Raw genomic sequence first — 53,568 nt, 5'->3', positions numbered from 1 at the left:
ACTGCGCCGCGAACATGTTTTCGCGATACCATTCCCAGTGGCCCGAGGTTTCCCACAGCGACTTGTCGAGCATCTGCGGCGCGTTCACCTCGTCGTAGTCGCCCGCGAGGCGGCGGCGCATGTAAGCGATGATCGCCTGGAACACGGTCCAGCCCTTGGCGTGCCAGAACACGACACCCGGGCCTTCTTCCTGGAAATGGAACAGGTCCATTTCGCGGCCGAGGCGGCGGTGGTCGCGCTTCTCGGCTTCCTCAAGCTGCTTGAGATAAGCGTCGAGTTCTTCCTGCTTGGCGAATGCGGTACCGTAAATGCGGGTCAGCATCGGATTGTTGCTGTCGCCGCGCCAGTACGCGCCGGCCACCTTCATCAGCTTGAAGGCGTTGCCGACCTTGCCGGTCGAGGTCATGTGCGGGCCGCGGCAGAGATCGAACCAGTCGCCCTGATAGTAGATCTTGATCGGCTCGTTGCCGGGAATGGCATCGACCAGTTCGACCTTGAAGGCCTCGCCCTTGTCGCGGAACACCTGCTTGGTCTTCTCGCGGTCCCACACGTCCTTGGTGAACGGCTGATCCTTCGCGATGATCTCGCGCATTTTCTTTTCGATGGCGGCGAAATCTTCCGGCGTGAACGGCTCGTTGCGGAAGAAGTCGTAATAGAAACCGTTGTCGATCACCGGGCCGATGGTGACCTGCGTGCCGGGCCAAAGCGCCTGCACGGCCTCCGCCAGCACGTGCGCGGCGTCGTGCCGGATCAGTTCCAGCGCGCGCGGATCGTCGCGGTTGATAAACTCGATCTTGGCGTCGCGCGTGATCGGATCGGACAGATCGACCACTTCGCCATCCAGCGCCATGGCGACGGTGCGCTTGGCGAGCGAGGGCGAGATGCCCTTGGCGATGTCGAGGCCGGTGGTGTTTTTCGGAAATTCGCGCTGCGCGCCATCAGGAAAGGTGACGGTCACCTTGGTCGATTCGACGGGCTTCAGATTCGCGAGGCTGTACTTCAATGCAGGCGCGGCAGGGTCTTTGTCTGTCATGTCGTTCTCCTGTGGCTCACTCCTGCGAACGGGCGCAGGTAAGCGGTGGACCCGTTGTATAGCAGCGGATTCAGGCGGTGCAATGTTTCAGTTTCCAGTGAAACCGCTGATTTTAGGCCATACCGGCTAGGCCGGTGCTGTGGCCTTCGACATCGCCATCATGATCCCGGCGGCGGCGATGTTCGCCGCGACGCTGGCCAGTATCGGCAGCATGTAGCTGCCGCTGACGTCGAACGCGAAACCGGCGGCGCTGGGGCCGATCAGGGTGCCGAATGCAACGCTCGTATAAAGAATACCGATAATGCCGCTGACATTGCGGCCGCCGAAGTAATCCATCACGACGGCGGGCAGAACCGCGACCCAGCCGCCGTAGAACACGCCGTAGGCGAATGCGAAGACGGCGAGCGACCAGACGCCGGCCGCGACGGCCCAGATCGCCAGCGCCAGCCCCATGCCCACGAACATTACCAGCAGCGATGTCTGGCGGCCTATCCGGTCGGCGAGGCCGCCGAGAAAGAAACGCCCCACGGTGCTGCCGACGCCGATCACGCCCAGCAGCAGCACGGCGGACGCTTTCGTCACGCCATGGTCGATCGCATAGGGAACGAGATGCACGAACGGCACGAACACGCCGAACGAGCAAATCAGACACGCGATGTAAAGACTGATGAATTGTCGTGACCGGACCGCTTCGCCGACCGAGGCGCCCGCCGGTGTCATCGACTGAACGCCCGGCTGCACGGCGTCGCCATCGGGACCGAGGCCGCGGTCGCGCGGATCGTTTTCGATCAGCAGCGCCATGCCGGCGCCGAGGATGGCGGTGAGGCCGCCGAGAACGAGATAGGCGGTGCGCCATCCAAGCGTGTCGATGAAGAAGGCGGCGAGCGGCGGCATGATCAGCGTGCCGATACCGATTCCGCTGACGGCCAATCCCGATGCGAAACCGCGGCGTCTGACGAACCAGCGCTGCACCGCGCCGATGGCCGGCACATAGGACGCGCCGACACCGAGGCCGACGCCAAGCCCGTAAGCGATATAGACTTCGGTGAGATTGCGCGCGAGGCTTGCAGCGGCAAGGCCGAGCCCGATCAGGATCATGCCCGCGATGGCAAGGCGGCGGGACCCCCAGCGGTCGGCGAGGGGGCCGCTGACGATCCCCAATCCGAAATAGAGAAAGCCCGCCAGCGAGAACACCAGCGACACCGAACCGCGCGACGCGCCGAAGTCGCGCTGCAGGGATTCGACGAATGCGCTGAACGTATAGGCGCTGCCGAAACCCAGCATCATTACGGTGAACGCGGCCGCGACCACGAACCAGCCGTAGAACACGCCGGGACTGGAGATCGTTCGATCGTTGGTCATGGTTTCTCCCTGGGGCTGCCAGTGCGCAGCTCTTTTTGTTCAGACCAGTATAAATATCAAGATGGTGTCGGTTGATGTCAACCATTAAAAATGGTTTAGTCGTGTCGAAGGAGTTTCTGTGTTGAAGGCGTCGCGAAAGTTCAAGGTACCGGACGAATTGGCCAATCTCTACGATTTCGCCAACACGCTCGACCTGCGCCGGTTCACGCATCACGGCGTGCAGCATCCACAGAGCGACGAACTCAGCACCGAGGCGGGGCTCGCAGCGTGGCTGGCGGAGCGGAAGCTGGGTTCCGGCGGAAAGATCAGGCCCGCGATGTTCGCTGCCGCGCTTCAGCTTCGCTCCAGCGTGCGCGACTATCTGCAATGCGATCTAGGCGAGCGGTTGAAGAACAAGACCCTGGGTCGGTCACTCAACCGGATGACGCAACATTTTCCGCTCGCCGTCGAGGTGCGTGACGGCGGGATGACATTGCGCCCTGTGCGGGACGATGCGCTGGCCGGCTTATCGGTGGTGATCGCGGAGCTGTACAACGCCGGTGCGAACGGGACGCTGGCGCGCCTGAAGATGTGCGCCTCGGACGAATGCCGCCGGATTTTCTACGATCGATCGAAGCCGGCGACGCGCCGCTGGTGCGTTTCAACCCTGTGCGGCAACCGCATGAAGACGCGGACCTATCGCGAGAGACATCAGGGCGTTGTGTGATCTCCCGCACGCATGGCTTTCATGCAATTGCATTTAACCGTTCGTGTGCTAACACCGCGGCGTGAAACGCTTTGCCCCCACAGCCTTGATGCTCGGCAATTTTATCACCGGCGTGAGTATCCTCGCGCCGGCGGGAATGCTGCCGGAACTGTCGCGCGAATTCGGCGTCTCGATTCATGAAGCAGGACTGCTCATTACATTTGGCGCAATTGTGCTGTGCATCTGCTCGCCGGTGTCGGCGTGGCTGACCAGCCGTTTTGATCGGCGGGTTCTGCTGTCGGTGACTGTGGCGATCATGGCCGCCGCGCAGTTTGCCTCCATGCTTGCGCCCAACTACGCGACACTGATGGCAATCCGGCTGGTGATGCTGGCGGTCGCCGCGCTGTTCACGCCGCAGGCGGCGGGCACGGCGGCGATGATGGTGCCGCCGGAGCGGCGCGGCAGCACGATGTCCTATGTGTTTCTCGGCTGGTCGCTGGCGCTGGCGGTGGGACTGCCGCTGGTAGCCTATGTCGCGAGCCATATCGGATGGCGCGTCGCCTATAGCGGTATCGGCGTTATCGCGCTTTTGAATCTGGCGCTTCTCATCTGGCGGATTCCCGGCGGCCTTGTCGGTACGCCGGTCGATCTCAAGACGTGGGGCGATCTCGCGCGCAATCCACTGATCGTGCTGCTGCTCGTCATCACCGTGCTGCAGACGTCCGGCCAGTTCGTGGTGTTCACGTATCTGGGGCCGTTGTTCGAGAAACTCGGCGGAAGCTCCCAACTGGCGATCATCGCGTTCGGCATTTACGGCGTGATGGGCTTCATCGGAAACGTGATCGCGAGCCGTGTGGTCGATACGTGGGGCGCCTACCGGACGTCACTGACGGCGATTGCGATGCTGCTGGTTGGAATTGCGATGTGGGCGCTGGGCGCGGGCCTGGTTCCGGTGATGCTGGCGTCGATGGTCCCCTGGGGCATGGCGTTCTCATCGGCCAACTCGATGCAACAGGTCCGGCTTGCCGGCGCGGCGCCGTTGTTCGCGAGCGCCACGGTCTCGCTGAACACGTCGGGGCTTTATGTCGGCCAGGCCATCGGGTCGGGTATCGGCGGCTTTCTTTTCTCGCACGAAATGTATTACGCGGTCGGCTATGTCGGCGTCGGTTTCCTCGTGCTGGCGCTGATCACGGTGTTTCTCTCGCGGCGATGACTTGAATCGCGTTCCGGCCTAAGCTGCTCTCGCATTACGGGGGCGGGGAATTTCATGCGTTGTCTGTTCGGACTGCTGGCCGTCATCATGTTGTCCGGCTGTGCATCGCTGCCGCCGGCATGCATGCGGCCCGCGCAGGCGATGGCAACGGCTGAAATGTATTTCGGCCGCAACATCGGCAACCGCGTCGGTGTCAGCGATGCCGCCTTCGCCGACTTCACCGCGCGCGAATCTCGGCGCGATCGCGGAGGCCTACAAGCGGACGTTCCGGCAGGAGTCGGTGCTGACGACGGTTCGCGCGAGTTGCGCGACGTTCTAATTGCCCTCGTTGACGCCGCGCCATCGTGCGTAGCGCCACGGCAGATACCAGCGTGCATCGGCGGAGAGAGCGCTCGGCACGTTGTCGATTCCGGATGTTCCCCAGGGCTGGCAGCGCAACAGCCGCGCCAGCGTCATCCAGCCGCCCGCCCACAGGCCGAACCGTCCGATGGCTTCGTCGCCGTAGACCGAGCAGGTCGGCAGATGGCGGCAGTTGAAGCCGATCAGCGGCGAGAGCGTGTGGCGATAGATCCAGATCATTCCGCGGCCGGCGTTGCGCGGCAGATTCTGAAGTCCGCCGGCGCAATCGGGGCATCGGATGGAATGTTTCATGAGGTTGCCTTGCCGGATTTTCGAGCGCTTGCCGGATTTGCTGGCGTCCGGATGATGAGTTCCCGCGCAGGGAACCGCAACATGTTGTCTTTCGCGCCACACTACACAGATTATCGCACGATTTTGACTGCGCCGCAGCAAAAGTCGAATGGACGCAAATCCCGTCCGCCATTACGCTTTGATTACGCCTGCGTGACAGAATCGTCTTAAAGCGGGCCGGTCTGTTGTGGGCCCGGGGGCGGGGAAGGAACTACGTTGTTCGTCGTGAAGTCGCTTGCATTGAGCGGCTGGGCGCGACTTTGCGCTGCCGCCATTTTTCTTGCGTTGCCTGGCTCCGCCATGCTCGGCAGCAAGGTGCGCGCCGCGACGACTCTCGAAGAACGCAAACTTCCGATGAATTTCAAATGGCACGGGGCGACACCCGCGTGCGATCAGGACTGCTCGGGCTGGATCTCGGCGGTGGGCGTCATCACCTCTGATACATCGTCGCAGTTCGAGGAATTCTCGAAGGGCCGCAATCTCAAGGGCAGCACGGTGGTGCTCGATTCCAGCGGCGGATCGGTGCTGGACGCCATCGCGCTCGGGCGGCGCTGGCGCAATCTCGGATTGCGCACCACCGTCGGCATCGTGATCGAACGCGAGAATAAGGGCCTCGTCGGGCGCGACATCATTCCCGAGGCCTACTGTGAATCGATGTGCGTGTTCCTGCTGCTGTCGGGCAATACGCGCTATGTGCCGGATGGCGCGCGCGTGCGCGTGCATCAGATCTGGATGGGCGACCGCGCCGACGATGCGAAGGCCGCGACTTACTCCGCCGACGATTTGATGATCGTCGAGCGCGATATCGGCCGACTTGCGAAATACACCTTCGATATGGGCGGCACCGGCGATCTGTTGTCGCTCGCGCTCAGCGTCCCGCCGTGGGAGCCGTTGCATCAATTATCCGCGGACGAACTGCGCCTGACCAATCTTGTGACTCTGGATACGGTGGCCGATGCCAAGCGGCGGTCTGACGATGTCGTGGGCAGCGTGACGCCGAAGGCGCAGGATCGCGTTGCAAGTACACCCGCTGTTGCCGTCAGCACGCCTGCGATTTCGGTTTCCGCCGCGGCCGAAAAGGGTCCGCGGCTTGCCCCGGGAACGCGAACCGCTGAGGCTCACGCGCCGACCGGCGGCGCGGCACCAGCTACTGCTGAGCGGAAGTAATCGTCAGGCTTGCGCCGGGGCGAGGGTGCCTCCGGCTTTTGCCTCGATCTGGCCGATGGCATCCACCACCGCATCGAATGTCAGCATGGTCGAGGCATGGCGCGCCTTGTACTCGCGTACCGGCTCAAGCACCGCAACGTCCGCCCACTTGCCATCGGGCGGCGCGCCGTTTTCCTTGAGCATCTTGCGGACGGTCTCGCGCAGCTCGCGCAACTCCGTCGCGTTCGCGCCGATCACATGGCGGGCCATGATCGAGGAAGAGGCTTGTCCCAGCGCGCAGGCCTTTACGTCGTGGGCGAAATCGCTGACCACGCCGTCCTGCATTTTGAGGTCGACCTTGACGGTCGAACCGCACAGCTTGGAATGGGCGGTCGCCGAGGCGTCCGGGTCAGCAAGCCGTCCCAGATGTGGGATATTGCCCGCCAATTCGATGATTTTCTTGTTGTAGATGTCGTTCAGCATGGCGGTCGAATTCGCTGTTGCATGAGACCCTTTCCGCTGCCGCCCTTGGCGGCCGCGGCTCTGAGCCTATATAATGACCTGGATGCAGGAATAAACCGCCTGCATTCCAGCGATGCGGGGAAATATAGACGGATTTCCTTGGGATTTGCTGCGAACATGCGGGATAGGCGTCCGGCGGCTCTATTGGCTGCTGCGGCTAACCGGTGACACTCCGGCCCTCCATCGAGGTTGTCATGGACAAGGGCCGGTCGAACGGAGACGAAATGGACGCGATCATCAAGCCGATCCGCAGCGGCAAGCCGGCGGACAAATCCGAAATTCCTGCTTCCGACTACATGGCATCAGCCATCGATCCCGGTCTGGTTCGCCCGTCCCGGAGCGAGGCCGAGGCTGCGGTCAAAACGCTGCTGGCTTATATCGGCGAGAACACCACCCGCGAAGGCCTGCTCGATACGCCGCGTCGCATGGTCGAAGCCTATGACGAACTGTTTCAGGGTTATACCCAGTGCCCCGCCGAAATCCTCGACCGCACCTTCGGTGAGACGGCGGGCTATGACGATTTCGTGCTGATGCGCGACATCAACTTCCATTCGCATTGCGAGCATCACGTGATGCCGTTCTACGGCAAGGCGCACATCGCCTACGCTCCGGTGGATCGCGTGGTTGGCCTGTCGAAGCTGGCGCGTCTGGTCGATGCCTTCGCTCATCGCCTGCAGACCCAGGAGCATCTCACCGCGCAGGTCGCCGGTGCGATCAACGCCATCCTCAAGCCGCGCGGCGTCGCGGTGGTGATGGAAGCCGAGCATACCTGCATGTCGGTACGCGGCATCGCCAAGGAAGGCGCCAAGACCCTGACGACGCGCTTCACCGGCGTGTTTCAGGACAATCCTGACGAGCAGGCCCGTTTCCTCAACATGGTGCGCGGCGTATAAGCCTTTGAACGAAGGCGTCCGCGCCTTCTCAGACAAGGTGACACCGTGACTTCATCGCACACCCACTCGCATGACGTCGAAGAAGGGCTGACGTTTCAGCCCAAATTCGACGCGTCCGGCCTCGTGACGTGTGTTGCCACCGACGCCGCCTCCGGCGACGTGCTGATGGTCGCGCACATGAACGACGAGGCTTTGCGCAAGACCATCGCCAGCGGCGAGGCGTGGTACTATAGCCGCTCGCGCAAGGCGCTGTGGCGCAAGGGCGAAAGCTCCGGCCATGTTCAGCGCGTGATCGAGATGCGGATGGACTGCGATCAGGACGCAGTATGGATTCGCGTCGAGCAGACCGGGGCGGCCTGCCACACCGGGCGTCGCTCATGCTTCTACCGCGCCGTCACCGGTGAAGGTGGCGAGGCGAGGCTGACATTCATCGACGCCGACAAGGTGTTCGATCCCGCCAAGGTCTATCGCTAGAGGGCGGCGGGAGGGACGGCCCTCGTGGGTCAGTCCTTCGGAAGCCGGCGCTTGGCCCGCTGATCCTCGATGCTCCAGAACAGAGCGGTCGATGCGATCAGCAAGCAAGCAATCAGCCCCAGGAAGGCCCATGTCGCGCTGACTGCACTGAGTGCGTTGATCATGCTCACAACCCCTGCAAAGCTTGGACCGTAAAGCTTAGATCGTAAATCATGCCAGGACTGCATGGCTGCTGATGCCAGGCACGAGCCGGCGAGCATCCAGGGCATTAACGCCCTGTTAACCATAAATGCGGCACGCTGCGCAGCATTCCGTGCCTGAACCGCAGAAGTGGACCCTACAACAAGGACAGGCGCGTTCAAGGATTTAAGCGCGTTCAGGGGAGCGGACGCCAAACATGGCGGTCGATTCGACAACCATCGGTGCTGGGCTGGATTCTGCACGCGCGAAAATCGCGGGCACGATCAAGAATGCGGCCAGCGCGACCGGCGCCAGCTTCGAGTATCTGATTTCGGCTGCGAAAATCGAATCCAACCTCAATCCCAAGGCGCAGGCTTCGACATCGTCGGCGCGGGGGCTTTTTCAGTTCATCGAGCAGACCTGGCTCGGGACGGTGAAGGAAGCGGGGAGCGCATTCGGTTTCGGCAAGTATGCCGACGCGATCTCGAAATCCGGGTCGGGCCGTTATTCGGTCAGCGATTCCGCCACGCGCGATGAAATTCTGAAGCTGCGCGACGATCCTGCCGCCAACGCCGCAATGGCGGGCGTGCTGACGCAATCCAACAGCTTCAAGCTGACCGGTATGATCGGCCGCCGCCCGACCGACGGCGAACTTTACATGGCGCATTTCATGGGCGTCAGCGGCGCGTCCAAGCTGATCTCGAAGGCCGAGGACAGCCCGGGTGTGTCTGGCCCCGCGATGTTTCCGAGTGCGGCGGCCGCCAACCGCTCGATCTTCTACAATCGCGACGGCAGTGCGCGCAGCGTCTCGCAGGTCTATTCGGTGCTGACGTCGCGCTATGACGCTGCGGCGAATTCCCAGACGGCGCGCACCGCGATGGCGGCTGCCGGTGTTACGCCCGGTTCGCGCATGGCGGCGGCACCTGCGCCGATCGACAACGCGGCCTATCTCTCGAGCTTCCCGCAGGTTCGCACGCCCGACGCTGCGCCCATGCAGGTCGCGTCACAAACGCCCGCCCAACCAGTTTTCCGTTCGCTGTATCAGACTGGAGATCGCCCCGAGCCGGTATCAAACGCCGTTCGCGAACTGTGGGGCAACAACACCTCGCTGACCAAGCCAATGCCGGCGGGCGGCGCGGCCCGGACGGAGGCCTCGCAGGGCCTCGGACTGTTCAGCGATTCGACCGGCGTGTTCAGTGGGTAACTTTTCGTGCCGCGGGACATCTTTCGCACAAGGGCAGGGGTAAAATCGCGGTAGGCGACTCGCCGCCGGCTGCAATAACGTCAGCGACCTCATCGCGGGTCCATACCCTTGATCTATGCCTTCATCCTCATCGTCGGCTTCGCCGCCGGCATCATCAGCGGCATCGTGGGCACCGGCTCCTCGATCATGCTGCTGCCGGTGCTTGCCTACGCCTTCGGGCCGAAGCAGGCGGTGCCGATCATGGCGATTGCGGCGATCATGGCGAACCTTTCGCGCATCATCGCGTGGTGGCGGGAAGTCGACTGGCGGGCTGTTGCCGCTTACGCAATTCCGGGCGTACCCGCTGCAGCGCTTGGCGCGCGGACGCTGCTCGCGCTGCCGCCGGGCGTGGTGGATGTCACCATCGGTGTGTTCCTGATTGCGATGATCCCGCTGCGGCGCTGGATGGTGGCGCATAACTTCTCGTTGCCGCTGTGGTCGCTCGCGATCATCGGTGCGGTCGCGGGCTATCTCACCGGCATCGTGGCTTCGACCGGACCCATTACGGTGCCGATCTTCATGTCCTACGGCCTCATCAAGGGCGGGCTACTCGGCACCGAAGCCGCCGGATCGCTGGCGATCTACATCAGCAAGGCGATCACGTTCCAGCGCTTCGACGCGCTGCCGCTCGACATCATCCTGAAAGGATTGATCGCCGGCTCGTCGCTGTTCGCCGGCGCCTTCATCGCCAAGCGCTTCGTGGTGAAACTCGATCCCGACGCGTTCCGTCTGCTGATGGACGGGCTGATGCTGGTCGCGGGCCTGTCGATGTTCTGGAGTGCAATTCAAAGCTGAGACTTTGATTCAGCTTTGAATCGCAGCTCGTTGATCCGACTCACGTTGGCAGTGAACCCTCTGCATAAAGTTCCGCGAATTCCTTGCTCGGCGGAATCGGCTTGATCACGTCGATCAGCACGCCGTTGGGGTCCGACGTGATGAAGTGGCGCTGCCCGAAGGCTTCGTCGCGCAGCGGGATCAGGATCGGGAGGCCCGCCGCCTTTGCCTTGGAGTACATCTCATCGGGATCCTCGACTTCGAAGTTCAACAGCAATCCCGACACCCGGCCACGGCCGACCTTCGGGATCGTTTCGTGGCTGCCATTCAGGACGGCGAGATTGACCGAGGCGTCGGCGCTCGACTGGAGATGGATGTACCAGTCCGCTCGGAACTTCTCCTCGAAGCCGAAATGCGCCGTGTAGAAGTCGGCGGTGGCATACACGTCGTGGGTCATGATGACGGGGTAATAGCTGGTGATTTTCATGGTGGTCATCCCTTGCCAGTTAACATACAGTCTGTATGTTTAATCGCAAATAACATACAGGCTGTATGTATGCAAGAGTCCGATTCAAAGAATTTGCCGCGCTCAAACCGCGACCGGACAGAGAAGACCCGGGCAGCCCTCATGCAGGCGGCCCGGTCCCTGTTTGTCGATAAAGGGTACGGAGACACCTCTACGCCGGAAATCGTCGCGACAGCAGGCATTACGCGCGGCGCGCTCTACCATCACTTCGAGGACAAGCGCGCGCTGTTCAGGGCCATCGTCATGGACGAGGCGCTCGCGGTGGCCAGCGCCATCGAGCGGGAAGCGCCGGCTGGTTTGAGTCCCATCGATGCGCTGCTGAGCGGAAGCGCAGCCTATCTCGATGCCATGCGCGCGCCGGGACGAACGCGATTGCTGTTGATCGAAGGACCCTCGGTTCTCGGCCTAGCAGAGATGAAAAAACTCGACGAGGACAATGCAGCACGCACGCTGCGCAGCGGCCTCGAAGCGGCAATTGATACGCGTGGCTTGCCGTTTGCGGCGCTCGGAGATCTGTTGTCAGCGGCCTTCGATCGCGCGGCGCTCGCCATCGATGCCGGCGAAGATGCGCAGGAGTACGCGGCAGCCATCGCGGTGTTGATCCGCCGCGTTGTCGGCGGATAACTCCGGGCGCCGTTGGGTTAACAAAACATCAACGAACACAGCCGTTTATGGTGAACGTTTTCTTAAGTGTCATGGTTTACGGTTCGTAACAGTGGCGTCGCGTCGCGGTGCCTTGGCATGTTGCGTAAGCCGGAACACCCATGATCGTTCGGCAGTTTATTAGTTGGGTTCGCACTGCTCCCGCAGGGGAGCGCGCAGAGGCGACGCGGTGTCTGGCCCGCGCCTGGCTCGTTTCCGATTTATCGGAAGACGATCGCGCCGCCGCCGAAGGCGCGCTGCTGATGCTTCTCGACGATGCGTCGCCGCTGGTTCGGCAGGCGATGGCTGAAATTTTCGCCCATTCGATGGACGCGCCATCTGCCATCGTCGCGGCGCTCGCCGTCGACCAGGCCTCGGTCGCGGTTTCCATTCTCGAACATTCACCGCTGCTGCTCGACTCCGATCTCGTGGACATCGTTGCGACCGGAAATTCCGAGACGCAATGCGCCATCGCGCGCCGCTTCGATCTGCCGCCGTCGGTTTGCGCGGCAATCGCGGAAGTCGGCTGTGCGTCATCGGCACTGGAATTGATTGAAAATCGCGCAGCCCAGTTGGCCCCGTTCTCGTTGGCGCGCATCGCCGATCGTCACGGCCATCTCGCCGCGATCCGCGAGTCACTGCTGACGATGGATGAATTGCCCGCTGCTGTGCGGCTTGGGCTGGCGCAGAAGCTTTCTGACACGCTGATGCAACTGGTGGCCGCGCGCGACTGGCTTCACCCCGATCGCGCCCGGCGCATCGCAGGCGAGGCGATGGAGCGCTCCACGGTCAACATCGCCGCCCAGACGCGCGGCGCGGATATGACCGCGCTGGTCAGTCATCTGCGCTCGATCGGCCAGCTCAATGCCGGGCTGATCCTGCGCGCATTGCTGTCGGGCAATATCGAACTGTTCGAGGAGTCGCTGGTCGAGTTGTCCGGTTTGCCGGCCAGCCGCGTGGCCGCAATCGTCCATGATCGCGGCGGCGGCAGCCTGAACGCGCTGCTCGCGAAAGCCGGCTTGCCGGAATCGACCTATCGCGCTTTCCGCGCCGCGCTCGAAGCGTCCAACGAAATCGGTTTCATCGGTACGGTCGCCGGCGCGACGCGGCTGCGCCGGCGGATGGTCGAGCGTGTGCTGACGCAGTGCGAGACATCGGAAACGGTGTCGGAGCCGCTGTTGATCCTGCTGCGCCGCTTTGCGACAGAGTCGGCGCGCGAGGAAGCGCGTCTGTTCTGCGACGATCTCGCGGCGGAGGATTTTGTCGGCACCCTGAGTGCGCACGCTGCCGCCGAACAGATCCGCGACTATACGTACGAGCCGGACGCGGTGTATCCGGAGCAGCAGGAATACGAGGCCGCTGAAGTTTACGCGGCGGTTGATCACTACGATGAGGTTGAACACTACGCATCGGCTGAGGACTATACCCGGGTCGAGGACTATGACTATGTCCGGGTCAAGGAGTACGCTCCGGTCGAGGAATATGCTCGGGCCGAAGACGACAACGCCGCTGATCGCTACGCAGATGTCGCTGACGACCATAGATATCGCGATTACACGTACGACGACCGGCGCATCGCGGCGTAATCCTTTCTGACGTTATTTCTGTCAATTACTATCGTCGTCCCGGCGCAGGCCAGGACCCATAACCACCGGTTTCTCTGTAATTAAAGAGAGTGGTTTCCGTCGTACGCTGATGATCCAGGGATGATGGGTCCCGGCCTTCGCCGGGACGACGCCGTAAATTATCTCAGCCTTCCGGCACGATGCTCGGCGCAAGCACTGCTTCGAGGTGCTCGGGGCGGTCGCGGTTGACGTGGATGAGATACTCGTCCGCGACGCCGCGCAGCTTCTTGCTCAGTTCATCCGCCATGCCGACGGCGGAGATCCGCGACTGCTCGCGATAGATTGCCTGAATCGCGTTGACATGATGTTTGATCAGTTCGCCCGGCACCTGAGCGAGATCCGGCGCATGTTCGATGATCCGGCACAGGCTTTCCGCCGCCGCAGCAGCGGTGGGAAAGCCGAACGTCGCGGCGCCGCCCTTGATGTCGTGTGCTGCGCGAAAAAGCTCTTCGCGATTCTCGCCGTTCAGTCCGTCGCTCGCGATTGCGGCATAGGCCGCGCTCAGCCGATCACACTCCACCTGCATCCAGTCCTTGAATTCGCCGGACAGGCTAGCGAGTGCCTTTTCGGCGCGCGCGACAGGATCGTCGATGTCCTTCTCTTCGGAATACCGCACCATCTTGCGCAGCGGATTGGGCTGCGAGATGACCTGATGGTCCGCGAAGGTATCGACCTTGATTTCTGTTGGCGGCTTGCGGGCCATGAGTTTTCCTAGTTTCCGGAGCGGGCTTTTTCGAGCAGCGAGGGCTGCTGCATGATTTCGGCGTTGCCGCCACTGCGGCGCTCAAGGCCGATGTAGGCGGCGTTGGTGTTGCGGCGCCGGTCCGGTCCGAAGTAGTTTTTCGTCTTGATGAAGGGCCGGGGATTGGCCACGACATTGAGGATGCGCTGATAAAGCCCCTTGGCGGAGATCGGCTTCGCCAGGAATTCCGTGACCCCGGCATCGCGCGCCACCATGACGCGGCGCTTTTCCGAGTGGCCGGTCAGCATGATGATCGGGGCGTAAGGATTACCCGCGCCGTCCGGCTGGCGGATCATCTGCGCGAGTTCGAGCCCGTCGAAAATCGGCATCGACCAGTCGGTGATGACGATGTCGGGGACGTAGTGGGAATACATTTCGAGCGCGGTCGCGCCGTCTTCCGCCTCATAGACTTCGCGCGCACCAAACGAATGCAGCAGCGTGCGCAGAATGCGCCGCATGTGCGCGTTGTCGTCGCACACGAGAAACCGCAGCTTGTTGAAGTCGATAATGAACATGCGCAGCCCGAGGTGGCGCACCGGGAAAACAGGGTACACCTCGCATTAACTATATGCGGCCGCCGTTAACGAATGGTTATCCACGCCGGGCCGGGAAAGCCGGGCGCAGGGGATTAGAACCCGAACTGCTCGCTGAGAATGCGCTCTTCCAGGCTGTGGCCGGGATCGAACAGCATGCGGATCGAGATGGTCTTGTCCGCGATGATTTCGACTCGCTGCACGTCGCGGGCCTCATCGTGATCGGCGACAGCGGCGACCGGGCGCTTGTCGGATTCGAGAACCTCGAACACGACAAAGGCGGTGTTGGGCAACAGCGCGCCGCGCCAACGGCGAGGGCGGAACGGACTGATCGGCGTCAGCGCGAGCAGCGCGGCGTTGATCGGCAGGATCGGCCCCTGCGCCGAAAGATTATAGGCGGTCGATCCGGCAGGCGTCGCCACCATGATGCCGTCGGAGATCAGTTCGGCCATCCGTTCGTGTTCGTCGACCAGAATCCGCAACCGCGCGGCCTGATGGGTCTGCCGGAACAGCGAGACCTCGTTGATGGCGTGATGGATATGCACCTTGCCGTGGATGTCGGTGGCGCGCATCAAGAGCGGATTGATGACGGTGAGCTTTGCCGCTTCCAGCCGGTCGATCAGCGAGTGCGGGCTGAACTCGTTCATCAGGAAGCCGACGGTGCCCCGATGCATCCCGTAGATCGGGATGCCGGAGCGCATGTGCCGGTGCAGCGTCTGCAGCATCAGGCCGTCGCCGCCGAGCGCCACCACCACGTCGGCCTTGTCGGACGGCTGGTTGCCATAGGTGGCGACGAGCTGGGCGAGGGCCTGTTGGGCCTCCTCGCTCGGTCCTGCCACGAAGGCAATCCGCTCGTATTTCTTCGACGTCGTCATGTCAGCCCCCGAGGCGCGGGCACGAGGTCGTGAACGCGCGGGTTTCGTCTATACGAGGTTTTCAGGGGTTGTCGAGGCGCGATCAGGCCGCGCAAAACAGCCCCGCGCGGCCGATGACCGACCCGCGGGGCTTGATCCACCGGTTAACCAAGGCGGCTAACCGTGTATCCGGTCAATAGGACGTCCGGCCGCCGGTCAGCGCGGAAGCCAGCGATTGATATTCGGCACTATCGCGGCCCGCCAGGGCTTCGATCTTCGCGAGATGATGCTTCGCCTGTTCGCGGTTGCCCTGTTCGACCTGCCACAGGCCGTAATACTGCCAGGTGCGGACGTGGTCCGGATCGGACTTCAGCGCGCGCTCATACCAGACACTGGCCAACTCGTAGTTGCCCAGCTTGCGATACGAATAGCCGATCAGGTTGGCGACATCGGCGCGGTCGTCCTGACCGAGCGCCTTGAGCTGCGGAATGGCGGCTGCGTAGTCGTTCTGCTCGTAGATCGTCGCATAAGCCGTGCGATAGCCCTGGAGGAAAGCGGGATCCTCGATCGACGATTTCTTCTCGCCCTTTTTCTTGGACTCCGCTTTGGAACCCTTCGATTTGCTGCTGTCGGAGGCGGGAGGAGGCGAGGGCGTATCCGAACCGGCGGCTTGCGCCAGATTGATGGTGGGCGCCGCGACGAACGCAGAAAGAATGAACGCCAGAGATATCTGCCTGATGGTCAAGTTGCTCATGCCAAGCCTCCGTTGATCAGCAAAACGATCCTATTCTGTTTGTACGTCTTAAACACCCGCCGGGTTCAAACATTCCTGCGATTTCCCGTCATAATTCCGGCGGTTTTCAACCGGCCGGGGGCGTCGGCGCATAACCAAACTGTCATCCAGATGAACGAAAGCCGCTGGCGCGCTTCAGATTGAGTTCAGCGCGCCGGGCCTAGCGTTACTGGGACGATCGGCACCCGGCCATTCGACCGGCCACCTCTCGATCGCGTGAAACAGGAGATATCCGATGCTCAAGACGATTTCCGCAGCCCTGGTTGCCGCCTCGATGCTCGCCGCGCCTGCCATGGCTGCCACCGTGATGAAGACCGAAACGGCGCCCGTCGCCAAGTCCGAAACCATGAAGCCGTCGGTTGCGAACGCCAATGCGAAAGTGAAGGCGAAGAAGGTCAAGCATCACAAGGCGCACAAGAAGACCAGTGCTGTTGTGAGCAAGAAGCACATCTCGTCCACAGCGCCTGTGAAGCATATCGCCGTGCAGAAGAAGGGCTGATCCCCTCTGACGTTTCGATATTTCCGTGGGTTGCTATTGCATAGCCCCCGCATCGAAGCGGCTCATGGAAAGAAGAACGGCCCGCGATCATTGTGAGATGAGCGCGGGCCGGGCTTCTTAGAGATCAGCAAATCAGGTCAGAACGTCACGCCGGCTTTGAGCATGTAGACACGGCCGGGCAGAGGGTAGGCGCTGTAGTTACCGCTCGTGAACTGGCTGGCGATGGCGTAGTCGTAATAGAGCGTATCGAACACGTTGATGACTGAAGCTGACCAGAAGAACCGGTCGTACTGGCCGCTCACTTTCAGGTCGAGCGTAGCATTGGCGGGAATCAGCGACTGGTTGTTGCGCTGATCGTTGTCCATCCGCCTCGCACCCCAGAACCGCACGTTGGCATCGATTACGGCGTACTTCTGCCAGACATCCCACGTCGCGCCGAGATTGCCGCTGACCTTCGATACGAGCGGAACGTCGTTGCCGGTGAAAGGGCCTTCCTCGAACACGGCCCGCGTATAGGCGATGCCGCCTCTCAAGCGGAAGGTGTCGGTTACGGCCAGCGAGAAGCTGGTCTCGCTGCCATAGCGATGGGTTGGGTCGAGATTAAGATTGTATCCAAGGAAGGGGTTGAAATGGATCTCGTTCTTCAGGTGCATGTCGTAGATGCTGGACTGAAGTTCGAAACGCCCCGCACGGACGCGAATGCCGCCTTCAACGTCGTATGATGTCTGCGTCTTCAGGGCAAAGTTGCTTGGGATCGGGTTGAAGAACGGATCGAGATGCGGTCCTGCACCCACGCGCTCATCCACATTCGGCGTGCGGAAGGCGCGGGCCGCCCGGCCGAACACTGCGAAGCTGTCGGTAAAGCGATGTTCGAGGCCGACATGCAGCGCGTGCTGGGTTTCGCTGGAGTTCAGCGGAGCATCCTGGGCACTGGAATAAAACGGCTGGGTCGGCGCGGTCGGATCGTAGCGATCCTTTGCGCTGACGCTGGTGTTCTGGACGCGTGCGCCATAGGAGAAATCGGTGGTCGGCAGAACGCCGATGGTCTGCTGCCAGTAGCCGGCCACGGTTCGCTGCGAGAGGTCGTAGGCATGGATCGGAGCAAGGCCCTTGGCCTTGCTGCGGTCTGAATCATACGTCGCATCGTAGTAGTCGATACCGGTCAGAATGTTCGAGCGCAGGCCGAAGATGTCATTTTTGATGCTCAGGCGTGGCGTGATCGACCATGTCGTCAACGTGCTGTCGACATAGTTGTCGGCGAACGTTCCGAAAAACGATCCCTGCTGCAACTTGTGGCGCACGCCGCCATCGACGATCAGTTCTGCGCCGTTCCAGAGCGTTTTGGTGAAGCCTGCGGTTGCGTTGGCGCCTTGCTTGTCGCCGAAGTCGAACGGCGTCGCAGCGCCGCGACGATCCGTGAGGAGCAGATTCGTGGTGGCGGTGACGAGCCTTCCGCCGGGAAGGCCAATGTGTTGATCGTCGCCGGACAAATTCAGGAACGCGCTGAAATCCGGAGTTGTATAGCGGACCTCGCCGACGGCGTTGCGCTGATCGGTCTTGTTGTTGACGCGATAGCCGTCGGACTTGAAGACGTTGGCGAACGCTGCCGACGACCACGGGCCGTGATTGGTGGAAAGTGAAACGTTGCCCTGGCTCGAATTGAACGAGCCGACGCCGCCCTCGACGCGCATCTGGATCGGCTTGCCGACGCCAGCGCCTGTTTTGGTGATGACGTTGATGACGCCGCCAACGGCGTTGTCGCCGTACAACACTGCGCCGCTATTGCCCTTGGTGACTTCGATGCGTTCGATCGACTGAAGCGGAATGGTCGACAGATCGACGCCTGCAAGATCGAGATCGTTGATGCGGCGGCCGTTGATAAGAACGAGTGTGTTTGCTGTCGCGAATGCGCCGAAGCCGCGCACGTCGACGGTGGTGCCCACGCCGTTGACTCCGCCGAACAGGCTCTGCAACTGGACGCCCGGAATGGTCGCCAGCACGTCCTGAATGGTCTGCCCTGGCGAGCGTGCGATGTCCTCTGCGGTGATGACCGCGGTCGAAGCGCCGACGATGCCGCCATAAAGACGGCTGGCATCGACGTTGATCGGCGGCAATGCGCCGCCAGCGTTCTGCGCAAGGGCAGGGTTTACGAGCGCCGTGCCTGCGAGGCATGCCGCTGCGAATGACGCTCTGAGCGCCGCTGCCGGAAAGAGAGATCTAGGAAAAAGAATCACGTTTGAGCCCCGCCGATGCATGTGATCGCAGAGGCGCGGTGAAGACTCGCGCAGGCATGACGATGCGCGGCAAGCGAACGCTGCCGGACTTTACGTCGTGACTGAGGAAACAGGCCATCGGCCGAACCTCCGCAACTGTTACGTCACGTCACCGCTGCGGAAATGCCGCCCCTTCGCACGCCCCGTGCGACGGAAGGATGACCGGTACAGGCAGGTCTCCTGGCTCGCGGATCGTCGCCGTTGCCCGCCTTCCCAAGCCCGGCTGTAACGCCTTCGCTCAGTGGCCTATTGGACAACGACTCACCGTTGACAGTTGCGGGGGCAGCTTCGGACTAGCCGTGCAAGCTTCACGTTGAAGAGTCTGCACGGCGGCACCGAATTCCCTATTCGCCAGCTTGCGCTGGCACCTGTGCCGTGGTTGCAATCAATCGGCGGAGGGTTGCCTTGTCAATGACACATTGAGCAAGAAACCCAATGCCATGGCTCAGGTTGCGGACTTCATCGGGATGCGTTGCAAATTGGTGACATATGGGCCGCGCGCGGCGGCGGTGCTGCTGGCGCTCGCTGTGGCCGGCTGTGCCGGGATCGGCGGCGCCGACAGCCTGTCCTACACCGCCGATCGCGGAGTTGAAAACCAGCCGTATCCGGCGAACTACCGTCCCGAACTGCTCGCTCTGCTGCGGACCTATCTGAACGATCCAACCGGCGTGCGCGAGGCCGGGATTTCAGAACCAGCACAAAAGGAGGTTGGGGGCCGGCGCCGCTATGTCGTGTGCGTGCGTTTCAATGCGCGCGGTGCGGGAGGGCGCTATGTCGGCGTGAAGGAACGCGCGGGCATGTACATCGACGGACGGCTCGATCGCATCATCGAGGAGACCGAGGATCTTTGTAAGGGTGTGGCCTTCGCCGCGTTTCCCGAGATGGAAAAGCTGACGCGCTAATCCCGCGCTTCAGCAACTCGTCATTGCGAGGAGCATTTGCGACGAAGCAATCCAGTCTTGCTTGTTGATTCTGGATTGCTTCGCTTCGCTCGCAATGACGGTGCTGATCTATATCTCACGAAAAATGCTGGACGATCGCTTCGAAACCCCGTCGCCAGGCGCGGTAATTCTCGACGTCGAGCGGGACGGGTTCAGCCGCCACGCGAACGATCACCAGTTCGCTGACGGGATCGATATAGATCCACTGGCCATGGATGCCGATGCAGCACAGCGTCCGCCGCTTGCGGTCGATCTGATAAAATTTGCTGCGATAGGCCGCATCGGGAAACATCTCGGCGAATTCGCCGCGCGCCCATGCCTCCGGATCGCCGTTGTCGTTGATGTCGTCGATCCACCAGCCCGGGATCACCTGTTTACCGTTGGCGACGCCGCGTTGCCGGATCATTTCGCCGAAGCGGGCGAGATCGCGCGGCGCGGCACAGATGCCGCCGGCTGCGCGCATCGCGCCTTCCGCATCAAGCGTGATGTAAGCGTCGCTTTCCGCGCCGAGCGGCGTCCAGAGATATTCGCCGAGCAGATCGGAGAGGGCGCGGCCCGCGGCGCGCTCATAGACCCAGCCGAGCATGTCGGTATTGGTCGAGACGTAATGGAACGCGTGGCCGTGGGCCTTGCCGTCGGGCTTCTGGGTGGCGAGATACTCACGCAACTGCATTGTGCTTTGGCCGGGCTTGATGACATCCCATCCCACCGCGCGGCGATAGCGCGCCACATCGCCGTCCGGATCGACATAGTCCTCTGTGAAGGCAATGCCGACCGACATGTCGAGCAGATGCCGCACCGAGCAGCCGCCATATACCGACGACGAGACCTCGGGGACGTAATCGGTGACGGGACGGTTGGGATTCAGAAAGCCCTTGTCCGCGAGAATTCCGCCGAGCGCGCCGGTGATCGACTTGCTCACCGAAAACACGATATGCGGCGTGCGCGCGTCCATGCCGCTCGAATACCATTCGGCAACGATCCGCCCGTGCCGGAGTACGACAAATCCCTTGGTGTTCGTCGTGCGGAGCGCCTCGCGCAGCGTTGTCGGACCCTTGTTGCCCTCGAAGGCGACGTGACCGATTTCAGCCAGCGAACTTTCCAGCGGGGCGGGATGCTTCGACGCGGCGATGTTCGCTGTCGGCAATACGCGCCGGACGTTATGAAAGCTCCACTCGCTGTAGGGCTGGGTGCGCCAGTTCGCCAGTGTCACAAGGTTGTCACGCGCCGGCGGGAATTCGTTCATGAGATTTTTTGCAGGACTCTTCGCGGTCGATCTGGCTGACATTCGTTTCTCCGGAGTCCGATCCAGCGGGACTGAATCGTTTGTTGTTGTTCTTGGGCACAGCCGGGGAGACTGCGCGCCCGCATTGTGCGTGTTAATCGGCGCAAGACAACACTGCGCCGCACAACCGGAGCGGAGATCCGGAAAGAATCGGACTCGGAAAGGGCGATCTGGCAAGAGGGTCGGCGCAAAACAATGCGCGAGACTCTTCGCCGGGGCGGCGTTCATATCTCGGCAAGACGCGGATGATTCTCAGACAGCCTTTTGAGGAGCCCTTAGCCGTGAACACAATATTGGTCTTCACTTTGGCCGTTGCTGCCTCGCTCAATGCCTGGTGCCTCAGCGCCTATCTCTGAGCTGCATAGGCGCACTGATACAAAACGGCCGAATCGGTGAACCGATTCGGCCGTGCTGTTGAGCGAGAGGTTATCCAAGTCGATTACTTGGCGTTCTCCGAATACTTAAATGCAGGCATGGCCTTCAATTGCTCCTTGGTCCCGCTCATGACGGCGTGATCGGGGTACCATTCGTTCTTGGTTGTCGCAGCCATACCGCTGCCCGCAGCGCCTGTCGTTGTCGACGGCCTTGTGGTTGTCGAGGTTCCTGACGAACCCGGCATCTTGTCTGCTGACGCCGAGCGGATCGGCTCATCGACCCATTTCAACTTATCGAAGGTCACTGCGATGTCGTGCTGACCGACGCCAAGGAAACCGCCGACGCCGATGATGACGGCATTGATCTTGCCGCTCTTGTCGAGAATGATTTCACTGATGTCGCCGAGCTTCTCGTTGGCGTCATTGTAAACCGCCAAGCCGACAAGCTTGGATGCCCGCCAGTTACCCTTCAGGTTCATCTGCTCGCTTGATGCCGACGCAGCCGGAGCAGGGGAAGGCGATGCTGGAGTTGTGGTCTGTGCGAACGCTGCTCCACCGGCCAACGCGGTTCCAAGCAAAGCTGCCGCCACATATTTCTTAATCATCAGACTCTCCTTTCAATAATGCTATTGAAACTGGAGAACCCGAACCGCTCGCATATGTTCCGGGGAACTGACGCTGTTCCTCGCGTCAATTTAGCAGGTTGCGCGGCACTTTTTCAGAGCGCAAAGGAACCTCGCCGTTTTCAATCGCGGCATGAAGCGTGTTCAGTTGTGCCTCGAGATATTCGTTCGCGGCCAACAGCGCCATCAAGGCGCCGCGTGTGTCACCGCCGCACTGTGCAATGACATCATCAAGGGCATTTTCATAGCGGTCATCATGCGGCTTCGCTAAACTCATGATCGTCCTCGTTCCGGGTTTTGCCTGACTCGCCAACTACCTGTGTGGTTAACGGTGACCGGATGGTGACCGTTCCAAGGCGAGCCGATTTGTCCACGCAATTCACAGGGGTTTTCGCGCTTTTCAGCGCTTCCGGCGGGAATATTTCGGTAGCGTGCACGCGCTATTTCGCGGCCTGATTGACAGCCCAGATGTCGAAGACCCCAAGGTTGTAGAGGAACGCGAGGACGGCGAGCACGCCGATCGCCGCGATCATGTACTTGTGGTGCGCGCGGAACCCGCCACTGCCGTTCATGCAAATCTCCCGCGCGCGATGCGCCACTTGATGCATTGGTGACGTAAATTGCATAACAGCGCAAATCGGACGCGCGGCCTCGGGCCTGGCCGCAAAAGGTCGGCGCGGTCTTGTCCCGGAGCGGCGGCGCTGATAGCTGTTCCCCCGTTGCCGGTTTAGCTCAGCGGTAGAGCAGCGGTTTTGTAAACCGAAGGTCGGGAGTTCAATCCTCTCAACCGGCACCACAAATCCGCAAAGCGGCAGCCGCTGCCGGGCGTTAACCTTCCACTTTCCAAAACCTTATTGAAATCGTTCGCAATTGAGCGAGCGCGAATGCTTACGCGTTAGGCTTACCTGACGATTGGGCGGGGCCTTTAACTCCTGATACGTCCCGCTGGACTAGGGTGCAGCTTCAACCAAGGCATCATTCCATGCGCGCGATATTGGCTCTGGCGATAGTGATCGGAACGGCGGCCACAGCGGCGGCCGATACCGGTCCGCAGATCGTGATTCCCGGCCGTGCGGGCGTGCCCGTTATCATCAACGGACGCGACGTATCCTATTCGGTCATCGAAGGCGAATGGGGCCTTGCGAAACATTTCAGGAATACGGCCCGGGTCTATGGCGGCTGGGACCGCTACATCGGCCCGGAGGTCGGCCACTATTATCCGAGCGCCGGGCGCACGCCGGGCTATGGCCGTCTCGAGATTCAGCCTTCGGCCAATCGCGCGCTGCCGCAGCCGGCCGAGAGCTATCATCGCTCGTGGTCCGCGCAATCCGCCCCGCCTGCGCCGCAGCAGCATTACGATGTTCCCGAATATCCGACGATCATCGAAGCGCCCCGGGATAGCTATCGGCCGAACGGCTTTCGGCCTGATCATCACAGCTACCGGCCGAACGGTTTCAGGCCCGATCTGAAGAAGTAGACCACAACCAAAACAAAAGTGTTCCAACAGGAGAGTGTTATGCGTCAGATGATTGCAGGATTAATTGCGGGCGTGGCGTTTGCCGCGACGATGGCGACGGCAGCGCCCGCGCAGGCGTGTGCGTTGACCGACCCGTGCGGCAACTACGGCTATGCCTACAACTATGGATGCGGTTACAGCGTGTGCGGCGTTCGCCAGCGTCTGCCGGATCCGGCCGGCCCGCAGTACTACTGGGTCAACCAGGGCCCGACCTATACCGGCCCCGGCAATTACGCTCCGCGGCCGGTCTATCGGGAGCGCACCGTGATCGGTTCGCGCTATTATGGCCGCCCTTATCGCTATGGTTACCGCCATGCATACCATCATCGCGGGCATTACCATGCGCATCGTCACTACGGTCATCGCGTGAAGCCGCTGCGCTACAAGTACTGATTTTCGGACGATCTGAAATCCGGAACGCCCGCTTGCGGCATGCAGGCGGGCGTTTTGATTCAGCCCATCAGGCCGAGGCGGGTCGATCCAATATACAGCGCGAGTGCAGCTGCATTCGACACGTTGAGGCTCTTGATCGCGCCGGGCATGTCCATGCGCGCGACGAGGCTGCAGGTTTCGCGCGTGAGCTGACGCAGGCCTTTGCCTTCCGCGCCCAGCACCAGCGCCAGCGGGGCGTGCAGCGGCACGACGCTGAGGTCACCCTGGCCTTCGCTGTCGAGGCCGACCGTCAGGAAACCTGCCTCGTTCATTTCGCCGAGCGCGCGATGCAGGTTCGGGACTTCGACAATCGGCACAAGCTCGAGTGCACCAGATGCGGATTTCGCCAGCACGCCGGTTGCCTCGGGACTGTGCCGCCCGGTGGTGACGATCGCCTTGACGCCGAATGCCGCTGCGGAGCGCAGGATCGCGCCAACGTTGTGCGGATCGGTGATCTGGTCGAGCACCAGCACGATGCCGTCCTGCGGCAGTTCATCGATGTGCAAACCGGGCAGGGGATCGGCCTCCGCGAGCAGGCCCTGATGCACGGCATCCGGCCCGAGGCGGCGGTCGATGTCGCCGGGATGCACCAGTTCCGGCGGAACGCGGGTGTCGATCTTCTCGTCGGCGAGCCGCCGGGCGACATTTTCGGTGACGAACAGCTTGCGGATGCGCCGCTGGGGATTGGCCAGCGCCATGGTGACCGAGTGCCAGCCATAAAGAATGACGGGACCTTCGCCTTTGGCGTGCCCCTTCGCGCCCTTGGCGTCGCGGTCGCGCCACTGAGGGCGTCCGCCCTGAGGCTTGCCTTGATGCCGTTCCGGGCGCTCCCGATCGCGGTCGCCGCCGCGTCCGCCTGTTTTCGGGCCTTTGAAACGTGATTTCCGGTCTCGATCGCTCATGCGGCCTTGTCCCACGGGGCTGGAATAATGGCAATTTTCGGCTTTGGGCAGGATCGCAACGACCTGTCATATTCGTCCCCGCCTTGGTTGACTTTACCCCGGCGCTTCGCCCATAAACGCGCCGACCGGGCGCCCGTTTACGGGCACGCTTTTTACCGTCATCCATGGCCGTTCAACCACCCCCGTTCGGGTGGGCGAGGGTGTCGGATGACGTCGAGCGGGGGAGTGTCCCGAGTGGCAAAGGGAGCTGACTGTAAATCAGCCGCCGTATGGCTTCGAAGGTTCGAGTCCTTCTTCCCCCACCAATCTAAGATCGCCCGGAAATCGTTTCCGGGCGATTTTTTCTCGGTGGTACCTTGTAACCGCCGAATGTGTTGCGGCTGACATATGGTCCGAACACAATTTGGACATTCTTGATGACTTTTCGCGTCTCATATCGCTGGATGCCGGCCCTGTTGATGCTTGGTTTGTTGGCCAGCGGAGCCGCTGTGAAGGCGGCAGATGTCGGTGCTCCGTCGCCCTCTCTGCCAATCCAATCGCTCTTCCAGCCCGAGCCGCTTGCGAAACGGTCCTATGGTTTCGACGTGCGTCTTGGCGGCTTTGCCCATGCAGTTGGAAGCGCGGAAGCCAATACGTTCGACGCCAGCCTTCAGGTCGTTCTTCCCAAGTTTCTGGCAGATAACTATGGGTGGTGGAATTTCCTGAATCCCCACACCTACGTCGGCGGAATGTTCAATACCGGCGGCCGCACCAGTTCGGTCCGGGCGGGCTTGCTGTGGCAAATTCCGTTCACCGAGCGTTTCTTCGGCGAAATCTTTTTCGGTGGGGCCTATCACGACGGCTCCAAAGCAGGCGACGCGACCCACAATGCGCTTGGCAGCCGCGCCCTTTTCAATGTGGGCGGATCGATCGGTTACCGCTTTACGCCGCAGTGGAGCGTACTGGTGACGTTCGACCATCTGTCGAACGGCAAAGAGGTCTTCGGCACCGGCTTCGACAGGAATGTCGGCATCAACAATTACGGCGCCCAGGTTTCCTACGCCTTCTGAAGCCTCTTACGTCTTCTGAGTTCTCTCAGCAGCGTCACGCTGATGACATAGCGAACTGATGCAATAAAAAGCCGCCCGAGGGCGGCTTTTTCGATGAGCGGCGATTGCAGGCTGCTTAGGCTAATGACTCAATCGTAGTAGCGCCGCTCGCGGTAGACCTTGCGCGGCTTGGGGGCAGGTCGATACTGCTCGGCGAAAGCAAAGACCGGGTTGACCTGGCAGTAAGCCCGGCGTCCCGATGCGCTCGCCATGCACTGCGCATATGTATTGTAATAGCAGGTGCCGGGGCCGGCCTGGAAGCCTTCGACCAGGCAATAGCGATAATCCCGGGCTTCGGCCGAGCCGGCGCCGAACACGGCCACGCCTGCCACGGCCAGAGCGGCGAAAAGTGCATTGCGCATGAGACGTTCTCCCGGTTGGAAAGAGGCTAAAGCGGAAACATTCTTACGGGAATATGGTTCCGTTGGGACCTGACTTCAAATCAAACGTGGTTGAGGCGGCGGAACGGCCATGCTAGTGCTCGCCGCGTCGCGGGTGTAGCTCAATGGTAGAGCAGCAGCCTTCCAAGCTGAATACGAGGGTTCGATTCCCTTCACCCGCTCCAAAATCCCAGCCCCATAAAATTCATAACAACCTGAAAAAACAGCAGATTACTTAAGTCTGCGGTTGTCGCGTGTCTGTCTGTGTGCTATAGTGTGATACAAATTGGGATACACGCTGAGACACCTGACAGACGCGGATATGCTTCACAAGTCCGACCAGGATCGCTTTCTGTTTCCGCGCAATGGCGTGCTGTATTACTGGCGCCGTGTGCCCAAGACGCTCGCGGCAATCGACAGCCGCGCGCCGCTCATTCGGCACTCGCTCAAGACTGATGATCTCGCGAAAGCGCGTGCGCAGCGCGATGTTCTTGAGAAGGCAGACAATCAACTCTGGGCGGCGATGCTGCTGGAGGGGAGGGAGCCCTCCCAGGCCCTCGAGAAGTATCAGGCGGCCAGGCTGCTGTGCGAAGCGATGGGCTTCAACTACTACCCCGTCGATGAACTGGCGCAGCAGCCCATCCCGCAAATCCTGCAACGTATGAACGTGGTCAAGCCGGTGGACACGCCGGCTGCTGTCGCAGCGGCGGTCCTGGGCGCCGAGCCGCTGCCCAAGGTCAAAGTCAGCGGCGCGTTCAAGGTCTATTGTGAGGAAATCGTCGCGGACGAGCTTACCGGCAAAAGTCCGGCACAGCGTGAGCGCTGGAAGAACGTCAAGAAGCGAGCGATCAACTCCTTCATCAACGTCGTCGGTGACAAGCCGATGGTCGACATTACACGCGACGACGGAAGGACTTTCTACAAATTCTGGCTCGCAAAGCTCGTCAACAAGAACGCCAAGGACCGCAGATCCGCGTCCATGTGCAATCGCATGGTCGGCAATCTTCGCGTGCTCTACGATTCTTACTTCAAGCATCTCGGGGAGTTCGATCGTCAGAACCCGTTTGCGAGCTTCTGGTTTGCCGACAAGTTCAAGAAAACGCGCCCGCCATTCTCGGTCGATTGGATCAAGACAAAAGTCCTGAAGCCCGGGGCGTTGGCCCGCATGAATCCGGAGGGCCGGGCCATTGTTCTCACGCTCGTCGAAACCGGAGCCCGCCCGAGCGAAATCTGCAACCTGACCGAACCCTTCATCAAACTGGACGATCCGGTCCCGCACATCCTGATTGAGCCCCGCCTGGATCCGGATGATCCCAGAGAAATCAAGACGGCGACGTCGATCCGGGCCGTCCCGCTTGTCGGTGCAGCCCTTGCCGCGATGAAAAAGTTTCCGAAAGGGTTTGCGCGATACAAGGACAAGGAAAGCAGCATGTCGGCTGCGCTCAACAAGTTCTTTCGCGAGAACGAGCTTTTCCCGACGCCAAAGCACAAGATCTATTCGTTCAGGCATTCCTTCGAGGACCGCCTCAAGAACGCCGGCGTTGATGATGAGTTGAGACGCTTGCTGATGGGACACGCGATCGATCGTCCGAAATACGGAGCCGGTGGATCGCTGGAATGGCGGCAAGCGGAGTTGCTGAAACTCGCATTGCCCTTCGACGAAACGATTATTTGATCCGTTCCTGGACCCGTGCCAGTCGGGCGTCCATCGCTTTGGCCTTTTCGAGTTCGCTCTCCAGTCGCTCGTAGAGCGGCAGATAGACGGCCCCCTTCTTGCCGGCCTGGACGATGATCTGTGCCAGCCGATCGAGATAACCCTCCAGTTCTTCAACCGTAACGGTCGCGGCTGGCGGTCGTCGACGCTCTGCCCAGTGTCCATCGTGCATACTGCCTCGAAACGCAAACGTCTCCAGAGCAGCTAAAGCGTCGGATCATTCGGGAAAAGGGCCGGCGCACCGTGTTCGCTGAAACGGACGCCACAGCGTAGAAATAGCGGTGCGCGCGTCACTCGCCTGGGCAGCGCCTGTAAACCGATAAAGGGGAATCCAGACATCATGGCCGAGTCGCCGGAGCTTGCACAGCGCCGATTGAGCTTGTCACTGCACCGGGACTCGCCGTAACTCGTCTCATCTGTCCTGCTTGCCGGAATGCTTCCCATGCCACTTCGTTCTGCGGTTTCATCCAAGATCGGCTTTGCACTTGAGATCGACGGTCAAATCAAAACTGAATTCAGCACGAAAGAAGGGGCGGAATCCGGAGCCGCAGAATTGAAACGCCGTTTTCCCGCGCTGCGGATTCGTGTTTACGACGCGGAAACCCGTTCGCTGCACGACGTGAGGCCGTGACGGCATGCCCGTCCGCCGTCCGTTGAGCAGAGGCGCATCCGCTCCAGCCTGGATCGGCGTCACTCCGGAAATTGTTGTCGTCTGATGCCGGCCCTTCGACCCGCCATAAGCCGCGACTCCGGACAAGCGAACGAGTCCCCTGACTCATCTGCCGATCCGGGATTGCCCAACATCGTTCGGCTCCAGTTCGCCAAGATTGACGGCGAGTGGCTGGAGCTTGAAGACATGCAGAGTCGAGGCCTTGCTGCCGAACGATCGTGGTCGTCTTTTTGCGCATTCTTCCGCGCACCCGATCCCGAGGCACTCGCCGCCAGCATGCGCAAGCTGGTGTCACCGCCCCACATCGACATCGTTGTTTCACCATCCGCAGGCGGTGTCTGGGTTCTGGGCGCGTATTATCAGCTTGAACCGGCGCTCGCCCGGTTGGCATCGTCTGCTCCCCGGGGCCGCTGAGTGATGTTTCCGCGCTATCGGACGGATGCTCCCGGAAAAGGCCTTACGAGGCCACGTCTTCGTCGTCGAGGCGCGCATCCGCCAGCATGAAGCGGTGGGTCCGTTTACAAAGCGGGCAATCAACCGAAACAAGCTTCAAGCGTTGACGGTTCACTGTTTCGGCATCCATCCAGATCCCGCTTTCGAAAAGCTGGCGCGCCGTCGGACAGAAGAATTTGAGTGCGACCGTCATCGACATACGCTCGGCCGGATCGCAGAACCTGCGAAGAATGAGACAACCAGATGAGACACTGGCCAAGACTGCTGGTGCTGAAACAAGCCATTCCTGCTCACTAGAAAGACACTTGAGAGAAGCCTAACCCGCAACGAATTCGAAAATAAGTTTTCCAAGCCCAGTGAGACGTCGCTCTGTGCTGGCGGCGGTGGCGCGAAAATGACCTCAACATTTAGACATTGCAGAGCCTCCCGTGAGGAGGGCGTGTCCCTGTCGGGACCGGGCTGTCGGCTGACGCTGAAACCCCGGGCGAGCCGGGTTTTCCCCCTTCGGGCTTCCATCCCTCACGCAGTCCTCGCGGCAATACCACCAGAAAGCCGCTTCCGCGGATCGGTGCAGGGAGATCTGAGCGAGAGTGAGAGTGCGGACCGGATTGGCCGTGACGGGTTGGAAGTCGCGGGAAAGTCTCGCGGCGCCCGTCGCGGAGATCCGCGATGTCCAGATATTATTCTCATGCGCGCGCCGACAAGGACCGGGCGAGCCTCTACGACGAAGTCACCGGCAAGATCATCGCCGAGTTGGAGGCGGGGCGGGTGCCCTGGGTCCAGCCGTGGGGCACCGCGGCGGCGAAGGCGGCGCTGGCGGTGCCGAAGAATGCCGCCACCGGCCGGCAATACAGTGGCGTCAATGTCCTGATCCTGTGGGGTGCCGTCATCGAACGCGGCTTTGCGGGACAGAGCTGGCTGACGTTCCGCCAGGCGCTCTCGCTCGGCGGCCATGTCCGTAAGGGCGAGCGCGGCACGACCGTGGTCTATGCCGACCGCTTCATTCCGAATGATGAGAAGAAGCGCGCGGCGGACACCGGCGACGAAGCGCAGGCCATTCCGTTCCTGAAACGCTTCACGGTGTTCAACACCGACCAGTGCGACGATCTGCCGGTGGAGATCGCCATTGCAGCGCCGCTGCCGCCGCCCGGCATGATCGAGCCGGTTGTCGAAGCACTGATCAAGGCGACCGGCGTCGATTTCCGGATCGGCGGCAATCGTGCCTTCTACATGCCGTCCGAAGACTATGTGCAGGTGCCGCCGCCGGCGGCTTATTTCGAGCCGATCAACTGGCACCGCACGGCGCTGCATGAACTCGGCCATGCCAGCGGTCATCCATCGCGTCTCAACCGCGATCTTGGTGGCAGCTACGGCACGAAAAAATATGCGCTCGAGGAACTCGTGGCGGAATTGAATGCGGCTTTCTGTTGCGCCTCGCTCGGGATCGTTCCGACCGTGCGGCACGCCGACTATATCGGCTCGTGGCTCGATGTCCTGCGTGAAGATGACCGGGCGATCGTGCGCGCTGCAAGCCAGGCCAGCAAGGCTGCCGACTACATCCTTGGCTTCCTGCCGACTGGGAACGCTTCAAGGGATGTGCCAGATGAGGAGAGGAAAGTGGCCTGATCACAGGATGCTTCGACAGAACCGGCCGACGGCGGAACGTGGCCGGTTTACTCCCCGGCGGGAAGCGGTTCGATGTAGGTTCGATGGAACGTGACCGGCGTGGTGTGTCCATCGAACAGGATGATGACCTGGTTTCTGGTCCGGGCTTTCCGAAGCACCGTCCCGACCTTTGCCGCCTGTTTGGGATTCCGCGCCTTTCCCAGTTCGCTGAGGCGAAACCGCGTCCCGGCCTCGAAGTTGTCTGTGTGACCCGCCATTTCGCCTGTTATCCGCAACCGCTCCCGGTCCTTTATCGTTGGGGCGAACATAGCCATCGGCGGCCTACTCACGCCCCCCATAAAGACAACTGAGCCGCCCCTAACATGAAATCTTTTCGCGCCCGGTTTGTTCAGCCTCGCTGACATCGCGGCGACGATATCGCCCGATGGCGGCAGCGCGCCCACGGCGGCCGCCAACAATCACTTCCCGCCGGATCGCGGCACGGGAGCGGTTCGCAGCCTCTGGCGTGTGCGTTCACCGGAAGCGCGCGAGAGGGAGAGGAGGGTGGGTTTTCCGTGACGGGTTGGAGGTCGAGAGAGAGGCTTTCGGCCGCCCGTTTCGGAGACACTGACATGGCAAAGGCCGTTCAGAAGATCAAGCTGTCGTCGTCGCGCGACATTCCCTTCAATAAACTGGTTCTGTCGCAGTCCAATGTGCGCAGGATCAAGGCCGGAATCTCGATCGAGGATTTGGCCGAGGACATCGCGCGGCGGACCCTGCTGCAGAGTCTCAATGTCCGGCCGGTGCTCGACGCCGAGGGCCAGGAAACCGGCATGTTCGAGGTGCCGGCGGGCGGTCGCCGCTACCGCGCGCTCGAACTGCTGGTGAAGCAGAAGCGTCTCGTTAGAACCGCGCCGGTTCCTTGCGTCGTGCGGGACGCTGATGCGGACGTCTCTGCCGAGGAAGACTCGCTGGCCGAAAACGTGCAGCGAGCAGCGCTTCATCCTCTCGATCAGTTCCGCGCGTTCCAGACTTTCCGCGAGCAGGGGCAGTCCGACGAGGATATTGCCGCCAGGTTCTTCGTCTCGGTCAATGTCGTGAAGCAGCGGCTGCGGCTCGCGTCCGTGGCGCCGAGCCTGCTTGACGTCTACGCCGAAGACGGCATGACGCTCGAACAGCTCATGGCGTTCACCGTCACCGGCGATCACGCCCGCCAGGAGCAGGTGTGGGAGACTGTCAGCAAATCCGGAAACGACGAGGCTTACCAGATCCGGCGCATGCTGACGGAGAGCACGGTTCGCGCCTCCGACAGGCGGGCACAATTCGTCGGCGTCGAGGCTTATGAAGCCGCCGGCGGCACAGTGCTGCGCGACCTGTTCGAAAGCGATGATGGCGGCTGGCTCCAGGACGTGCCGCTGCTGGAGCGCCTCGTCACCGACAAGCTGAAGACCGAGGCGGAGACGATCGCGGCCGAAGGCTGGAAGTGGATCGATGTCGCCATCTGCTTCCCCTACGGCCACGACCACGGCATGCGCGAACTTGCGGGCGTGCCGGCCGACCTCACCGCCGATGAGCAGTCTACATACGACGCGCTGCGCTCCGAATATGCGACGCTTGAGGCGAAATATCAGGACGCGGACGAACTGCCCGACGAGGTCGATGTCCGCCTCGGCGAAATCGAAGAGGCCATCGCCGCCTTCGAGAACCGTCCCCATGTGTTCGACCCGGCGGAAATCGTTCACGCTGGCGCCTTCGTCAGCATCGACTCCGAAGGAGAACTTCTGGTCGAACGCGGCTATGTGCGCGACGAGGACGAAGCGGCGTATCGCGCCGCTTTAGTGGAGCCCGAATCTGGCGAAGAGGGCGATGATGACGACGGCCGCGTGGAGGGTGGCGAACCGGGGAGCGCACCCCGCGCCGTGATCACGGTCGGCCGCGGTCAACCCGAGGCCGACGATGATGAGGACGACGGCATCAAACCGTTGCCCGATCGCCTCGTCATGGAACTGACGGCCCATCGCACCCTCGCGCTGCGGGACGCACTTGCGAACAACCCGCATGTTGCGATGACCGCGCTTCTGCACAAGCTCTGCACCGATGCCTTCTTTACGGCCTATGTGCCCGGCTGCATCGAGGCAGCGGTCCGGCACGTCCAGTTGCCGGCGCAGGCACCTGGTTTGAAAGACAGCGCTTCGGCGACGTCGATCGACGAGCGTCACAAGGCCTGGTCGGCCGACATGCCGGACGATGAAGCCGCATTATGGGACTGGCTCGCCGCGCTCGACGAGGCCAGCCGCACGACGTTGCTCGCGCATTGCGTCTCCTTCGGCGTGAACGCGCTGTTCGAGAAGGTCGATCGTTACGATGGCAACGGCGTGTCGTCGCACGGTCTGCGCCGCCGCCTCGACCAGGCCGATCGTCTGGTGCGGGCGGTCAATCTTAACATGGTGGAAGCCGGATGGCGGCCGACGGTCGAGAACTATCTCGGGCGCGTCACCAAGAGCCGCATTCTCGAGGCGGTGCGTGAAGCCAAAGGCGAATCCTCCGCCCAGCTCATCGACCATCTCAAGAAGGGCGAAATGGCGAAGGAGGCCGAGCGGCTGCTCGACGACACCGGCTGGCTCCCCGAGCCGCTGCGTCCTGCCGAGACCACGTCGGAATCGAACGACTCTGGAACTGCCGCGGACCCGCTGCCCGAATTCCTCACCGATGACGGTGAGGAGTCTGACGAGACGGCCGAAGACGAGCACGCGCACGCCGTCGCCGCCGAATGACCCGATCCTGCGGGGCGGCTCCGGCCGTCCCGCGTCCTTCCAGCATTTCACCCCTTAAGCCCGGCCGCAGTGCCGGGCTTTTTGCATTTCACAACCTGTTCGAAAGGAGCCCCGTCATGGGTTGGCTCTACATGCAATCGCTCAAGGGCTATTCCGGTCCACGCCAGTATCTCGACGCACAGTTCTCCTTCTCTCGTCCTGATGGGACGTCGAAAGTGCTGCGATCCGCGCTCGTTGGCATGCGGGTCTACTATGCTGCCATTGAGCACATCCGCCCCGAGACGTCCGAACGGATCGTGTTCGCTGCCGTCTGTCTCATTCACTACAATCCTCGCGACCGCGAGGGCTATATCTTCGGCTACAAGGACATGGACGAAACAGTCGGGCCGAACGAAGCGAATTGTCCGGAGGCAATTCTCAATCTGCTGACGCCCACCAAGTATGCCTATGCCCAGGCATGGCGTGCTCGCTGCCGGGAGAATGCGGCCGCGCGGCGCGCGTTGTCGTGCAAGCCAACGCCACGGCCCGGTCAGACCATTGTTTTCGATACGGCGCTCTCGTTCTCCGACGGCCGCAGCCTCGACAGGTTCGAGGTTGTCGCCAATCCCCGCAGTCATCGCACCGTGTTGTTTCGCGCTGTCGATAGCGGCGGGCTCTATCGCATCAGCAACGTCAAACGTCTCACCTACAGTCTGATTGATCCGGGAGGATCGCATCCGTAGTCGGCGGTCTGACCGCGAAGGGGCCGGCGTGATCGCGCCGGCCCTTTCTTTTTGGCGGCTGCTGAAAGGGAGAGGCGGGCCGGGACGGGTTTGAGCCGCCGCGGAGAAAGAGAGCGTCCGGGCGGCCGATCCGTCCCCGCTCTCGGTAAGGCTCCCATCATGTCGCAATTGTCCTCTTCCGCGGCCGTCGCTGCGGCCGCGCCGGTTTGCGCCCCGGCAGATCCCGCCGTTGCCATCGTCGCTGCTGCGCAGCTCCTCGCTCCCCATCTCGAATCCGGCCGCCGCATCGATGCCGCGATCCTGCGCGCCGCGATGCAAACCACCTTCGGCGGCTCCGACAGCGACGGCGCCTGGACCTGGAAGCTGGCCTATGAAGCCTGCGAGGCCGCCATGGTTCTGTTCCTGCGCAAGTTCGGTCCCGCCATGCGGGCGAAGGCGGCTTCTCCTGCTGCAATGCTGCCGATGCTCGCCAAAGTTTCCGTTCTTCTTCCCACCCATACGCGCCGCTCCGAAGAGAGCGAGGCGCTTCAGCAATTCTCGACCCCGGTTGCGCTGGGATACGCTGCAAGCGTCGCGGCTGCGATCACGCCCGCCGATGTTCTGCTCGAACCCTCGGCGGGAACGGGGTTGCTTGGCGTATTCGGTGAACTCGCCGGCGCATCGCTGGTGCTGAATGAGTTCGCCGAGACGCGCGCGGCCATCCTCACGCAGCTCTTTCCCGCCGTGTCCACGACGCAGCACGACGCAGCCCACATCGACGATCATCTCGACAGCGGCCTCGTGCCGAGCGTCATTCTGATGAATCCGCCATTCTCCGCCGCGGTGCATGTTGACCGCCCCGTCGCGGACGCTGCCCTTCGCCATGTCGCGTCGGCGCTCGACCGGCTGGCCGACGGCGGGCGCTTGGTCGCTATCACCGACGCCAATGTCGCGCCCGATCATCCGGCCTGGCACGACGCCTTCGTTCGGCTGCAGGAGCGAGGCCGCATCGTGTTCTCGGCGGCGATCGACGGCGCGGTCTATGCCAAGCACGGCACCACGACGCCGACCCGGCTGACCGTGATCGACAAGATGCCGGCCACTGACCCTGGCGTATGTCCGGCGTCCTGCGGCGTCGCGCGCGATGTTGCGACGTTGCTCGGTTGGATCGGCGAACACGTTCCGCCCCGGCCTCCCGCCACCGGCACCGCGCGTGCGCCAATGGCGCCGTCTGCCGCCGTTCCCCGCACGGTGCGCGGCTATCTGGCGCGGGCCGCGTCGGGGGCGGTGGCGAAAGCATCCGCCGCCGAGCCGGAGGCGATCGAACTCGCCTACGAGACTGTCGATTGGACGCCTCGTGAGGGGGCGCGCCTGACGGACGCGATCTATGAGGAATACGCGCTCCAGTCGATCCGCGTGCCGGGCGCAAAGCCGCACCCGACGAAGCTCGTGCAGTCAGCCGCAATGGCGTCGGTCGCCCCGCCGGTTCCGGCCTATCGCCCGCATCTACCGTCAAGCATCATCACTGGCGGACTGCTCTCGGACGCGCAGCTCGAATCCGTCATCTACGCGGGCGAAGCGCACGCCGACGTTCTCGCCGGCTGCTGGAGCGTCGACGACACCTTCGACCGCGTCACCGCGGCGCGCGACGATGCAGAGAACGCGGTGCGGTTTCGGCGCGGCTTCTTTCTCGGCGACGGCACCGGCGCCGGCAAGGGCCGCCAAGTCGCCGGCATCGTTCTCGACAACTGGCTCAAGGGCCGCCGCCGTGCGGTTTGGATCAGCAAATCCGACAAGCTGATCGAGGATGCGCAGCGGGACTGGCTGGCGCTGGGCCAGGAGCGCCTCCTGATCACGCCGCTGTCGCACTTCCGGCAGGGAACGCCGATCCGGCTCGGTGAAGGCATCCTTTTTACGACCTATGCCACGCTACGCTCCGACGAGCGCGGCGAGAAGCTTTCGCGCGTCCAGCAAATCCTCCAATGGTTGGGATCCGATTTCGACGGCGTCATTGTGTTCGACGAAAGCCACGCGATGCAGAATGCGGCGGGAGGCAAGGGCGAGCGCGGCGACCATGCGGCGTCGCAGCAAGGGCGCGCCGGCCTGCGGCTCCAGCACGCCTTGCCGAATGCGCGCGTGCTTTATGTGTCGGCGACCGGCGCCACCACCGTTCACAACCTGGCCTATGCCCAGCGGCTTGGGCTGTGGGGCGGGGAGGACTTTCCCTTTGCGTCCCGCGCCGAATTCGTCGAGGCGATCGAGAGCGGCGGCGTTGCGGCGATGGAGGTGCTGGCCCGCGACCTCAAGGCGCTCGGCCTCTATACAGCCCGTTCGCTGTCCTATGACGGCGTCGAATACGAACTGGTTGAACACAGGCTGACGAACGAACAGATCCGCATCTACGACGACTATGCCGGTGCGTTTTCGGTCATTCACAACAATCTCGACGCCGCCATGCGGGCGGCCAATGTCACCGGCGAAACCGGTACGCTGAACGCCCAGGCGAAATCCGCGGCGCGCTCGGCTTTCGAGAGCACGAAGCAGCGCTTCTTCAATCATCTCATCACCGCCATGAAAACACCGACGCTGATTGCGTCCGTCGAGCGCGACCTGAAAGCCGGTCATGCTGCCGTGATCCAGATCGTCTCGACCGGCGAAGCGTTGATGGAGCGACGCCTTGCCGAAATTCCGACCGAAGAGTGGGGCGACGTGCAGGTCGACATCACGCCGCGCGAATACGTCCTCGACTATCTCGCGCACAGCTTTCCGACCCAGCTCTACGAGCCGTTCACCGACGGCGAAGGCAACCTGTCGTCGCGTCCGGTCTTCCGCGACGGTCAGCCGGTGCAGAGCCGCGACGCGGTCGCACGCCGGGATCGCATGATCGAGAAGCTCGCCTCGTTGCCGCCTGTGCATGGCGCGCTCGACCAGATCGTGCAGCGTTTCGGCACTGATCAGGTCGCAGAAGTCACCGGGCGGTCGCGCCGCATCGTGCGGAAGACCGGCGCCTCGTCCGACCGCTTGATGGTGGAGAACCGCGCCGGATCGGCCAACCTCGCCGAAACCCAGGTGTTCATGGACGACATCAAGCGCATCCTGGTGTTCAGCGACGCCGGCGGCACAGGACGCAGCTACCACGCCGAACTGTCCGCCCGAAACCGGCGGCTGCGCATACATTATCTATTGGAGGCCGGGTGGAAGGCCGATGCCGCCATTCAGGGGCTGGGCCGCACCAACCGCACCAATCAGGCGCAGCCGCCGCTGTTCCGGCCGATCGCCACGAACGTCAAGGCCGAGAAGCGGTTCCTTTCGACCATCGCGCGCCGTCTCGACACGCTCGGCGCCATCACCAAGGGCCAGCGCCAGACCGGCGGGCAGGGCCTGTTCCGCGCCGAGGATAATCTGGAGAGCCATTACGCGCGCGACGCGCTGCGGCAACTCTATCTCCTGATCGTCGGCGGCAAGGTCGAAGGCTACTCGCTGCAAGTCTTCGAAGGTGCGACCGGGCTGAAGCTTATGGATGCGAACGGCATCAAGGACGAGCTGCCGCCCATCACGACGTTCCTCAACCGTCTTCTGGCTCTGACGATCGACTTGCAGAACATTCTATTCGCGGCGTTCGAGCAACTGCTCGCCGCCCGCATCGAAGGCGCGATTGCGTCCGGCACGTTCGACGTCGGTCTGGAGACCCTGACGGCGGAGAGCTTCGCCGTCACCAGCCGGCAGACAATCTACACCCATCCCGGCACCGCCGCTGAGACGCAGCTTCTCACGATCACGCAGCGCCAGCGCAACAGTCCCGTTACACTCGATGATGCGCTGGAGCGGTTGTCTGATCCGCGGGTGTTGCTGCTGATCAACACCCAGTCGGGCCGCGCCGCTGTGCAGGTGCCGGCGCGCAGCATCATGCTCGACGACGGGGAGGTCGAACGGCGCGTTCGCCTGATCCGTCCGATGGAGCAGCCGGTCATGCCATTGGGGGCGATGCCGCAGACCCATTGGCAGGAAGCCGACCGCGCCGTCTTCGCCCGTGCGTGGTCGGGGGAACTCGCCGCACTTCCGGAGTTCACCGACAGCGAAATCCATATCGTCGCCGGACTGTTGCTTCCGATCTGGAAGCGGCTGCCGCAGGAATCCACCCGCGTCTATCGCCTCCAGACCGACGACGGCGCCCGCATCATCGGCCGCAAGGTGCCGCCAGCCTGGGTCGCGAACATGACGGGGGCCGCTCCGTCATCGCTCGCTCCTGAATCGGTGTTTGCGGCATTGCTCGATGGCCGCACCATCATCGAACTTGCCGAGGGCCTGCAGCTCCGGCGCGTGCGCGTGATGGGAGCCAACCGGATTGAACTCTCCGGCTTCACCGACGCCATGCGCGAGCGGCTCACGGCCTATGGCCTGTTTCACGAGATCATCTCGTGGAAGTTGCGGATGTTCGTTCCCGTCGACCGCAACGGACCGGGCGTGCTCGCCAAGGTGCTCGACCGTTATCCGGTGGCCCGTGTGGCCGAGCGCGAGGCGGCCTGATCATGCGTCAGGATGCCTCCGATCTCGCGCGCCGCCTCACAAGACATGCAGAGGCGGTGTGCCGTATCCATCTGTCGAACGGGCGCCGCGAAGGGCGTTACTGGCTGGTGGGTGACGTCAAGAACACGCCGGGGCGATCGCTGTTCGTGCGCCTGACCGGAGCCGAATCCGGGAAAGGCGCGGCGGGAAAGTGGACCGATGCCGCGACCGGCGAGCACGGCGATCTGCTCGACATCATCCAGATGGCGGGCAGCCTTCCGTTCCGCGACGCCGCCCGCGAAGCGCGCCGCATCCTCAGCCTGCCGCCACCGCTTCCCGAGCCCGATCACGGACTCCGGCGAGCCGCGGCGCCGACCGGATCGCCCGAGGCGGCACAACGCCTGTGGGCAATCTCGCAACCGATCGCCGGCACGCTCGCCGAGATTTATCTGCACCAGCGTGGCCTCACGCGCCTGCATGAGACCGCGAGCCTGCGGTTTCATCCGCGCTGCTACTTTCGCCCCGAGGGGCATGGTCCGACCGAGACCTTGCCGGCCCTGATTGCCGCAGTCACTAACCGCGATCGCTGCATTACCGGCCTGCACCGCACCTGGCTTAATCCGTCAGGATTCGATCCGGTGACGCTCGGCAAGGCCGCGATCGACACGCCACGCCGCGCGATGGGCGATCTGCTCGGACACGCCGTGCGTTTCGGTGCGGTGGATGACGTTGCCGCCGCAGGCGAGGGCATCGAGACCATGCTGTCGCTGCGCATGGTTGTGCCAATGATGCCGATGCTCAGTGCGCTCTCGGCCGCGCATCTCGCTGCCATCCTGTTTCCGGCCCGACTACGCCGTCTCTATGTCGCCCGCGACGATGATCCTGCCGGCAATACGGCGCACGACACGCTGATCGATCGAGCCCGCGAGGCCGGCATCGACGCGATCCCGCTGGCGCCGGCACTCGGCGATTTCAACGACGATTTGCGGCTGCTCGGCGAGGATACGCTGCGGGCCGCAATTCGGCTCCAACTCCTCCCGCAGGACGTCGCCCGCTTCATGCTGACGCCCGATCGGGTCCGCTAAGGGAGGGCGGGGGCGGTGCGGCGGGCTTGCGGGTCGTGCGGCAGCTCCCGGTCTCGGAAAGGGCCGCGCAGCCGGCCTTCTTGAGAGGCGCCGTTTTGCGGCAAACGGTCCGGCCCGGCAATGCCTGCGGCGCGGCTATTTTCCGCCGCGCGCCGCCGAAGGGCACTCACATTTATTCATAGGACGACGGCGCGCTTTGCATCGCGAAGCAAAATAACCGCGCCTCCGGCATCCTCCGCTTTGCTCCGGCCACGGCGCTGCGCGCCGTGGTGCAAGTCTGGCCCGTCCGCCGCCTTTCGTCGCCATGAAGGCCGCGATGGGCGCGGCCGATCCGACAAGGAGCACCGTCATGACGACCGACCACGACCGCACCGAGGCCACGCCATCCGTCACCGAACACGCGCTCGACGAACTTCAGCTTTACGGTTACCGCCCCTTCGAGGACGAGCCGGACACGCGACCACTTCCCGAAGGGCGCATGATCGCAGGCGCCGTCGCCGACATCTTCGACGCTCTCGTCGTGAGCCTGCGCGACACCAGGCTCGAGCCGGACCTCGACGATCTGCTCTGGTCGACCGTCAACATCTTTCACCGTGCCGGCGAGAGGATCGCACACCAGCTCGACGACAACGAACAGGCGCAGCGGCGCTGCCAGACCGAACAGGACGGCAGCGAGATTCGCTCGGTCGAACTCGAACGCCTCATCGCCGAAGGTCTCACCCTTGTCGAGCGCCGCAACAGCATGGAGCTGTTCCGCGATCAGTCCGCCGACCTCTACGCCCGGTACAGCGGGTCGCACTGGCATCCGCGCTCCGGATCGAAGGTCAGCCATCGCACGATGACGGCCGCGATGATCGACAGTCGCGACTTCATCGCGGCAAAACGCCGAGCCGAAACCGAGATCATGCTGCCGCCAGGTCCGAAGGTCGCCTTCAGCGGTGGCGCTGACTGCAACGATCATCACGCCATCTGGGGTCGACTCGATCAGGTCCACACCAGGCATCCCGACATGGTGCTGTTGCATGGCGGATCGCCGAAGGGCGCCGAACGCATTGCCGCCCGCTGGGCCGATCACCGCAAGGTTCCGCAGATCGCATATCGCCCCGATTGGGACAGGCACGCCAAGGCCGCGCCGTTCAAGCGCAACGATGCAATGCTCGCGGCCTTGCCGATCGGCGTTCTGGTCACACCCGGTACGGGAATCCAGGCGAACATCATCGACAAGGCTCGTCGTCTTGGCATCCCGGTGTTCAAGATCGGCAAACCCGCCACCGCGGGCGGCGCGTAAGCGCCGCCTCAGTTTCCGAAAATCACAATGCGCGACTGGCGCGACGGCTCGCCGCGCCATGCGGATCTGCGTCACCACTATGACGACGACAGCAGGAATTCGCTTGGTGGGCACAGTGCCATCCATTACACCTATCAACGTGCCGTGGAGGTGGTGGAAGGCACAAACCCTGTCATTCTGTCACGGGAGCATCCACCCATGCTTACGCTCGCGATTCCACTCAGCATCGTCGGCCTCGGCGTCTTCTGCTGGATTCTTTACAGCCTTGCCGTCTATGCGTTGCCGTTCTTCATCGGTCTGTCCGTCGCTTTCTATGCTCACGTGACCGGAGCCGGAGCGGCCGGTGCGATCATCCTCGGCCTTCTCAGCGCCGGCTTCGTTCTCGCTATCGGACAAACGGCGTTCGCGACTGCGCATTCACCTGTCCTGCGCATTGTTCTGGGATTGACGTTTACCATTCCGGCGTCGCTCGCCGGTTATTATGCGAGCCTCACGCTTGGAGGACTCACGATCCCATCCGAGGGATGGCGCCATGTCTTCGCGCTTGTCGACGCTGTTGCCATCGGCGCGACGGCCTGGCTGCGCCTTGCAGCGATGCCCGCCGGTGTGGAGGCATATCGTCTGCCCGTCCAGTCATAGCGTTGGCGGCTCGGCAACCAGAACGCATGGTATCCCGGCCGTCTTCGGTTCGCCGCTGATCGGCACGATGACGGTGTCGGCAACGACCATCGAGACCGGGCACGTTATCGGATCGCTGCCGGCCGCGCGTCGGCCCGGACGAGAAGCGGGCCAGACGCGCGTGCGTGTCTTTGCTGCTCTCGGGCGGCGAATACGACGCTATCGCCGTGCCAGGTGAGGGATGCGCCGGCGCGCTTTTGACCTTTGCTTCTGGGCGCGTTCGCCGCGTCTCCTTGCCTGATCCTGTTCCGAGAAGCGCGTCCATTCACGTCTACGATGGCCTGACCTTGGCCGGACAACGGCTGCGCCTCGATCGACTGGCCGCAATGCCGTCGTTCAACTTTCTTCCCCTGGCGGCTGCGCCGCCATTCCTCGCGAGACAAGAAAGTTGCCCGCCTGGCATCCTCCGCTGCGCTTCGGTCCTAAAAGCGGATGCGGCGTCGCTCGTCTCCAGCCAGTCGGTCGCCATCGAGACCGCGATGGTCGCGGCTCGGAAACAGAGAGCAAGGAGAACTATCATGGCGAACATCGGCACCTTCACGAAGACCGAAAACGGCTTCACCGGCGAGATCGTCACCCTCAGCCTCAAGGCCAAGAACGTCCGCCTCGTCGGTGAACCGGCGAGCAGCAACGAGAACGCGCCGTCCCACCGCATCTATGTCGGCCGAGTCGAGATCGGCGCCGCTTGGGCCAAGCGCTCCACCGAGGGTCGCCCGTATCACTCGGTCAAGCTCGACGACCCGAGCTTCACCGGCCCAATCTACGCGAACCTGGTCGAAGACGAGGCCGGCGAGACGCAGACGCTGATCTGGTCCCGCCCCCGCAAGGCCAACGCCGACTGACCAGCCGGCTCCCGATGCCCCGCCGCAAGGCGGGGCATCGCTCCTGTCCTGCTTCCAGGTCGCGGCCTCCGCACGGCCGCGCGGCCTTTTTCGCGCTCAGCAGAGAGTCATCGCTTAGCTCTTGCCGCGCGCCGAAGTGCGCCGCAGCAATTCGTCAGGTTCGATGCCGAGGACGTTTGCCAGCTTCTCGACCGTGTCGATGCTGGCGGCATAGGTGCCGCGCTCCAGCGAACTGATATAAGTCCGGTCGACGTCCGCATCATGCGCCAGCGCCTCTTGCGACAGGCTTTTGGCCTGCCGGGCACGGCGCAGATTGCGAGCAAACACGTCCCGTAAACGCATGCGGTGAGTGTTCGGCTTGTAGAGTATTCCACCACGGAGTATTTTCGACAAAATGCTCCAGCCCGCCGTTCCAAACTCCAAGGCTCGCCTCGGGACTGTCGGGTTTGGAAGCGCCAGCGGACAACCAGGTCCTTGATAGTCGCAATTCTGTCATGGCGGCGCGGCATCTCTGTCTTAGGGTCGCCCGCCATCCATGCTCAATCGGAATGGACCACCTATGGCGACAGACGCTTTCGATGATCAACCGCCCGATGTGCCGCATCTGACGCCCTACGATGAGGGGCATGTCGAGATCTACCTTCGCTTGCTCGATGCCGATCACGAAGGGGCCGATTGGCGCGAGGCGGTGCAGATCATCTTCGGGATTGATCCGGACAAAGAGCCCGAACGCGCGCGGCGCGTGCATGACAGCCATCTTGCACGGGCGCGCTGGATGACCACAACCGGCTATCGCGGCTTCCTCAAGCCGCCGCAGTAGACTGAAATATCGAACATTTTTGCCGCCGGCTCCCGCCACCGGGGCGGCGTGACCTGCTGCCCCTGCAAAACGCTTTGCACCCGCGACTCTTCTGGCCTGCACAGGTCCCCGGAATACTCCGCAACGGGACGGCCCATGACTCTCTTCACGCAGATTGCTGGAGGTACGGCATGCCGGATCACGGAGGTTGGCGATCAGCCGACGCAAGCGGCTATCTGAAGCACGCGCAGCGTCTCGGACTGGCGTGGGAATTCCTGCGGCGCAATTCTGACTACCGCCGTGATTTCGAGGCGATGAGCCGCATGTTGGAAACCGGAAATCAGAACGATCTGGAGGCGGTCCTGGCGCTCGTTCGGCGCTGGGGCCTGGGCTTTCCCTTGCGACCCGGCGCTCCGGTGCAACCAGGCCCGGGCCGTCTGGGATGTCGCAGTTCAACCCGCGGCCGTCGTGTTCCACACCAGCCCGGTGGCGAGCAGCAGCAGCCTTCATCCCGACGTCTTTCCAAGCGCGGTTCTGGCAATCGCACATAGGGGCAATCAGCACGCGCTGTGGCCTGACAATGGCGATCTCCAGCAGGTCATGATCAGCGGCACGATCGCCGCTGACGCGCCGGTCGCAGCGTCGGTGACGATGGACGCCATTACCCCGCACCGCCTCATTGCTACCCTTCGGGTGTGGCATCGGCTGCAGGGCAATCCTGCGACAAAGCCTGTCCTGCCACTGACGCAACAGCAGCGTCGTCGCCTCATTCTCATGCTGCGTGCGCTTGATGGCTGGCAGGAACATGCGACTTACCGCGAACTTGCGGAAGTCCTTCTCGATCCCGGCGTGCGGCATCAAAGCCGCCGGGACTGGCTGACATCGTCGACGCGGGCGCAGATCATTCGCATCGTCCGTGACGCCATCGGCCGCATGCAAGGCGGCTATCTCGATCTTCTGCTCGGCTACTAGCGCGCAGCCAGCGGACGCCAGCAGTCGCACAGACACCGTGCCGACGTTCTAAGGGGGGATGGACAAAATCACGAGCGCCATCTTCGTCATCCTCCCAAGGCCCCCGATTACGCCAGACTGCGCGCATTCCACCGAGATACGTCGACGGTGGTGGTTTGTTGCGGATCGCGCACCATGGCCGACAAGGATCAATTCGAACGGTTTCTGCGCACGCCGGAGGCGGCTCGTTTGCTCGGGCTTTCGCCGCGGACGCTGGAAAAGCATCGCACCTACGGCACCGGTCCACGTTACCGCAAACTCGGCGGACGTGTCGTCTATGCGATCGCGGATATTCGCGCCTGGGCCGATATTGGCTTGCGGGAGTCGACCAACGATCCCAACGCGCGCGTCATTCCCGCTGCCAAGCCGCTCGTCCTCAAGCTGACACCACGCACGGGCGGGACGCGATGATCATGCTCGCGAACCGCGCAGCCCACACCGCCGATATGCGCACCGATGTCGATCTCGTCTGGCGCGCCAAAAGAATCGAGCATCGCCTACGCTTCGGCCATCCTGCTGCCATTCAGCATCTTGACCGCGAACGCCGGCGCGCAAGCTTTGCGCCCGGAGCCGTCTTCGCCGTGTTGCGCTGGACCGGAAACACCTACGGCACGACCTCGTCGCGGATCGATATCCTGCGCGCCGTCGGACACGGCGAGGGCTTCACCACGGTGCCGCTTGTCGCGCCGGGCGCCGCCGTCCTGTTGTCGCTGACCGCCTGGCCGAAGATCGAACGCGCGCTTCAGGCCATCGATGCCGTCGAGGCTCTCGGTATCGACCCTGCCGACGTTGCGCCGGATCACTGGCTGCACATTCACAACCGCCTCAGCGTTGGCGAGACGCCGCGACGCTACACGCCGGGCCGCCATCAGGCCTGGCTGAAACGCCGAAAGATCGCGCTATGAATCCCCGCTGGCGCGCCATTCTGATTGCGGCCATCGGCATCGGTGCGATCGGCGCAAGTGCGCCTGACCGCACGCCGCATTACATCTGGAATCTCACACCCAGTATTCCGCGCGGACTCTATCGTCTGGACCCGGACGCAGATGTCACTGTGACGACATTGGTGGCCGTCCGGCTTCCCGAGCCGCTCGCCACCGCGCTCGATCTCAACGGCTACCTGCCGCTTGGCGTCCCGCTTCTCAAACGCGTGGTGGCTTTGCCAGGGCAGGAGGTCTGCCGCGCCAATGTCACCATAACGGTTGATGCGGTCGCGCTGCCTTCGCCATCGCGGCTGCGTGACAGCCGCAATCGTCCGCTTCCGTCATGGCAAGGCTGCCATCGCGTCGGCGACGACGAAATCTTTCTCATGAACTGGGACAGCGACGACAGCCTCGACGGCCGCTACTTCGGCGTCCTGCCGCGCAGCGCGATTATCGCGCGCGCCGTTCCGGTGTGGACCGATGAAGACGGCGACGGCCGCTTCGTCTGGTTCGCGCCAACCGACTGAATTCCGTTCGTATGTAACCAAAGGAGATAACTATGGCGCATATCGGCACGTTCACCCGCACCACTGACGGCTTCACCGGGACCATCAATACGCTGATGCTGAAACGGCATGTGATCGTCATCGTCCCGGCCATCGCCACGGAGTCCGAGAACGCACCAAACTACCGCGCTCTCGCCGAAGATGCTGAAATCGGCGCGGGCTGGAAGCGTCGTAGCGACAAGATAGGCGACTATGTCTCGCTTGTGATCGACGATCCGAGCTTCGTGCAGCCGCTGCGCGCCAATCTGTTTCCCGCGACCAGCGACGGCAAGACCTTCCATCTGATCTGGACCCGTCCCACACGGCGTCAAGCCGCGGCCTGACAGGCGTCAGGGCTGAAGCAGGCGAGGGCGACACAATGCGTAAACCTTCCTCTGTCGTGGTGCGATCACACGTGACCACGGCGCGCCGCAAACAACCTCTTCTGCGCACCGTCATTGTCGCCGCCGTCTGCGTTCTTTCCGTTCCGGCCCATCCCGAACCAGTTCCAGGCGCTGCATCCGATCACCGCTCCCGCTACGAGCCCATCGTGACGGAAGCAGCCGAGCGCTTTGCCATTCCGCCCATCTGGATTCGCGCGGTCATGGACGTCGAAAGCCACGGCGATGCGCACGCGTTGTCATCGAAAGGCGCCATCGGCCTGATGCAGGTCATGCCGAAAACCTACGATGCCCTACGCGTCCGGTATGCGCTTGGAGGCGATCCCTACGATCCCCACGACAACATCATGGCGGGCGCAGCGTACTTGCGCGAAATGTTCGACCGCTTCGGCGCCTCCGGCTTTCTCGCCGCCTACAATGCAGGACCGGAACGCTATCAGGACTATCTGACCACCGCGCGGCCGTTGCCGCTGGAAACGCGCGCCTATGTCGCCCGGCTCGCTGTGCGGTTGGCCGGAACACTGCCAGCCGTCAGCGACACCATCGACCTGGCGCAGGATCAGGAATGGCCCGCGTCTGCGCTCTTCGCCAAACGCGCCGAGCGCAGCCAGAGCGACACCGCCAGCATGCTGGTCAAGACATCGAGATCACCAGCCAAAGACACAGGCGCATCACAAGCGAAACCATTCTCGCCGTCACGCGAAGCACTCTTCATCCCGCTTTCCGGCAAGAAAGAGCGGCCATGATGCGCATGCGAATTCATGGCGGCACAGAACGCCTGTCTGCTCATTGCGAACAGGCCATGTCCGCACAAAACCAACGGCAGATTGATGGCAAGATAAAAGAGATGCCCCCGCGCAGGAGCCAAGCCACTGACGTGGCTGGTCTTCCCGCGGGGGCGTCGGTCGGCGCGCGTGCCGCGCGAAGAGAAAGAGCCAACAAGAACAACGCTGTTTTCGGCACCATTGGCGGATTCCCCGGCTCGATGGCGACAACGATGCGCGTCTCGCGGCGGATGCCATGAACGACCGCGACGACGATTTCCGCGTCCGGCCAGGCCGTATCGGCAATCGCGGATCAGGTCGGCACAAACCGTTCGTTCATCAGGTGCTCAGGGCCGCGAAGAAGGAAGGTGGGGAGGGCGGCGGCGGTGTGGCCGGCCGGCGCCGCGGATCGCGGTTCGGGCGCGGCGGAGCATCCTTCGGCCGCAGCCGGCTGCTCGGCGCGCAGCGGCGCGTGGTGATCAAGGCGAGGATCGTGCGGAATTCATCGCAGCAGGCGCGAACGGCGCCGCTGAGCGCACACGTCGCGTACCTCAAGCGAGACGGCGTCACCCAGGATGGCAGCCACGGCCGCATGTTCGACGCCGCAGGCGACGATACCGACGACAAGGCGTTCATGGCGCGCTGCGGCGGCGACCGGCATCATTTCCGTTTCATCATCTCGCCTGAGGACTCCGGCGAGATGAGCGACCTGCGTGCCTTCACCCGCGATCTCGTCGGGCAGATGGAGCACGATCTCGGGACGAGACTGGATTGGGTTGCTATCGACCATTGGAACACCGACAATTCGCATGTCCACCTCCTGGTCCGCGGCGTCACGCAGGATGGCGGCGATCTTGTGATCGCGCGTGATTACATCAGCCGCGGTTTGCGATCTCGGGCCGAAGATCTGGTCGCGCTCGAACTCGGCCCCAAGCCCGAGCATGCCATTCGCTCCGGGCTGGAACGCGAGGTCGAGGCGGAGCGATGGACGCGGCTCGACACCGAGATCCGGCGCGAAGCAAACGAGGCCGGTCTGATCGATCTTCGGCCGCCCGAAGCCAGTGCGGGCGATGGGCAGATCCGCCGCCTGATGGTCGGGCGTTTGCAGCGTCTCGAGCGCATGGGATTGGCATCTGCGGATGGCCCCGGCCGGTGGACGCTCAGGCCTGACGCCGAGACCGTGCTGCGCGACCTCGCGGTTCGCGGCGACATTATCAAGACCATGCACCGCGCGATGACGGGGCAGGGTCAAGAGAGGGCAATGGGCGACTATGTCATCGAGACTGCGCATGCGCCGTCTCCTGTCATCGGCCGTCTGATCGAGACCGGCCTGCACGATGAATTGAGCGGGCAGGCCTATGCCGTCATCGACGGCGTTGACGGGCGCATCCATCACGTCCGGTTTGCTGCGACTGGCGCTTTGGCGAATGCTTCGCCTCCGGGCGGTTTGGTTGAAGTTCGCCGTTTCGGACGCGCTGATGATCGGTCTCTCACGTTGAGCCTGGTGTCACGTTCCGACGTCGATCTCACGGTTCAGATCACAGCTCGCGGGGCGACCTGGCTCGATCACCGTTTGGTGGCGAAAGATGCGGCGACGTTTGCATTGGGAGGTTTTGGCGCAGAGGCGCGCCAGGCGATGGAGGAGCGCACGGCGCATCTTGTCGGCGAGGGACTGGCCCGCCGCTACGGTGACCGCGTCGTGCTCGCACGGGATCTCTTGGCGACGCTTCGCCGCCAGGAGATCGATGCCGTCGCCGCGGGCCTTGCTGGTGAGACTGGACGGCCCTACCGACCAGCAGAAACCGGCGAGCAGATTTCAGGACAATATATCCGCCGCCTCAGCCTGACCTCCGGCCGCTTTGCCATGATTGACGATGGCTTCGGATTCAGCCTCGTTCCCTGGTCGCCGTCGCTGGAACGGCATGTTGGCCGGCACGTCGCAGGTCTTGCACGCGCCGACGGCGGTGTCGAATGGGGCTTTGGGCGCTCACGAGGACTGGGCCGCTGACCTATTGAAGTGGCCGGGGCGGGTTCGCGGCGCTTCTCGTTCTGGTATAGTGGCCGGACATCCAGGAGGCTCCCATGACCGAGAAGCCGATGGCATCTCGCCAAAGTCTCACCGATTGGAAAGACGAGATGCGCGAGGAACTTGATCGGGCGCTGGCGCGCGAAGAGCGCCTGCGCGCCGCTTGGCGTGAAGAGCGACGTCGCAAGTTAGCGAACCGCAACGAGCAGTCAACGATCGTCGACCCGGCCCGCCGCAAGGGCAACGCCTGAGACGCAGCGTGTGCCGCGCATTCGCGATAGCTTCCACACATCGCGATATCCTCAGACTGTCAGATCAGTATCTGCACGCCATCTCCGCCGTTTCTACGATGGTCGGCCGGTGAGGGTTGTTTTCCGTGAGCGGCGTCGCTTCCTTGGCACGCATCCGCATCCCGGAAGAGCAAGCCCGTGCCAGCAACCAAGGTCCTGTGGGGCCAGATTGTCGTCGTCTTCTCGATCGTACTCATGACAACATGGGGCGCGACACAGTGGACAGCGTGGCGACTTGCCTATCAGTTCGAACTCGGACGGCCGTGGACTGAGATCGGTCACTTTCCTGTCTATCCGCCGCCCGCCTTCTTCTGGTGGTGGTTTTCGTTCGACGCCTATGCGCCGGGTATCTTCGTCGAAGGGGCCTGCATTGCCGCCTCGGGCGGATTCATCGCCGCAGCTATTGCGATCGCAATGTCCGTCTGGCGCGCCCGCGAGGCCCGCGAGTCGCAGACCTATGGATCGGCGCGCTGGGCCAGCGAAGATGAAATCAGGGCCGCCGGTTTGTTTGCGCCCGACGGCGTCATGCTCGGACGGCTTGAGCGTGCCTATGTCCGGCACGACGGCCCCGAGCATGTGCTCTGCTATGCGCCCACCCGCAGCGGTAAAGGCGTTGGCCTTGTCGTACCGACATTGCTGACCTGGCCGGGAAGCTGCATCGTCCACGATATCAAAGGTGAAAACTGGCAGCTCACCGCCGGGTGGCGCGCGCGCTTCGGCCGTGTCCTTTTGTTCGATCCGACCAATCCGGATTCGACACCCTACAACCCACTGTTGGAAGTCCGTCGCGGTGACAGCGAGGTCCGTGACGTTCAGAACATTGCCGACATCCTGGTCGATCCTGAAGGCGCGCTCGAGCGCCGCAACCACTGGGAAAAGACCAGTCATGCGCTGCTGGTCGGCGCTATCCTCCATGTGCTCTACGCCGAGCCCGACAAGACGCTCGCTGGCGTCGCCAATATTCTGTCCGATCCGAAACGTCCCATCGAGACAACGTTGCGCGCCATGATGGCGACGCTGCATCTCGGCGACCGCGTGCATCCGGTCGTGGCGTCGGCGGCGAGGGAACTACTCAACAAGTCCGAGAACGAGCGATCTGGCGTGCTCTCCACCGCCATGTCGTTCCTCGGGCTCTATCGCGATCCGGTTGTTGCCAAGGTGACGGCGTGCGGCGACTGGCGGATCACCGATCTCGTCGAAGGAGAATTGCCGATCACGCTCTATCTCGTGGTGCCGCCGTCCGATATCTCGCGGACAAAGCCGCTCATTCGCTTGATCCTGAACCAGATCGGCCGGCGCTTGACGGAAGACCTTCATGCCAAATCGAAACGCCGCCGTCTGCTGCTAATGCTCGACGAATTCCCGGCGCTCGGCCGCCTCGACTTCTTCGAGTCCGCGCTCGCCTTCATGGCCGGGTACAACATCAAGTCTTTCCTGATCGCGCAATCTCTCAACCAGATCGAGAAAGCCTACGGCCAGAGCAATTCGATCATGGACAATTGTCATGTCCGGGTCGCCTTCGCCAGCAATGATGAACGCACCGCCAAGCGCATATCCGACGCTTTGGGAACCGCGACCGAATTGAGGGCCATGAAAAATTATGCCGGTCATCGGCTGTCGCCGTGGCTTGGCCATCTTATGGTCTCTCGTCAGGAAACAGCACGACCGTTGCTGACCACGGGCGAAGTAATGCAACTGCCGCCGACAGACGAAGTGGTTCTCGTTGCTGGTCTGGCGCCGATCCGCGCCAAGAAAGTACGCTATTTCGAAGATCGCCGTCTGAGCGGCCGGGTGCTGCCGCCACCGAAACCAGGCGCATCCGAGCGGCAAGACGGGGGCCGACAGCAACGCGTCGATGACTGGTCGGCACTGCCGGCGCCGAAGTCATCAGCTTCGCGCGACGTCGAAAGTTACGCCCGCGACGCTTCTGCTGATGGCGGCATCCGGCGCGAGCCCGCCTTGTCCGAGCACGAGGCAATCGCACCTGAAGCACCGCCACCGGCCACGGAATTCGCCATTGTCGACGATGATGCCGAAGAGGACGTGAAGCGGGTGACCACGGTGCGGCGGTACGTTCGCACAGTCGCGCGCCAGGCCGCGATGGATCCTGACGACGGAGTTGCACTTTAAAGGAGCCGGAATGAGAGAGCGGATCAACGTCTATGTCCCGCCCGAACTGTTGCGCCAGCTTATCGATCTGTCGGAACGCAAGCGCGTGTCGCGCAGTGCCATTGTCGAGGCGGCCGTCTCATCCTTCCTTTCGCCGGACGGTTCCGAGCGCATGGAGGCAGCGCTCGCCCGCAGGCTCGATCGCTTGACGCGGCAGGTGCAGCGGCTCGAACGCGATGTGACCATTGGAACTGAGACGCTCGCTCTGTTCATCCGTTTCTGGCTCACCGTAACGCCCGGATTGCCTGCTGACGCCCAGGCCAGCGCGCAGGCGATGGGACGGGAGCGGTTCGAGAACTTCGTCGAGACCCTCGGACGCCGGCTCAGCAGGGGGGCTAGCTTTCTGCAAGAGGCTCCGTTCGAGGGGATACGAAGGTCTGATCCTGCGGCCGGGCAGTCGGATTAACTGACGCCGGCGAATGGTCAGGAAAGCCAGATTGGGGCGGGTAGGCGGAATGACCAGATGCCCCTTTGAATCCCATCCAAGAATCTTTTGCAGGTTAGGTGGCGGTCAGTTGTCTTTTAACTGTGCGTTAGTGATTGCGGCGTGCCGCAGCGCTGACGCTTGGCTTGTTTGGAGTCGTCGGGGTACTCGTGCGAATTCGTCGTATAGAAATCACGTGCAGATGGCGATGGGCGAGGAGGGGATTGCTTTGCTTGGGCGTATCGATGGCCGCACTTGTCGGCGGCGTTGGCATCTCACAGCCTGTCTCGGCGGCAAACGCCAGTAATTCAGTGGTCTCTACCAAGCCGGCGGTGACCGCGACCGGGAAAGTGGAGCGAGGGCAGGCAGAAGAAGGGAAGGAGGGGCAAGGGAGAGTTGCCTCACCTGCCGGCGCGGTGCGACCGTCGGTGTCGCCTCAAAAGTTCGAGATCGATGATTTCGCCATCGAGGGCGGAAATAGCCTGTCTCAGATCGAGATCGAAGAAGCGGTCTATCCGTTCCTGGGACCGAACAAAACGGCCGAGGATGTCGAAAAGGCGCGGGCCGCGCTGGAGAAAGCATATCACGACAAGGGATTTCAGACCGTCAGTGTCTCTATCCCGGAGCAGAACTCCCAGCGCAAAGTCATTACGCTGAAGGTTGTCGAACTCAAGGTCGGGCGTCTACGAGTTAAGAATTCGCGCTATTTCGACCTTGAGAGGATTAAGACCCGTGCCGAATCCCTGAAAGAGGGTGTCGTTCCCAACTTCAATGACGTAACGAAGGACATTGTTGCGCTCAACCAATGGCCGGATCGTCGTGTGACACCGGCGCTTCGCGCGGGGGTAACCCCCGGTACGGTGGATGTCGATCTCAATGTCGAGGACACCGCACCGATCCATGCCAGCGTCGAATACAACAATCGTCAATCGCCGAGTACGACGGCGACGCGGTTTATCGGGACGGTGCGCTACGATAATCTCTGGCAGCTTGGGCATTCGGCAAGTTTCATCTATCAGGTGGCGCCCGAGCGCCCTGATGATGCCAAGGTGTTTTCGGGCTCGTACCTAGCGCGCATTCCAAGTGTGGAATGGCTCAGCTTCCTCACCTATGGCGTGAAATCGAGCAGTAGTGTTGCGACGGTCGGCGGCGCCAATATTGTCGGTCCGGGTGAGATTGTCGGCAGTCGCGCCATCATCACATTGCCGCCGCGGGACAGGTTCTTTCACTCCCTGTCGGTTGGTCTTGACTACAAGCACTTCCAGCAGACCGTGACGCTAGGATCCGGTGGGTTCTCCTCACCCGTGACCTACTACCCCCTCTTGGCAAGCTACGGTTCGACTTTCCAGGGTGAAAAGTTCACGACGCAGTTCAATGCCTCGATCACCTACAACATGCGGCCAATCAGCAGTGACTGGGAGGCCTTCGATGCGAAACGATACTATGCGTCGGCAAGTTTCACCCACTTCAACGCCGATGTGTCCCATACCCAGGAACTGCCGGAGGGCTTCCAATTGTGGGGCAAGGTTCAGGGGCAGATCGCCGATGGGCCGCTCGTCTCGAGCGAGCAGTTTAGCGCCGGCGGCTTTGACACCGTCCGCGGATATCTCGAATCCGAGGTGCTTGGCGACAACGGCGTGGCTGGCAATATCGAGCT

General features: G+C 62.5%; 61 protein-coding genes, 3 tRNA genes and 1 riboswitch (2 of these 65 running past the window's edge). Of the genes, 43 read left to right on the top strand and 21 right to left on the bottom strand.

The genetic code is table 11. The features are described from left to right. Window positions 1-1,033, bottom strand: the 5' portion of a protein-coding gene (gene thrS / locus HNQ36_RS09270; RefSeq protein ID WP_184083969.1) for a threonine--tRNA ligase. 1,004 nt of this gene lie to the left of the window's left edge; the window shows 1,033 of its 2,037 coding nt (coding positions 1-1,033); its start codon is at window positions 1,031-1,033; its stop codon lies off the left edge, out of view. A gap of 126 nt (window positions 1,034-1,159) precedes the next feature. Beyond that, on the bottom strand, window positions 1,160-2,395 hold the full coding sequence (locus HNQ36_RS09265; protein ID WP_184083967.1) for an MFS transporter: 1,236 nt from the start codon (window positions 2,393-2,395) through the stop codon (window positions 1,160-1,162). Between the two features lie 118 nt (window positions 2,396-2,513). Between HNQ36_RS09265 and HNQ36_RS09260 the strand changes: the two genes are divergently transcribed. From HNQ36_RS09260 to HNQ36_RS26160, 3 genes are all read left to right on the top strand, one after another. Continuing rightward, window positions 2,514-3,101, top strand: coding sequence for a CGNR zinc finger domain-containing protein (locus HNQ36_RS09260; RefSeq protein ID WP_184083965.1), 588 nt, complete (start codon window positions 2,514-2,516; stop codon window positions 3,099-3,101). 88 nt (window positions 3,102-3,189) lie between these two features. Further along, window positions 3,190-4,293 carry an MFS transporter gene (locus HNQ36_RS09255; protein WP_184084156.1) on the top strand — a complete coding sequence of 368 codons (1,104 nt, stop codon included), beginning with the start codon at window positions 3,190-3,192 and terminating at the stop codon, window positions 4,291-4,293. Window positions 4,294-4,492: 199 nt separating this feature from the next. Further along, window positions 4,493-4,612, top strand: coding sequence for a DUF3574 domain-containing protein (locus tag HNQ36_RS26160; protein ID WP_246395323.1), 120 nt, complete (start codon window positions 4,493-4,495; stop codon window positions 4,610-4,612). On the opposite strand, the gene yidD is transcribed toward HNQ36_RS26160, so the two are convergent. After that, window positions 4,609-4,944 (bottom strand): membrane protein insertion efficiency factor YidD, encoded by a 336-nt coding sequence (gene yidD / locus HNQ36_RS09245; RefSeq protein WP_184083963.1) that lies wholly within the window; start codon window positions 4,942-4,944, stop codon window positions 4,609-4,611. The genes HNQ36_RS26160 and yidD overlap by 4 nt on opposite strands. A 255-nt stretch (window positions 4,945-5,199) precedes the next feature. Here yidD and HNQ36_RS09240 point away from each other — a divergent pair, with 255 nt between their 5' ends. Then, a complete protein-coding gene (locus HNQ36_RS09240) occupies window positions 5,200-6,150 on the top strand; it encodes a COG3904 family protein (protein WP_246395322.1) in 951 nt (316 codons plus the stop codon). Window positions 6,151-6,153: 3 nt separating this feature from the next. Here HNQ36_RS09240 and HNQ36_RS09235 read toward each other — a convergent pair whose 3' ends face one another. Beyond that, complete coding sequence (locus HNQ36_RS09235; protein WP_184083961.1) at window positions 6,154-6,612, bottom strand: iron-sulfur cluster assembly scaffold protein; 459 nt, start codon at window positions 6,610-6,612, stop codon at window positions 6,154-6,156. A gap of 263 nt (window positions 6,613-6,875) precedes the next feature. Between HNQ36_RS09235 and folE the strand changes: the two genes are divergently transcribed. Next, complete coding sequence (gene folE, locus HNQ36_RS09230; RefSeq protein ID WP_184084152.1) at window positions 6,876-7,544, top strand: GTP cyclohydrolase I FolE; 669 nt, start codon at window positions 6,876-6,878, stop codon at window positions 7,542-7,544. A gap of 45 nt (window positions 7,545-7,589) precedes the next feature. Next, window positions 7,590-8,018 carry a phosphoribosyl-AMP cyclohydrolase gene (gene hisI, locus HNQ36_RS09225; protein ID WP_184083959.1) on the top strand — a complete coding sequence of 143 codons (429 nt, stop codon included), beginning with the start codon at window positions 7,590-7,592 and terminating at the stop codon, window positions 8,016-8,018. 29 nt (window positions 8,019-8,047) lie between these two features. Here the strand turns inward: hisI and HNQ36_RS26435 are convergent, their stop codons facing one another. Beyond that, entirely contained in the window at window positions 8,048-8,182 is a 135-nt protein-coding gene (locus tag HNQ36_RS26435; protein WP_283814024.1) for a hypothetical protein, read from the bottom strand. A 233-nt stretch (window positions 8,183-8,415) separates the two neighbouring features. On the opposite strand from HNQ36_RS26435, the gene HNQ36_RS09220 reads away from it, so the two are divergent. Together HNQ36_RS09220 and HNQ36_RS09215 are read left to right on the top strand one after the other, a co-directional pair. After that, complete coding sequence (locus tag HNQ36_RS09220; RefSeq protein WP_184083957.1) at window positions 8,416-9,402, top strand: transglycosylase SLT domain-containing protein; 987 nt, start codon at window positions 8,416-8,418, stop codon at window positions 9,400-9,402. Between the two features lie 108 nt (window positions 9,403-9,510). Then, window positions 9,511-10,236, top strand: coding sequence for a sulfite exporter TauE/SafE family protein (locus HNQ36_RS09215; RefSeq protein ID WP_184083955.1), 726 nt, complete (start codon window positions 9,511-9,513; stop codon window positions 10,234-10,236). 40 nt (window positions 10,237-10,276) lie between these two features. Here the strand turns inward: HNQ36_RS09215 and HNQ36_RS09210 are convergent, their stop codons facing one another. Continuing rightward, the gene (locus HNQ36_RS09210) at window positions 10,277-10,702 is read right to left on the bottom strand and encodes a VOC family protein (protein ID WP_184083953.1); all 426 of its coding nucleotides are present in this window, start codon (window positions 10,700-10,702) and stop codon (window positions 10,277-10,279) included. A gap of 69 nt (window positions 10,703-10,771) precedes the next feature. Between HNQ36_RS09210 and HNQ36_RS09205 the strand changes: the two genes are divergently transcribed. Beyond that, complete coding sequence (locus HNQ36_RS09205; RefSeq protein ID WP_184083951.1) at window positions 10,772-11,365, top strand: TetR/AcrR family transcriptional regulator; 594 nt, start codon at window positions 10,772-10,774, stop codon at window positions 11,363-11,365. 140 nt (window positions 11,366-11,505) lie between these two features. Beyond that, window positions 11,506-12,969 (top strand): DUF2336 domain-containing protein, encoded by a 1,464-nt coding sequence (locus tag HNQ36_RS09200; RefSeq protein WP_184083949.1) that lies wholly within the window; start codon window positions 11,506-11,508, stop codon window positions 12,967-12,969. Between the two features lie 163 nt (window positions 12,970-13,132). Here the strand turns inward: HNQ36_RS09200 and HNQ36_RS09195 are convergent, their stop codons facing one another. The 4 genes from HNQ36_RS09195 to HNQ36_RS09180 all read right to left on the bottom strand — a co-directional run bounded on the left by HNQ36_RS09195 (window position 13,133) and on the right by HNQ36_RS09180 (window position 15,891). Further along, window positions 13,133-13,711 carry an Hpt domain-containing protein gene (locus HNQ36_RS09195; RefSeq protein ID WP_184083947.1) on the bottom strand — a complete coding sequence of 193 codons (579 nt, stop codon included), beginning with the start codon at window positions 13,709-13,711 and terminating at the stop codon, window positions 13,133-13,135. Between the two features lie 8 nt (window positions 13,712-13,719). Continuing rightward, a complete protein-coding gene (locus HNQ36_RS09190) occupies window positions 13,720-14,265 on the bottom strand; it encodes a response regulator (RefSeq protein ID WP_046829484.1) in 546 nt (181 codons plus the stop codon). A gap of 113 nt (window positions 14,266-14,378) precedes the next feature. Further along, the gene (locus HNQ36_RS09185; protein WP_184083945.1) at window positions 14,379-15,158 is read right to left on the bottom strand and encodes an NAD kinase; all 780 of its coding nucleotides are present in this window, start codon (window positions 15,156-15,158) and stop codon (window positions 14,379-14,381) included. A 172-nt stretch (window positions 15,159-15,330) separates the two neighbouring features. Continuing rightward, a complete protein-coding gene (locus HNQ36_RS09180) occupies window positions 15,331-15,891 on the bottom strand; it encodes a tetratricopeptide repeat protein (RefSeq protein WP_184083943.1) in 561 nt (186 codons plus the stop codon). Between the two features lie 274 nt (window positions 15,892-16,165). On the opposite strand from HNQ36_RS09180, the gene HNQ36_RS09175 reads away from it, so the two are divergent. Next, a complete protein-coding gene (locus tag HNQ36_RS09175) occupies window positions 16,166-16,429 on the top strand; it encodes a His-rich protein BRANT (protein ID WP_184083941.1) in 264 nt (87 codons plus the stop codon). Window positions 16,430-16,566: 137 nt separating this feature from the next. On the opposite strand, the gene HNQ36_RS09170 is transcribed toward HNQ36_RS09175, so the two are convergent. After that, window positions 16,567-18,684 (bottom strand): TonB-dependent receptor, encoded by a 2,118-nt coding sequence (locus HNQ36_RS09170; protein WP_184083939.1) that lies wholly within the window; start codon window positions 18,682-18,684, stop codon window positions 16,567-16,569. Between the two features lie 171 nt (window positions 18,685-18,855). Then, window positions 18,856-19,089, bottom strand: a riboswitch (cobalamin riboswitch). A gap of 80 nt (window positions 19,090-19,169) precedes the next feature. Here HNQ36_RS09170 and HNQ36_RS09165 point away from each other — a divergent pair. Beyond that, window positions 19,170-19,604 (top strand): hypothetical protein, encoded by a 435-nt coding sequence (locus HNQ36_RS09165; protein WP_184084150.1) that lies wholly within the window; start codon window positions 19,170-19,172, stop codon window positions 19,602-19,604. Between the two features lie 115 nt (window positions 19,605-19,719). On the opposite strand, the gene HNQ36_RS09160 is transcribed toward HNQ36_RS09165, so the two are convergent. The 4 genes from HNQ36_RS09160 to HNQ36_RS26430 form a co-directional block, all read right to left on the bottom strand. Then, complete coding sequence (locus HNQ36_RS09160) at window positions 19,720-20,931, bottom strand: serine hydrolase domain-containing protein (RefSeq protein ID WP_184083937.1); 1,212 nt, start codon at window positions 20,929-20,931, stop codon at window positions 19,720-19,722. 436 nt (window positions 20,932-21,367) lie between these two features. After that, window positions 21,368-21,907 carry a PRC-barrel domain-containing protein gene (locus HNQ36_RS09155; RefSeq protein ID WP_184083935.1) on the bottom strand — a complete coding sequence of 180 codons (540 nt, stop codon included), beginning with the start codon at window positions 21,905-21,907 and terminating at the stop codon, window positions 21,368-21,370. A gap of 85 nt (window positions 21,908-21,992) precedes the next feature. After that, on the bottom strand, window positions 21,993-22,202 hold the full coding sequence (locus tag HNQ36_RS09150) for a hypothetical protein (RefSeq protein WP_046826877.1): 210 nt from the start codon (window positions 22,200-22,202) through the stop codon (window positions 21,993-21,995). A gap of 163 nt (window positions 22,203-22,365) precedes the next feature. Continuing rightward, on the bottom strand, window positions 22,366-22,497 hold the full coding sequence (locus HNQ36_RS26430) for a hypothetical protein (RefSeq protein ID WP_283814023.1): 132 nt from the start codon (window positions 22,495-22,497) through the stop codon (window positions 22,366-22,368). A gap of 149 nt (window positions 22,498-22,646) precedes the next feature. On the opposite strand from HNQ36_RS26430, the gene HNQ36_RS09145 reads away from it, so the two are divergent. The 3 genes from HNQ36_RS09145 to HNQ36_RS09135 all read left to right on the top strand — a co-directional run bounded on the left by HNQ36_RS09145 (window position 22,647) and on the right by HNQ36_RS09135 (window position 23,834). Beyond that, window positions 22,647-22,721: transfer RNA gene (locus HNQ36_RS09145), tRNA-Thr, on the top strand. Between the two features lie 186 nt (window positions 22,722-22,907). After that, window positions 22,908-23,402 carry a hypothetical protein gene (locus tag HNQ36_RS09140; protein ID WP_184083933.1) on the top strand — a complete coding sequence of 165 codons (495 nt, stop codon included), beginning with the start codon at window positions 22,908-22,910 and terminating at the stop codon, window positions 23,400-23,402. Between the two features lie 39 nt (window positions 23,403-23,441). After that, the gene (locus HNQ36_RS09135; RefSeq protein ID WP_184083931.1) at window positions 23,442-23,834 is read left to right on the top strand and encodes a hypothetical protein; all 393 of its coding nucleotides are present in this window, start codon (window positions 23,442-23,444) and stop codon (window positions 23,832-23,834) included. A 59-nt stretch (window positions 23,835-23,893) separates the two neighbouring features. Here HNQ36_RS09135 and HNQ36_RS09130 read toward each other — a convergent pair whose 3' ends face one another. Next, window positions 23,894-24,775 (bottom strand): TrmH family RNA methyltransferase, encoded by an 882-nt coding sequence (locus HNQ36_RS09130; RefSeq protein ID WP_184083929.1) that lies wholly within the window; start codon window positions 24,773-24,775, stop codon window positions 23,894-23,896. Between the two features lie 219 nt (window positions 24,776-24,994). On the opposite strand from HNQ36_RS09130, the gene HNQ36_RS09125 reads away from it, so the two are divergent. Next, window positions 24,995-25,080 (top strand) — tRNA-Tyr (locus tag HNQ36_RS09125). A gap of 111 nt (window positions 25,081-25,191) precedes the next feature. Next, window positions 25,192-25,824, top strand: coding sequence for an acyloxyacyl hydrolase (locus HNQ36_RS09120; RefSeq protein WP_184083927.1), 633 nt, complete (start codon window positions 25,192-25,194; stop codon window positions 25,822-25,824). Window positions 25,825-25,952: 128 nt separating this feature from the next. Here the strand turns inward: HNQ36_RS09120 and HNQ36_RS09115 are convergent, their stop codons facing one another. Then, a complete protein-coding gene (locus HNQ36_RS09115; RefSeq protein WP_046826871.1) occupies window positions 25,953-26,225 on the bottom strand; it encodes a DUF3551 domain-containing protein in 273 nt (90 codons plus the stop codon). A 129-nt stretch (window positions 26,226-26,354) separates the two neighbouring features. Between HNQ36_RS09115 and HNQ36_RS09110 the strand changes: the two genes are divergently transcribed. Together HNQ36_RS09110 and HNQ36_RS09105 are read left to right on the top strand one after the other, a co-directional pair. After that, window positions 26,355-26,428, top strand: a tRNA-Gly gene (locus tag HNQ36_RS09110). 137 nt (window positions 26,429-26,565) lie between these two features. Then, window positions 26,566-27,918, top strand: a complete 1,353-nt coding sequence (locus tag HNQ36_RS09105) for a DUF6538 domain-containing protein (protein ID WP_024919085.1) — start codon at window positions 26,566-26,568, stop codon at window positions 27,916-27,918. On the opposite strand, the gene HNQ36_RS09100 is transcribed toward HNQ36_RS09105, so the two are convergent. Further along, on the bottom strand, window positions 27,911-28,129 hold the full coding sequence (locus HNQ36_RS09100; RefSeq protein WP_024919086.1) for a hypothetical protein: 219 nt from the start codon (window positions 28,127-28,129) through the stop codon (window positions 27,911-27,913). The genes HNQ36_RS09105 and HNQ36_RS09100 overlap by 8 nt on opposite strands. A gap of 261 nt (window positions 28,130-28,390) precedes the next feature. Between HNQ36_RS09100 and HNQ36_RS09095 the strand changes: the two genes are divergently transcribed. Then, the gene (locus HNQ36_RS09095; RefSeq protein WP_246395321.1) at window positions 28,391-28,588 is read left to right on the top strand and encodes a hypothetical protein; all 198 of its coding nucleotides are present in this window, start codon (window positions 28,391-28,393) and stop codon (window positions 28,586-28,588) included. A gap of 162 nt (window positions 28,589-28,750) precedes the next feature. Further along, window positions 28,751-29,041 carry a hypothetical protein gene (locus HNQ36_RS09090; protein ID WP_024919088.1) on the top strand — a complete coding sequence of 97 codons (291 nt, stop codon included), beginning with the start codon at window positions 28,751-28,753 and terminating at the stop codon, window positions 29,039-29,041. A gap of 43 nt (window positions 29,042-29,084) precedes the next feature. On the opposite strand, the gene HNQ36_RS09085 is transcribed toward HNQ36_RS09090, so the two are convergent. Next, entirely contained in the window at window positions 29,085-29,273 is a 189-nt protein-coding gene (locus HNQ36_RS09085) for a hypothetical protein (RefSeq protein WP_152544102.1), read from the bottom strand. A gap of 476 nt (window positions 29,274-29,749) precedes the next feature. Between HNQ36_RS09085 and HNQ36_RS09080 the strand changes: the two genes are divergently transcribed. After that, complete coding sequence (locus HNQ36_RS09080; protein ID WP_184083925.1) at window positions 29,750-30,706, top strand: ArdC family protein; 957 nt, start codon at window positions 29,750-29,752, stop codon at window positions 30,704-30,706. Between the two features lie 47 nt (window positions 30,707-30,753). Here the strand turns inward: HNQ36_RS09080 and HNQ36_RS09075 are convergent, their stop codons facing one another. Further along, window positions 30,754-30,963, bottom strand: a complete 210-nt coding sequence (locus tag HNQ36_RS09075; RefSeq protein WP_152544103.1) for a hypothetical protein — start codon at window positions 30,961-30,963, stop codon at window positions 30,754-30,756. A 354-nt stretch (window positions 30,964-31,317) separates the two neighbouring features. On the opposite strand from HNQ36_RS09075, the gene HNQ36_RS09070 reads away from it, so the two are divergent. From HNQ36_RS09070 to HNQ36_RS09040, 7 genes are all read left to right on the top strand, one after another. Next, on the top strand, window positions 31,318-33,459 hold the full coding sequence (locus HNQ36_RS09070; protein ID WP_184083923.1) for a ParB/RepB/Spo0J family partition protein: 2,142 nt from the start codon (window positions 31,318-31,320) through the stop codon (window positions 33,457-33,459). Between the two features lie 116 nt (window positions 33,460-33,575). Then, entirely contained in the window at window positions 33,576-34,181 is a 606-nt protein-coding gene (locus HNQ36_RS09065; RefSeq protein ID WP_184083921.1) for a DUF6927 domain-containing protein, read from the top strand. Between the two features lie 159 nt (window positions 34,182-34,340). Continuing rightward, window positions 34,341-38,687, top strand: coding sequence for a strawberry notch-like NTP hydrolase domain-containing protein (locus tag HNQ36_RS09060; RefSeq protein ID WP_184083919.1), 4,347 nt, complete (start codon window positions 34,341-34,343; stop codon window positions 38,685-38,687). Window positions 38,688-38,689: 2 nt separating this feature from the next. Beyond that, window positions 38,690-39,751: a DUF7146 domain-containing protein gene (locus tag HNQ36_RS09055; RefSeq protein WP_184083917.1), complete on the top strand. Its 1,062-nt coding sequence runs from the start codon at window positions 38,690-38,692 to the stop codon at window positions 39,749-39,751. A gap of 349 nt (window positions 39,752-40,100) precedes the next feature. Beyond that, window positions 40,101-41,039 (top strand): DUF2493 domain-containing protein, encoded by a 939-nt coding sequence (locus HNQ36_RS09050; RefSeq protein ID WP_184083915.1) that lies wholly within the window; start codon window positions 40,101-40,103, stop codon window positions 41,037-41,039. A 27-nt stretch (window positions 41,040-41,066) separates the two neighbouring features. Further along, a complete protein-coding gene (locus tag HNQ36_RS09045) occupies window positions 41,067-41,678 on the top strand; it encodes a hypothetical protein (RefSeq protein WP_051472561.1) in 612 nt (203 codons plus the stop codon). 557 nt (window positions 41,679-42,235) lie between these two features. Continuing rightward, entirely contained in the window at window positions 42,236-42,559 is a 324-nt protein-coding gene (locus tag HNQ36_RS09040) for a DUF736 domain-containing protein (RefSeq protein WP_184084148.1), read from the top strand. Between the two features lie 114 nt (window positions 42,560-42,673). On the opposite strand, the gene HNQ36_RS09035 is transcribed toward HNQ36_RS09040, so the two are convergent. Further along, window positions 42,674-42,901, bottom strand: coding sequence for a helix-turn-helix domain-containing protein (locus HNQ36_RS09035; protein WP_024922051.1), 228 nt, complete (start codon window positions 42,899-42,901; stop codon window positions 42,674-42,676). Between the two features lie 217 nt (window positions 42,902-43,118). Here HNQ36_RS09035 and HNQ36_RS09030 point away from each other — a divergent pair, with 217 nt between their 5' ends. The 14 genes from HNQ36_RS09030 to HNQ36_RS08970 all read left to right on the top strand — a co-directional run. After that, window positions 43,119-43,379 (top strand): DNA -binding domain-containing protein, encoded by a 261-nt coding sequence (locus tag HNQ36_RS09030; RefSeq protein ID WP_024922050.1) that lies wholly within the window; start codon window positions 43,119-43,121, stop codon window positions 43,377-43,379. 170 nt (window positions 43,380-43,549) lie between these two features. Further along, window positions 43,550-43,909 carry a transcriptional regulator domain-containing protein gene (locus tag HNQ36_RS26650; protein ID WP_425991103.1) on the top strand — a complete coding sequence of 120 codons (360 nt, stop codon included), beginning with the start codon at window positions 43,550-43,552 and terminating at the stop codon, window positions 43,907-43,909. After that, window positions 43,827-44,330: a DUF2285 domain-containing protein gene (locus HNQ36_RS26555; RefSeq protein WP_160166494.1), complete on the top strand. Its 504-nt coding sequence runs from the start codon at window positions 43,827-43,829 to the stop codon at window positions 44,328-44,330. Before HNQ36_RS26650 ends, HNQ36_RS26555 begins: the two co-directional genes overlap by 83 nt. A gap of 174 nt (window positions 44,331-44,504) precedes the next feature. Continuing rightward, window positions 44,505-44,780: a helix-turn-helix transcriptional regulator gene (locus HNQ36_RS09020; RefSeq protein ID WP_024922047.1), complete on the top strand. Its 276-nt coding sequence runs from the start codon at window positions 44,505-44,507 to the stop codon at window positions 44,778-44,780. Then, window positions 44,777-45,274 (top strand): DUF2840 domain-containing protein, encoded by a 498-nt coding sequence (locus HNQ36_RS09015; RefSeq protein ID WP_024927785.1) that lies wholly within the window; start codon window positions 44,777-44,779, stop codon window positions 45,272-45,274. Before HNQ36_RS09020 ends, HNQ36_RS09015 begins: the two co-directional genes overlap by 4 nt. Next, window positions 45,271-45,819: a S26 family signal peptidase gene (locus tag HNQ36_RS09010; protein ID WP_184083913.1), complete on the top strand. Its 549-nt coding sequence runs from the start codon at window positions 45,271-45,273 to the stop codon at window positions 45,817-45,819. The genes HNQ36_RS09015 and HNQ36_RS09010 overlap by 4 nt, the downstream gene beginning before the upstream one ends. A gap of 32 nt (window positions 45,820-45,851) precedes the next feature. Further along, window positions 45,852-46,181: a DUF736 domain-containing protein gene (locus HNQ36_RS09005; RefSeq protein ID WP_184083911.1), complete on the top strand. Its 330-nt coding sequence runs from the start codon at window positions 45,852-45,854 to the stop codon at window positions 46,179-46,181. Window positions 46,182-46,216: 35 nt separating this feature from the next. Continuing rightward, window positions 46,217-46,984, top strand: a complete 768-nt coding sequence (locus HNQ36_RS09000; RefSeq protein ID WP_184083909.1) for a lytic transglycosylase domain-containing protein — start codon at window positions 46,217-46,219, stop codon at window positions 46,982-46,984. Then, complete coding sequence (locus HNQ36_RS08995; RefSeq protein ID WP_210311956.1) at window positions 46,981-47,262, top strand: hypothetical protein; 282 nt, start codon at window positions 46,981-46,983, stop codon at window positions 47,260-47,262. Before HNQ36_RS09000 ends, HNQ36_RS08995 begins: the two co-directional genes overlap by 4 nt. Continuing rightward, on the top strand, window positions 47,259-49,010 hold the full coding sequence (locus HNQ36_RS08990) for a relaxase/mobilization nuclease domain-containing protein (RefSeq protein WP_184083905.1): 1,752 nt from the start codon (window positions 47,259-47,261) through the stop codon (window positions 49,008-49,010). The genes HNQ36_RS08995 and HNQ36_RS08990 overlap by 4 nt, the downstream gene beginning before the upstream one ends. A 74-nt stretch (window positions 49,011-49,084) precedes the next feature. Further along, window positions 49,085-49,279, top strand: a complete 195-nt coding sequence (locus HNQ36_RS08985) for a hypothetical protein (protein ID WP_024921625.1) — start codon at window positions 49,085-49,087, stop codon at window positions 49,277-49,279. 177 nt (window positions 49,280-49,456) lie between these two features. Next, entirely contained in the window at window positions 49,457-51,448 is a 1,992-nt protein-coding gene (locus tag HNQ36_RS08980) for an IncP-type conjugal transfer protein TraG (protein ID WP_184083902.1), read from the top strand. Window positions 51,449-51,458: 10 nt separating this feature from the next. Beyond that, entirely contained in the window at window positions 51,459-51,893 is a 435-nt protein-coding gene (locus tag HNQ36_RS08975; RefSeq protein ID WP_024921623.1) for a ribbon-helix-helix domain-containing protein, read from the top strand. Between the two features lie 263 nt (window positions 51,894-52,156). Next, a protein-coding gene (locus HNQ36_RS08970; RefSeq protein ID WP_081758536.1) for a ShlB/FhaC/HecB family hemolysin secretion/activation protein crosses the window boundary here: on the top strand, window positions 52,157-53,568 show its 5' portion. Its footprint extends 310 nt past the window's final position; 1,412 of the gene's 1,722 nt are visible here — the first part of the coding sequence; it begins with the start codon at window positions 52,157-52,159; the stop codon falls past the right edge of the window.

It is taken from the genome of Afipia massiliensis, assembly GCF_014203115.1.
Taxonomy (GTDB): Bacteria; Pseudomonadota; Alphaproteobacteria; order Rhizobiales; family Xanthobacteraceae; genus Afipia; species Afipia massiliensis.
Note: the sequence above shows the minus strand (reverse complement) of the source record. Positions and strands in the feature narration are given on the sequence as shown.

What these genes read in the sequence shown, in the direction of transcription:
- HNQ36_RS09000 (WP_184083909.1), top strand. Translation starts at nt 46,217, where the DNA reads ATGCGTAAACCTTCCTCTGTCGTGGTGCGATCACACGTGACCACGGCG.
- HNQ36_RS09030 (WP_024922050.1), top strand. Translation starts at nt 43,119, where the DNA reads ATGGCGACAGACGCTTTCGATGATCAACCGCCCGATGTGCCGCATCTG.
- HNQ36_RS09005 (WP_184083911.1), top strand. Translation starts at nt 45,852, where the DNA reads ATGGCGCATATCGGCACGTTCACCCGCACCACTGACGGCTTCACCGGG.
- HNQ36_RS09015 (WP_024927785.1), top strand. Translation starts at nt 44,777, where the DNA reads ATGATCATGCTCGCGAACCGCGCAGCCCACACCGCCGATATGCGCACC.
- HNQ36_RS09060 (WP_184083919.1), top strand. Translation starts at nt 34,341, where the DNA reads ATGTCGCAATTGTCCTCTTCCGCGGCCGTCGCTGCGGCCGCGCCGGTT.
- HNQ36_RS09055 (WP_184083917.1), top strand. Translation starts at nt 38,690, where the DNA reads ATGCGTCAGGATGCCTCCGATCTCGCGCGCCGCCTCACAAGACATGCA.
- yidD (WP_184083963.1), bottom strand. Translation starts at nt 4,944, where the DNA reads ATGAAACATTCCATCCGATGCCCCGATTGCGCCGGCGGACTTCAGAAT.
- HNQ36_RS09135 (WP_184083931.1), top strand. Translation starts at nt 23,442, where the DNA reads ATGCGTCAGATGATTGCAGGATTAATTGCGGGCGTGGCGTTTGCCGCG.
- HNQ36_RS09235 (WP_184083961.1), bottom strand. Translation starts at nt 6,612, where the DNA reads ATGCTGAACGACATCTACAACAAGAAAATCATCGAATTGGCGGGCAAT.
- HNQ36_RS09185 (WP_184083945.1), bottom strand. Translation starts at nt 15,158, where the DNA reads ATGACGACGTCGAAGAAATACGAGCGGATTGCCTTCGTGGCAGGACCG.
- HNQ36_RS09130 (WP_184083929.1), bottom strand. Translation starts at nt 24,775, where the DNA reads ATGAGCGATCGAGACCGGAAATCACGTTTCAAAGGCCCGAAAACAGGC.
- HNQ36_RS09195 (WP_184083947.1), bottom strand. Translation starts at nt 13,711, where the DNA reads ATGGCCCGCAAGCCGCCAACAGAAATCAAGGTCGATACCTTCGCGGAC.
- HNQ36_RS08990 (WP_184083905.1), top strand. Translation starts at nt 47,259, where the DNA reads ATGAACGACCGCGACGACGATTTCCGCGTCCGGCCAGGCCGTATCGGC.
- HNQ36_RS09045 (WP_051472561.1), top strand. Translation starts at nt 41,067, where the DNA reads ATGCGCGACTGGCGCGACGGCTCGCCGCGCCATGCGGATCTGCGTCAC.
- HNQ36_RS26430 (WP_283814023.1), bottom strand. Translation starts at nt 22,497, where the DNA reads ATGAACGGCAGTGGCGGGTTCCGCGCGCACCACAAGTACATGATCGCG.
- HNQ36_RS09140 (WP_184083933.1), top strand. Translation starts at nt 22,908, where the DNA reads ATGCGCGCGATATTGGCTCTGGCGATAGTGATCGGAACGGCGGCCACA.
- HNQ36_RS09200 (WP_184083949.1), top strand. Translation starts at nt 11,506, where the DNA reads ATGATCGTTCGGCAGTTTATTAGTTGGGTTCGCACTGCTCCCGCAGGG.
- HNQ36_RS09265 (WP_184083967.1), bottom strand. Translation starts at nt 2,395, where the DNA reads ATGACCAACGATCGAACGATCTCCAGTCCCGGCGTGTTCTACGGCTGG.
- HNQ36_RS09065 (WP_184083921.1), top strand. Translation starts at nt 33,576, where the DNA reads ATGGGTTGGCTCTACATGCAATCGCTCAAGGGCTATTCCGGTCCACGC.
- HNQ36_RS09080 (WP_184083925.1), top strand. Translation starts at nt 29,750, where the DNA reads ATGTCCAGATATTATTCTCATGCGCGCGCCGACAAGGACCGGGCGAGC.
- HNQ36_RS26435 (WP_283814024.1), bottom strand. Translation starts at nt 8,182, where the DNA reads ATGATCAACGCACTCAGTGCAGTCAGCGCGACATGGGCCTTCCTGGGG.
- HNQ36_RS09035 (WP_024922051.1), bottom strand. Translation starts at nt 42,901, where the DNA reads ATGCGTTTACGGGACGTGTTTGCTCGCAATCTGCGCCGTGCCCGGCAG.
- HNQ36_RS09010 (WP_184083913.1), top strand. Translation starts at nt 45,271, where the DNA reads ATGAATCCCCGCTGGCGCGCCATTCTGATTGCGGCCATCGGCATCGGT.
- HNQ36_RS08995 (WP_210311956.1), top strand. Translation starts at nt 46,981, where the DNA reads ATGATGCGCATGCGAATTCATGGCGGCACAGAACGCCTGTCTGCTCAT.
- HNQ36_RS26650 (WP_425991103.1), top strand. Translation starts at nt 43,550, where the DNA reads ATGCCGGATCACGGAGGTTGGCGATCAGCCGACGCAAGCGGCTATCTG.
- HNQ36_RS08975 (WP_024921623.1), top strand. Translation starts at nt 51,459, where the DNA reads ATGAGAGAGCGGATCAACGTCTATGTCCCGCCCGAACTGTTGCGCCAG.
- HNQ36_RS09115 (WP_046826871.1), bottom strand. Translation starts at nt 26,225, where the DNA reads ATGCGCAATGCACTTTTCGCCGCTCTGGCCGTGGCAGGCGTGGCCGTG.
- HNQ36_RS09175 (WP_184083941.1), top strand. Translation starts at nt 16,166, where the DNA reads ATGCTCAAGACGATTTCCGCAGCCCTGGTTGCCGCCTCGATGCTCGCC.
- HNQ36_RS09100 (WP_024919086.1), bottom strand. Translation starts at nt 28,129, where the DNA reads ATGCACGATGGACACTGGGCAGAGCGTCGACGACCGCCAGCCGCGACC.
- HNQ36_RS09105 (WP_024919085.1), top strand. Translation starts at nt 26,566, where the DNA reads ATGCTTCACAAGTCCGACCAGGATCGCTTTCTGTTTCCGCGCAATGGC.
- HNQ36_RS09180 (WP_184083943.1), bottom strand. Translation starts at nt 15,891, where the DNA reads ATGAGCAACTTGACCATCAGGCAGATATCTCTGGCGTTCATTCTTTCT.
- HNQ36_RS09155 (WP_184083935.1), bottom strand. Translation starts at nt 21,907, where the DNA reads ATGATTAAGAAATATGTGGCGGCAGCTTTGCTTGGAACCGCGTTGGCC.
- HNQ36_RS09190 (WP_046829484.1), bottom strand. Translation starts at nt 14,265, where the DNA reads ATGTTCATTATCGACTTCAACAAGCTGCGGTTTCTCGTGTGCGACGAC.
- HNQ36_RS26160 (WP_246395323.1), top strand. Translation starts at nt 4,493, where the DNA reads ATGCCGCCTTCGCCGACTTCACCGCGCGCGAATCTCGGCGCGATCGCG.
- HNQ36_RS09165 (WP_184084150.1), top strand. Translation starts at nt 19,170, where the DNA reads ATGCGTTGCAAATTGGTGACATATGGGCCGCGCGCGGCGGCGGTGCTG.
- HNQ36_RS09210 (WP_184083953.1), bottom strand. Translation starts at nt 10,702, where the DNA reads ATGAAAATCACCAGCTATTACCCCGTCATCATGACCCACGACGTGTAT.
- HNQ36_RS09070 (WP_184083923.1), top strand. Translation starts at nt 31,318, where the DNA reads ATGGCAAAGGCCGTTCAGAAGATCAAGCTGTCGTCGTCGCGCGACATT.
- HNQ36_RS09095 (WP_246395321.1), top strand. Translation starts at nt 28,391, where the DNA reads ATGCTTCCCATGCCACTTCGTTCTGCGGTTTCATCCAAGATCGGCTTT.
- HNQ36_RS09120 (WP_184083927.1), top strand. Translation starts at nt 25,192, where the DNA reads ATGACTTTTCGCGTCTCATATCGCTGGATGCCGGCCCTGTTGATGCTT.
- HNQ36_RS09150 (WP_046826877.1), bottom strand. Translation starts at nt 22,202, where the DNA reads ATGAGTTTAGCGAAGCCGCATGATGACCGCTATGAAAATGCCCTTGAT.
- HNQ36_RS09160 (WP_184083937.1), bottom strand. Translation starts at nt 20,931, where the DNA reads ATGTCAGCCAGATCGACCGCGAAGAGTCCTGCAAAAAATCTCATGAAC.
- folE (WP_184084152.1), top strand. Translation starts at nt 6,876, where the DNA reads ATGGACGCGATCATCAAGCCGATCCGCAGCGGCAAGCCGGCGGACAAA.
- HNQ36_RS09255 (WP_184084156.1), top strand. Translation starts at nt 3,190, where the DNA reads ATGCTCGGCAATTTTATCACCGGCGTGAGTATCCTCGCGCCGGCGGGA.
- HNQ36_RS09020 (WP_024922047.1), top strand. Translation starts at nt 44,505, where the DNA reads ATGGCCGACAAGGATCAATTCGAACGGTTTCTGCGCACGCCGGAGGCG.
- HNQ36_RS09050 (WP_184083915.1), top strand. Translation starts at nt 40,101, where the DNA reads ATGACGACCGACCACGACCGCACCGAGGCCACGCCATCCGTCACCGAA.
- HNQ36_RS09170 (WP_184083939.1), bottom strand. Translation starts at nt 18,684, where the DNA reads ATGCATCGGCGGGGCTCAAACGTGATTCTTTTTCCTAGATCTCTCTTT.
- HNQ36_RS09085 (WP_152544102.1), bottom strand. Translation starts at nt 29,273, where the DNA reads ATGACGGTCGCACTCAAATTCTTCTGTCCGACGGCGCGCCAGCTTTTC.
- HNQ36_RS09220 (WP_184083957.1), top strand. Translation starts at nt 8,416, where the DNA reads ATGGCGGTCGATTCGACAACCATCGGTGCTGGGCTGGATTCTGCACGC.
- HNQ36_RS08985 (WP_024921625.1), top strand. Translation starts at nt 49,085, where the DNA reads ATGACCGAGAAGCCGATGGCATCTCGCCAAAGTCTCACCGATTGGAAA.
- HNQ36_RS09040 (WP_184084148.1), top strand. Translation starts at nt 42,236, where the DNA reads ATGGCGAACATCGGCACCTTCACGAAGACCGAAAACGGCTTCACCGGC.
- HNQ36_RS09205 (WP_184083951.1), top strand. Translation starts at nt 10,772, where the DNA reads ATGCAAGAGTCCGATTCAAAGAATTTGCCGCGCTCAAACCGCGACCGG.
- HNQ36_RS09075 (WP_152544103.1), bottom strand. Translation starts at nt 30,963, where the DNA reads ATGGCGGGTCACACAGACAACTTCGAGGCCGGGACGCGGTTTCGCCTC.